Annotated in this window: 51 protein-coding genes (2 of these 51 running past the window's edge); 36 read left to right on the top strand and 15 right to left on the bottom strand. The window is 63.6% G+C overall.

Features of this window, described 5'->3' with window-relative positions; genetic code table 11:
- Positions 1-700, bottom strand: the 5' portion of a protein-coding gene (locus tag MY55_RS03510) for a hypothetical protein (RefSeq protein WP_157889256.1). 368 nt of this gene lie to the left of the window's left edge; only the first 700 of its 1,068 coding nucleotides appear in the window; its start codon is at positions 698-700; its stop codon lies off the left edge, out of view.
- 158 nt (positions 701-858) lie between these two features.
- Positions 859-1,023, bottom strand: coding sequence for a hypothetical protein (locus tag MY55_RS23265; protein WP_155294731.1), 165 nt, complete (start codon positions 1,021-1,023; stop codon positions 859-861).
- Between the two features lie 110 nt (positions 1,024-1,133).
- On the opposite strand from MY55_RS23265, the gene MY55_RS03505 reads away from it, so the two are divergent.
- Together MY55_RS03505 and MY55_RS03500 are read left to right on the top strand one after the other, a co-directional pair.
- Positions 1,134-2,426 carry an HlyD family secretion protein gene (locus MY55_RS03505; protein ID WP_230623330.1) on the top strand — a complete coding sequence of 431 codons (1,293 nt, stop codon included), beginning with the start codon at positions 1,134-1,136 and terminating at the stop codon, positions 2,424-2,426.
- A gap of 1 nt (position 2,427) precedes the next feature.
- Complete coding sequence (locus tag MY55_RS03500) at positions 2,428-4,581, top strand: peptidase domain-containing ABC transporter (RefSeq protein ID WP_043572691.1); 2,154 nt, start codon at positions 2,428-2,430, stop codon at positions 4,579-4,581.
- 15 nt (positions 4,582-4,596) lie between these two features.
- Here the strand turns inward: MY55_RS03500 and MY55_RS03495 are convergent, their stop codons facing one another.
- Positions 4,597-5,502, bottom strand: coding sequence for a LysR substrate-binding domain-containing protein (locus MY55_RS03495; RefSeq protein WP_043572689.1), 906 nt, complete (start codon positions 5,500-5,502; stop codon positions 4,597-4,599).
- A 350-nt stretch (positions 5,503-5,852) separates the two neighbouring features.
- Between MY55_RS03495 and MY55_RS03490 the strand changes: the two genes are divergently transcribed.
- The 17 genes from MY55_RS03490 to MY55_RS03410 all read left to right on the top strand — a co-directional run bounded on the left by MY55_RS03490 (position 5,853) and on the right by MY55_RS03410 (position 24,219).
- Positions 5,853-6,155 carry a putative quinol monooxygenase gene (locus MY55_RS03490; RefSeq protein ID WP_230623329.1) on the top strand — a complete coding sequence of 101 codons (303 nt, stop codon included), beginning with the start codon at positions 5,853-5,855 and terminating at the stop codon, positions 6,153-6,155.
- Between the two features lie 194 nt (positions 6,156-6,349).
- Positions 6,350-7,054, top strand: a complete 705-nt coding sequence (locus MY55_RS03485; RefSeq protein WP_043572686.1) for an SDR family oxidoreductase — start codon at positions 6,350-6,352, stop codon at positions 7,052-7,054.
- 47 nt (positions 7,055-7,101) lie between these two features.
- A complete protein-coding gene (locus tag MY55_RS03480; protein WP_043572684.1) occupies positions 7,102-8,025 on the top strand; it encodes an NAD-dependent epimerase/dehydratase family protein in 924 nt (307 codons plus the stop codon).
- Positions 8,026-8,758: 733 nt separating this feature from the next.
- Positions 8,759-8,986, top strand: a complete 228-nt coding sequence (locus tag MY55_RS03475) for an alpha-aminoadipate/glutamate carrier protein LysW (RefSeq protein ID WP_216595284.1) — start codon at positions 8,759-8,761, stop codon at positions 8,984-8,986.
- A gap of 2 nt (positions 8,987-8,988) precedes the next feature.
- A complete protein-coding gene (locus tag MY55_RS03470) occupies positions 8,989-9,909 on the top strand; it encodes a RimK family alpha-L-glutamate ligase (RefSeq protein ID WP_065201973.1) in 921 nt (306 codons plus the stop codon).
- Positions 9,906-10,514: a hypothetical protein gene (locus MY55_RS03465; protein ID WP_043572682.1), complete on the top strand. Its 609-nt coding sequence runs from the start codon at positions 9,906-9,908 to the stop codon at positions 10,512-10,514. Before MY55_RS03470 ends, MY55_RS03465 begins: the two co-directional genes overlap by 4 nt.
- Positions 10,515-10,516: 2 nt before the next feature.
- On the top strand, positions 10,517-11,836 hold the full coding sequence (locus tag MY55_RS03460) for a DegT/DnrJ/EryC1/StrS aminotransferase family protein (RefSeq protein ID WP_043572679.1): 1,320 nt from the start codon (positions 10,517-10,519) through the stop codon (positions 11,834-11,836).
- Positions 11,836-12,879, top strand: coding sequence for an N-acetyl-gamma-glutamyl-phosphate reductase (gene argC / locus MY55_RS03455; protein WP_043572677.1), 1,044 nt, complete (start codon positions 11,836-11,838; stop codon positions 12,877-12,879). Before MY55_RS03460 ends, argC begins: the two co-directional genes overlap by 1 nt.
- On the top strand, positions 12,876-14,804 hold the full coding sequence (locus tag MY55_RS03450; protein WP_201775330.1) for a M20/M25/M40 family metallo-hydrolase: 1,929 nt from the start codon (positions 12,876-12,878) through the stop codon (positions 14,802-14,804). Before argC ends, MY55_RS03450 begins: the two co-directional genes overlap by 4 nt.
- On the top strand, positions 14,801-15,622 hold the full coding sequence (locus tag MY55_RS03445) for a transketolase (protein ID WP_080509520.1): 822 nt from the start codon (positions 14,801-14,803) through the stop codon (positions 15,620-15,622). Before MY55_RS03450 ends, MY55_RS03445 begins: the two co-directional genes overlap by 4 nt.
- Complete coding sequence (locus MY55_RS03440; protein ID WP_065201972.1) at positions 15,619-16,563, top strand: transketolase family protein; 945 nt, start codon at positions 15,619-15,621, stop codon at positions 16,561-16,563. Before MY55_RS03445 ends, MY55_RS03440 begins: the two co-directional genes overlap by 4 nt.
- A gap of 15 nt (positions 16,564-16,578) precedes the next feature.
- The gene (locus tag MY55_RS03435) at positions 16,579-17,832 is read left to right on the top strand and encodes an ATP-grasp domain-containing protein (protein ID WP_065201971.1); all 1,254 of its coding nucleotides are present in this window, start codon (positions 16,579-16,581) and stop codon (positions 17,830-17,832) included.
- Positions 17,829-19,187 carry an amidohydrolase family protein gene (locus MY55_RS03430; RefSeq protein WP_047236429.1) on the top strand — a complete coding sequence of 453 codons (1,359 nt, stop codon included), beginning with the start codon at positions 17,829-17,831 and terminating at the stop codon, positions 19,185-19,187. The genes MY55_RS03435 and MY55_RS03430 overlap by 4 nt, the downstream gene beginning before the upstream one ends.
- Positions 19,184-20,377, top strand: a complete 1,194-nt coding sequence (locus MY55_RS03425) for an MFS transporter (RefSeq protein ID WP_047243057.1) — start codon at positions 19,184-19,186, stop codon at positions 20,375-20,377. The genes MY55_RS03430 and MY55_RS03425 overlap by 4 nt, the downstream gene beginning before the upstream one ends.
- 63 nt (positions 20,378-20,440) lie before the next feature.
- Entirely contained in the window at positions 20,441-21,715 is a 1,275-nt protein-coding gene (locus MY55_RS03420) for an ATP-grasp domain-containing protein (RefSeq protein WP_047236427.1), read from the top strand.
- Positions 21,716-21,781: 66 nt separating this feature from the next.
- The gene (locus tag MY55_RS03415; RefSeq protein ID WP_043572669.1) at positions 21,782-22,072 is read left to right on the top strand and encodes a hypothetical protein; all 291 of its coding nucleotides are present in this window, start codon (positions 21,782-21,784) and stop codon (positions 22,070-22,072) included.
- Between the two features lie 164 nt (positions 22,073-22,236).
- Entirely contained in the window at positions 22,237-24,219 is a 1,983-nt protein-coding gene (locus tag MY55_RS03410) for a methyl-accepting chemotaxis protein (RefSeq protein WP_047236426.1), read from the top strand.
- A gap of 86 nt (positions 24,220-24,305) precedes the next feature.
- Here the strand turns inward: MY55_RS03410 and MY55_RS03405 are convergent, their stop codons facing one another.
- Positions 24,306-25,211, bottom strand: a complete 906-nt coding sequence (locus MY55_RS03405) for a LysR family transcriptional regulator (RefSeq protein ID WP_065201970.1) — start codon at positions 25,209-25,211, stop codon at positions 24,306-24,308.
- A gap of 134 nt (positions 25,212-25,345) precedes the next feature.
- Here MY55_RS03405 and MY55_RS03400 point away from each other — a divergent pair, with 134 nt between their 5' ends.
- Positions 25,346-26,212, top strand: coding sequence for an MBL fold metallo-hydrolase (locus tag MY55_RS03400; protein WP_043573047.1), 867 nt, complete (start codon positions 25,346-25,348; stop codon positions 26,210-26,212).
- Between the two features lie 51 nt (positions 26,213-26,263).
- Here the strand turns inward: MY55_RS03400 and MY55_RS03395 are convergent, their stop codons facing one another.
- The gene (locus MY55_RS03395) at positions 26,264-26,851 is read right to left on the bottom strand and encodes a TetR/AcrR family transcriptional regulator (protein WP_197466045.1); all 588 of its coding nucleotides are present in this window, start codon (positions 26,849-26,851) and stop codon (positions 26,264-26,266) included.
- A 342-nt stretch (positions 26,852-27,193) separates the two neighbouring features.
- Here MY55_RS03395 and MY55_RS03390 point away from each other — a divergent pair, with 342 nt between their 5' ends.
- From MY55_RS03390 to MY55_RS03340, 11 genes are all read left to right on the top strand, one after another.
- Positions 27,194-28,348: a GNAT family N-acetyltransferase gene (locus MY55_RS03390; protein ID WP_052257925.1), complete on the top strand. Its 1,155-nt coding sequence runs from the start codon at positions 27,194-27,196 to the stop codon at positions 28,346-28,348.
- Between the two features lie 55 nt (positions 28,349-28,403).
- Positions 28,404-29,873, top strand: coding sequence for an FAD-binding oxidoreductase (locus tag MY55_RS03385; RefSeq protein ID WP_201775333.1), 1,470 nt, complete (start codon positions 28,404-28,406; stop codon positions 29,871-29,873).
- Positions 29,874-29,940: 67 nt separating this feature from the next.
- Positions 29,941-31,137 (top strand): acyl-CoA dehydrogenase family protein, encoded by a 1,197-nt coding sequence (locus MY55_RS03380; protein ID WP_197466047.1) that lies wholly within the window; start codon positions 29,941-29,943, stop codon positions 31,135-31,137.
- A gap of 63 nt (positions 31,138-31,200) precedes the next feature.
- A complete protein-coding gene (locus MY55_RS03375) occupies positions 31,201-31,719 on the top strand; it encodes a cupin domain-containing protein (RefSeq protein WP_052257924.1) in 519 nt (172 codons plus the stop codon).
- 30 nt (positions 31,720-31,749) lie between these two features.
- Positions 31,750-32,925, top strand: a complete 1,176-nt coding sequence (locus MY55_RS03370) for an MFS transporter (protein WP_043572661.1) — start codon at positions 31,750-31,752, stop codon at positions 32,923-32,925.
- Between the two features lie 67 nt (positions 32,926-32,992).
- Entirely contained in the window at positions 32,993-33,751 is a 759-nt protein-coding gene (locus tag MY55_RS03365) for an SDR family NAD(P)-dependent oxidoreductase (protein ID WP_065201968.1), read from the top strand.
- Positions 33,752-33,820: 69 nt separating this feature from the next.
- A complete protein-coding gene (locus MY55_RS03360; RefSeq protein WP_052257923.1) occupies positions 33,821-34,309 on the top strand; it encodes a flavin reductase family protein in 489 nt (162 codons plus the stop codon).
- Positions 34,306-35,451 (top strand): acyltransferase family protein, encoded by a 1,146-nt coding sequence (locus tag MY55_RS03355; protein WP_208856014.1) that lies wholly within the window; start codon positions 34,306-34,308, stop codon positions 35,449-35,451. Before MY55_RS03360 ends, MY55_RS03355 begins: the two co-directional genes overlap by 4 nt.
- Positions 35,452-35,521: 70 nt before the next feature.
- Complete coding sequence (locus tag MY55_RS03350; protein ID WP_052257922.1) at positions 35,522-36,703, top strand: efflux RND transporter periplasmic adaptor subunit; 1,182 nt, start codon at positions 35,522-35,524, stop codon at positions 36,701-36,703.
- 17 nt (positions 36,704-36,720) lie between these two features.
- Positions 36,721-39,864: an efflux RND transporter permease subunit gene (locus MY55_RS03345; RefSeq protein WP_043572656.1), complete on the top strand. Its 3,144-nt coding sequence runs from the start codon at positions 36,721-36,723 to the stop codon at positions 39,862-39,864.
- Entirely contained in the window at positions 39,857-41,245 is a 1,389-nt protein-coding gene (locus MY55_RS03340; protein WP_043572653.1) for an efflux transporter outer membrane subunit, read from the top strand. The genes MY55_RS03345 and MY55_RS03340 overlap by 8 nt, the downstream gene beginning before the upstream one ends.
- Here MY55_RS03340 and MY55_RS03335 read toward each other — a convergent pair.
- Positions 41,242-42,138 carry a LysR family transcriptional regulator gene (locus tag MY55_RS03335; RefSeq protein ID WP_043572650.1) on the bottom strand — a complete coding sequence of 299 codons (897 nt, stop codon included), beginning with the start codon at positions 42,136-42,138 and terminating at the stop codon, positions 41,242-41,244. The two genes, MY55_RS03340 and MY55_RS03335, sit on opposite strands and share 4 nt — an antisense overlap.
- A 132-nt stretch (positions 42,139-42,270) precedes the next feature.
- Between MY55_RS03335 and MY55_RS03330 the strand changes: the two genes are divergently transcribed.
- From MY55_RS03330 to MY55_RS23250, 5 genes are all read left to right on the top strand, one after another.
- Entirely contained in the window at positions 42,271-43,461 is a 1,191-nt protein-coding gene (locus MY55_RS03330) for a serine hydrolase domain-containing protein (protein ID WP_047236421.1), read from the top strand.
- 224 nt (positions 43,462-43,685) lie between these two features.
- Positions 43,686-46,448, top strand: a complete 2,763-nt coding sequence (locus MY55_RS03325; RefSeq protein WP_081284618.1) for a type VI secretion system Vgr family protein — start codon at positions 43,686-43,688, stop codon at positions 46,446-46,448.
- A gap of 125 nt (positions 46,449-46,573) precedes the next feature.
- On the top strand, positions 46,574-47,260 hold the full coding sequence (locus tag MY55_RS23260) for a hypothetical protein (RefSeq protein ID WP_157889254.1): 687 nt from the start codon (positions 46,574-46,576) through the stop codon (positions 47,258-47,260).
- Complete coding sequence (locus MY55_RS23255) at positions 47,261-47,728, top strand: hypothetical protein (protein WP_152680281.1); 468 nt, start codon at positions 47,261-47,263, stop codon at positions 47,726-47,728.
- A 474-nt stretch (positions 47,729-48,202) separates the two neighbouring features.
- Positions 48,203-48,712 (top strand): hypothetical protein, encoded by a 510-nt coding sequence (locus MY55_RS23250; RefSeq protein ID WP_157889253.1) that lies wholly within the window; start codon positions 48,203-48,205, stop codon positions 48,710-48,712.
- Between the two features lie 97 nt (positions 48,713-48,809).
- On the opposite strand, the gene MY55_RS24570 is transcribed toward MY55_RS23250, so the two are convergent.
- The 9 genes from MY55_RS24570 to MY55_RS03285 all read right to left on the bottom strand — a co-directional run.
- On the bottom strand, positions 48,810-49,040 hold the full coding sequence (locus MY55_RS24570) for an ArsR family transcriptional regulator (protein WP_081284617.1): 231 nt from the start codon (positions 49,038-49,040) through the stop codon (positions 48,810-48,812).
- A 176-nt stretch (positions 49,041-49,216) separates the two neighbouring features.
- Positions 49,217-49,582 (bottom strand): DUF1484 family protein, encoded by a 366-nt coding sequence (locus MY55_RS03320; RefSeq protein ID WP_065201967.1) that lies wholly within the window; start codon positions 49,580-49,582, stop codon positions 49,217-49,219.
- Positions 49,583-49,650: 68 nt separating this feature from the next.
- Complete coding sequence (locus MY55_RS03315) at positions 49,651-50,037, bottom strand: DUF1484 family protein (protein ID WP_043571644.1); 387 nt, start codon at positions 50,035-50,037, stop codon at positions 49,651-49,653.
- 273 nt (positions 50,038-50,310) lie between these two features.
- Positions 50,311-50,709 (bottom strand): DUF1484 family protein, encoded by a 399-nt coding sequence (locus MY55_RS03310; RefSeq protein WP_081284616.1) that lies wholly within the window; start codon positions 50,707-50,709, stop codon positions 50,311-50,313.
- A 280-nt stretch (positions 50,710-50,989) separates the two neighbouring features.
- Positions 50,990-51,916 (bottom strand): COG2958 family protein, encoded by a 927-nt coding sequence (locus MY55_RS03305; RefSeq protein WP_065201966.1) that lies wholly within the window; start codon positions 51,914-51,916, stop codon positions 50,990-50,992.
- Positions 51,917-52,098: 182 nt separating this feature from the next.
- The gene (locus MY55_RS03300; protein ID WP_046168512.1) at positions 52,099-53,718 is read right to left on the bottom strand and encodes a type I restriction-modification system subunit M; all 1,620 of its coding nucleotides are present in this window, start codon (positions 53,716-53,718) and stop codon (positions 52,099-52,101) included.
- A gap of 97 nt (positions 53,719-53,815) precedes the next feature.
- A complete protein-coding gene (locus tag MY55_RS03295; RefSeq protein ID WP_046168513.1) occupies positions 53,816-54,826 on the bottom strand; it encodes a virulence RhuM family protein in 1,011 nt (336 codons plus the stop codon).
- A complete protein-coding gene (locus tag MY55_RS03290; protein WP_046168514.1) occupies positions 54,823-56,010 on the bottom strand; it encodes an AAA family ATPase in 1,188 nt (395 codons plus the stop codon). The genes MY55_RS03295 and MY55_RS03290 overlap by 4 nt, the downstream gene beginning before the upstream one ends.
- On the bottom strand, positions 56,007-56,621 hold the end of the coding sequence (locus MY55_RS03285) for a restriction endonuclease subunit S (protein WP_052717668.1). 714 nt of this gene lie beyond the right edge of the window; only the last 615 of its 1,329 coding nucleotides appear in the window; its start codon lies off the right edge, out of view — the gene reads right to left on this strand; the stop codon is at positions 56,007-56,009. The genes MY55_RS03290 and MY55_RS03285 overlap by 4 nt, the downstream gene beginning before the upstream one ends.

The following is a 56,621-nucleotide window of genomic DNA, read 5'->3' as shown; positions in this document are numbered from 1 at the left end:
TCAGGTCCTGGTCTTGCGGAATGGCCGGGCCGCGGTACAGTTCGCCGGCGTCCAGCCGCTCGTCGCCCAGGTACAGCAGCGGCGGCGGCAGGCCGCGCGCCGCTTGCGGCTCGGCCCTCACCACCGCGCCGACATGGGCGTGATGGGCGAAGACACGCAGCGGGCGGGAGGCGTCGGCCGCGCACCGGCGCGCCAGCGCCAGGATCATGCCGGCGTTGCCTATGCCTATGGTCGGGGCGAGTCCCAGCCGCTCCAGGATCGGGTGGGTGGCGTCCGGGTAGGAACAGTTGACCACCGGGCAGGAGACGCCGCTGTCGCGCACGGCCTGCATCAGGTTGCGGATCACCGGCAGCTGGGCCGGCAGCTGCAGCGCGAAGCCGGCCTGGCGCAGCGCGACCGCTTGCGGGTCATCGCGCTGGAACAGCGCCCACGGCGACATCAGGCTGGCCGCCTGCACGATCAGGTCGGGACGTTCGCGCTCCAGCAGCGCGGCGAGGCTGTCGGCGTCCAGGCCGTCCAGCGGAATGAAGCGTTGCGGCGTCGCCGAGCAGGCGGAGGACAGGCGGGCGAAGGATTCGCCGCGGCCGCGGTCGCGGCTGGCGAGCAGCAGGGAGAGGTCGCGATTCAGCAAGGGCAGGGTCAGAGCCAATCGGCGTCCCAGATCGCCCAATCCCAGAATGAGTATCTTGTCTTGTTTCATTGGCAAGCCTGGTCATGGCCGCTTGTTCAGTCCGGGCCCGGGTGCTCGGGCGGATCGGACCGGCGGGCCGGTATTGCATGGCGCCTGGCCGGGCAGAACCGGAAAGCGAGCGGGGCTGCGCTTTCCGGTGGTTCAGGGGCGGTGAGGCCCGTGAATGCTTACTTGGTGCTTTCCGAAACCAGCTTCAGGTATTGAGCCTGGATTTCGCCGGATTTGGTGTTTTCCGCGCGCAGTTTCAGGTACTTGGCGGAGATTTCGCCGGCGCCGCCGCTGACTTCGCTGATTTCGGTGGCATCCAGTGTTTTCAGGTCTTGCTGGTTCATGGTAAGTCCTCCTTGAATGTCTTCCGGTATTGGAAGATCATAAGTTTTGCAATCGTCATGTTTGTTTGTCAACATATTGGACTATTCGCATAGAAAAATCTGCCAGCCACGTGCCAAATCCACCCACTCCTGAATCCGCGGCCAGCGGCAGCCGCTTGTTCCGCAAGGAAGCGCTGCGCCAGCTGGATACCCACCGCTATGGCAGCATCGTGCTGAAAAGGCCGATCAGCCTGGCTTGGCTGACCGGCTTGTTCAGCCTGATCGCGCTGGCCATCGTGCTGTTCTTCTGCCTGTTCAGCTATACCCGCAAGGCGCAGGTTGCCGGCGTGCTGCTGCCGACCCAGGGCTTGATCCGCCTGCTGCCGTCGCAGTCCGGCACGGTGGCGGAGGTGCGGGTCAAGGAGGGGCAGCGGGTGCAGGCCGGCGAGGTGCTGTTCGTGCTGGCCAACGCGCGCGCCAGCGCCACCAAGGGCGACGCCGAGGGCGCGATCACCCGGTTGCTGGAGTCGCGGCGCGACAGCCTGGCCGGAGATCAGGGCATGCTGCGGCTGCAGGCGCGGCAAAAGCAGGCGGCCTTGCAGCGCCGGGTGGAGGATCTGGACAAGGAAGTGCAGCGCATCGACGAGCAGATCGCGCTGCAGCGGCGGCGGGTGGCGTTGGCGGAGGAAACCGTGGCGCGCAACCGCAAGCTGCAGGAGGCCAATTTCATCTCCGCGGCGGGGCTGCAGGACAAGCAGGCCGAACTGATAGACCAGCAGGCCCGGCTGGCCGACCTGCAACGCTCGCGCGCGGCCACGCTGCGCGACCAGGACGGCAGCCGCGCCGACCTGCGCGACATCCAGACCCAGGCGCAGCGCGACGAGGCGGCGGCCCAGCGCAGCGTCGACAGCATCGAGCAGGACCTGACCGAGAACGAGGCGCGGCGCAAGCTGCTGGTGCGGGCGCCGCAGGCCGGCATGGTCAGCGGCCTGACCGCGCAGCCGGGCCAGACGGTGGCGGCCAACCAGCCGCTGGCCAATCTGTCGCCGGCGGGGTCGCCGCTGGAGGCCGAGCTGTACGCGCCGTCGCGCGCGGCGGGCTTCGTCAGGCCGGGCATGCCGGTGCTGATCCGCTATCAGGCCTATCCGTATCAGAAGTTCGGCCAGTTCAAGGGCACGGTGCGCGAGGTGTCGCGCAGCGCCTTGCGGCCGGAGGAGCTGTACTTCACCAGCCCGGGGGCCAGCCCGGACAGCGAGGCGCTGTATCGGGTGAAGGTGACGCTGGAGCGGCAAAGCGTCACCACTTACGGCCAGTCGCAGCCGTTGAAGGCGGGCATGGCGCTGGACGCCAGCGTGCTGCTGGAAAAGCGCAAATTGTACGAGTGGGTGCTGGAGCCGCTCTACAGCATCAGCGGGAAGGTGTGAGATGAGCCATCAGCAACCCGTGCTGCAATTCTGGGGCCGCAAGCGCCTGCCGCTGCTGCTGCAAACCGAAGCCGCCGAGTGCGGCCTGGCCAGCCTGGCGATGGTGGCCGGCTACTGGGGCCTGCGGATAGACCTGGCCAATATGCGGCGGCGTTTTTCGGTATCGCTGAAAGGCACCACGCTGAAAAGCCTGATCGCGATGGCGCAGGGCCTGGGCCTGCAGCCCCGGCCGCTGAAGCTGGACATGCAGCATCTGCCGCAGCTGCAGCTGCCTTGCGTGCTGCATTGGGACATGAACCACTTCGTGGTGCTGAAGGCGGTGGCCGGCAAGCACATCGTGATCCACGACCCGGCGGTGGGCGAGCGCAAGCTGCCGCTGGCCGAGGCGTCCAAGCATTTCACCGGTGTGGCGCTGGAGCTGACGCCGGGCAACACGTTCCGCAAGGCCGAGGCCAGGCAGCAGTTCAGCCTGCTGTCGCTGATGGGCCGGGTGGACGGCTTGGGGCGCGGCATCGGCCAGTTGCTGCTGCTGGGCATCGCCTTGCAGGTGTGCGCGCTGGCGGCGCCGTTCTATCTGCAGTGGGTGGTGGACGAGGCGCTGGTGGCGGCCGACCGCAATCTGGTGACGGTGCTGGGCATCGGCTTCCTGCTGTTGGTGCTGCTGCAGACCGCCATCGGCGCAGTGCGCTCGTGGGCCGCCACGGTGCTGGCCACCAGCCTCAATTTCCAGTGGCTGGGCCATGCCTTCGCCCATCTGCTGCGCCTGCCGCTGCCCTGGTTCGAAAAACGCCACCTGGGCGACATCGTCTCGCGCTTCGGCTCGATCCAAACCATCCAGCGCAGCCTGACCACCCAGTTCGTCGAAGGCGTGATAGACGGCCTGCTGGTGTTGGCCACCTTGGGCGTGATGCTGCTGTACAGCCCGTCGCTGGCGGCGGTGAGCCTGGTGGCGGTGGCGTTGTACGCCTTGCTGCGCTGGAGCATCTTCCGCGCGCTGCGCGAGGCCACCGCCGAACAGATCGTCCACGCCTCGCGGCAGAGCACGCATTTCATGGAGTCGGCGCGCGGGGTGCAGAGCGTGCGGCTGTTCGGCCGCCAGGAGGAGCGGCGCATCGGCTGGATGAACGCGCTGGCCGAGCAGTTCAACGCCGATCTGCGCATTTCCCGGCTATCCATCACCTTTCAAACCGCCAATACCTTGCTGTTCAGCGCCGAACGGGTGGTGGTGGTGTGGCTGGCGGCGCTGGCGGTGATGGACAACCGCTTTTCGGTCGGCATGCTGTTCGCCTTCCTCAGCTACAAGGACCAGTTCAGCCAGCGCATCGCCGCGCTGATCGACAAGCTGTTCGAATTGCGGATGCTGCGGCTGCACGGCGAGCGGGTGGCCGACATCGTGCTGACCGAGCCGGAGCCGGAGTTGAACGATGTGGAGCTGGACCCGGCCCATGTGCAGCCGACGCTGGAAGTGCGCAACGTCGCCTTCCGCTACGCCGACAGCGAGCCGTATGTATTGAAGGACCTGAACCTGACCGTGCCGGCTGGGCAGTGCCTGGCCATCACCGGCGCTTCCGGCTGCGGCAAGACCACGCTGCTGAAGCTGATGCTGGGCCTGATGGAGCCCACCGAGGGGGAAATCCTGGTGGGCGGCATCCAGTTGAAGCAGCTGGGCCTGTCCAATTACCGCAAGCTGCTCGGGACAGTGATGCAGGACGATCAGCTGTTCGCCGGCTCCATCGCCGACAATATCTGCTTTTTCGACCCGCAGCCCGACCAGGAGCGCATCCGCCATTGCGCCGGGCTGGCCGCCATCCACGACGAGATCATGGCGATGCCGATGACCTACAACACGCTGGTGGGCGACATCGGCTCCGGCCTGTCCGGCGGCCAGAAGCAGCGCATCCTGCTGGCGCGTTCGCTATACAAGCAGCCGCGCCTGCTGGTGCTGGACGAGGCCACCAGCCATCTGGACGTGTGGAACGAGAAACTGGTCAACGCCGCCATCCGCAATATATCCATGACGCGCCTGCTGGTGGCGCACCGGCCGGAAACCATCGCCATGGCCGAACGGGTGGTGGTGCTGGAGCAGGGGCGGATCGTGCAGGATACGACGGTGGCGGCCGCGCCGGCCTGCGCGTCGGCAGGCACTGCGATCTGAGCCGCGGCGCGGCCGTTACGGCTTCGCGGCCGGCGCGCGCGGCATCAGCCGCATCGCCGCCACTTCCTCCTGCAGCCATTCGACGAACTGCCGCATCTTGGGCTGGTCGTCGCGGCAGAACACGCTGTAGCCATAGCCGGACGGCAGGGCGATATGGGGCAGCATGATCAGCCGGCCTTCGACGATATCTTCGTAGGCGAGGCAGTAGGGCAGCAGGCCGACGCCCAGGCCCGCCACCGCCGACTGCACCAGCAGGCCTGAATGGCTGTACTGATGGGAAAGATCGTAGCGGTGCCGGTCTAGGCCATGGACATTCAGCAAGGTGTGCCAATGTTCGGGCGAATCTTCATACAGCAGCGGGTAGCGGAGTAGCTGCTGCAGGGTGACCGGCCCGGTTTCCGTTACCAGATTCGGGCTGTAGGCCACGATCAGGTCTTCGCTGACCAGCAGCGAGTTCATTGCGTCCCTTTGCAGCTTGTGATGACGGATGGCGATGTCGCACACGCCCTCTTGCAGCGTGCGCAGGGCATCGCTGGAGTCGATGCGCAGATCGAAGCCGGGAAAGCGTTCGGTATAGCGCTGCAGGCGCGGAATCAGCCATTTGATGGCGAACGAATGGGTAGCGGTGACATGCAGCGTCTGGGCGCCCTCGGGGACTCTCAGCATTGAGATTTTGGCGCGGAGGTCGTGCAGCATGCGCGTGATCAGCTGGGATAGCTCCTGCCCTTGCGGCGTCAGGCAAATGTGGCGGGGATGGCGCTCGAACAGCGAAATGCCCAGCGTCTGCTCCAGTTGCTTGACTTGTTGGCTGATGGCGGCGGGCGTCTTGTTCAGCTCGGCCGCGGCCAGCCGGAAGCTCCGGTGCCTGGCGGCGCACTCAAAATCTATGATGCCGGATAGCGTGCGAAGATGCGGATCCATGCTGACTGTCACCAATGAGGCTTATTTATTAAGGCTTGGCCGCAGTTCGACGGGCCGGCGCGCTGATTGCCGGGCGCCAGCGCGCCGCAGCAGTATCTCTGTCAGGACGCGAATGGTCACGCGACAGACCATTATATGACCATTGAGTGACGATGCATACGTTTGGCATACACTATTTTCTCGGCCGCCGCCTGGCACCGTGCATTAGCAAAACTCTCGCCATGGGCAAGAATTTATCGCGCGACAGCGCGGACGGGCCCTGCGTATATTGGGCCGGCCGTCACGCGGGGCGCGGATGGCTCGCGCGCGGGATGCGCCGATCTTTGCCATGTCAAGCCAGGAAGGTATGTATGCAAACTGCGGATGTGTTTCATCTGATCGTGGCCATTTCGGCCCGCACGCCGGCCGATATCGAGCCTATCGCCGATGCGCTGGCGCGCATGCGCCCCACATGTCTGGCGGAGCCCGGTTGCCTGGCGTGGGAGGCCTACCACTCCGCCGATGCCGCGGAGAAGTTCTATCTGGTGGAAACCTGGGCGTCGCGCGCCGCCTGGGAGGCGCATGGAGAACTTTCGGCGATCCAGGACATTTACGTGCCGGAGATCATGCCGCGGATCAACCGCGAAGTGCATCCCTGCTCCCGGATCGGTTGAAGCGTTCCGGCGCCCGCCATCTGGTTTGAGGAGGCGTCGCCCTTTTTCAGCATTAGAAAAACTTGTGCAATGCCGGGCAAATAGTCGTTCGACACGATGCGAGGCCCCGCCTACGCTTGGCGGATCGATGCCCGCGCCGATCGGCGCGCGGCGGATGGCTCGTTTTTCAATCATCCTGAAGGTGAGGCTTGGACATGTCTGCACAAAAGGTCGCCCTGATTACTGCCGCGGGGAAGGGGATCGGCGCCGCCATCGCGCGTGATCTGGCGTCGAATGGTTACCGGGTGGCGCTGATGTCGCGCTCGAACGCGGCCATTGAATTGGCGCGCGAACTCGGCGGCGTCGGCGTTTCGGGCTCGGTCACCGAGTTCGCCGATATGCAGCGGCTGGTTCAGGCCGCATTGGACGCTTATGGCCGCATCGACGCGGTGGTCAACAATACCGGCCATCCGCCCAAGGGCGACCTGCTGTCCATCCCGGATGAGGAATGGCATCGCGGCTTGGATCTGCTGCTGCTCAATGTGTCGAAACTGATGCGCCTGGTCACGCCGATCATGCGGGAACAGGGCGGCGGCGCGGTGGTGAACGTGTCGAGCTTCGCCGTCGAGGCGCCTGAGCTCGGCATGCCGGTGTCCGCGGTGATCCGGGCTGGGCTGAGCGTCTGGACCCGGCTGTACGCCGAGCGCCACGCGGCGGAGAACATTCGTATGAATACCGTCTTGTCCGGCTTTGTCGACAGCGCGCCTTTCGATGAAAAACGCGCCGCTTCCATCCCGATGGGCCGCTATGGCGATACCGCCGAATTGGCCGCCGCGGTGCGATTCCTGCTGTCGGCGGAATCTTCTTATATCACCGGCCAGAACATCCGCGTCGATGGCGGCTTGGTTCGGGCGGTTTAAGCCGCCGGCGGGCTGCGGCCAACGCCTCACTACATCGGGAGACATTCATGACGAAACAAGTTCTGGTGATCGGCGGAACCCGCTATTTCGGCAAGCGGCTGGTCGCGAAACTGCTGGCGGCCGGGCATCGGGTCACCATCGCCTCGCGCGGCAACGCCGCCGATGATTTCGGCGACCGGGTCGAGCGCATCCGGGTAAACCGTTCGGATCGGGCCGCCATGACGCAGGCGTTCGCCGATGCGCGCTACGACTTGGTCTACGACCAGGTTTGTTACAACCCGGTCGATGCCAAGCTGGCTTGCGATGTGTTTGCCGGCAAGGTGGGGCGCTATGTGATGGCCTCCACCATCGAGGTCTACTATCCGCTGCGGCGCGCCGTGCAGCGGCCGTTCCGCGAGCTCGATTTCGAGATGCGGGGCGAGCTGCTAGAGATGGGAACATCCTGGCACGAGATGGCGACGCCGGATCAAAACTATGTGGCCGGGAAAAGGCAGGCCGAGGCCTGCTTCCATCAGGACGGCCGCTTGCCGCTGGTGGCGGTGCGCATCGGGCATGTGCTGGCCGATGGCGAGGAGGAATTTCTGGGGCGTGTCGCCAGTTACGTCGAGCGCGCGCGCCGGGGCGAACGCCTGCGGTATGCGGTGGCGTCGGGGCGCAGCTCGTTCATCCACGCCGAAAGCATCGCGGATTTCCTGTTGTGGACAGGCGAGCAGGCATTCCTGGGGCCGATCAACGCGGCTGACGATGGCGGCCTGACGGCGCTGGAGATTCATCAACGCGCCGCCGCCGCCCTGGGCGTGCCGGCGCATGCCGAAGCCGACCTGGACGAGGAGGCTGCGACCAGGCTGAGCGTCTTCGACTTTCCTTTCGAGTATGAGATGGATACCGGCAGAGCGCGCGAGCTGGGCTACCGGTTTGCGGATGTGGAGCAATGGATCGGCGGCGTGTTCGCCGGGCATGCTCAAGCCTGATTAGCGGCGGTCGCACGCGGCGGCGCTTTCGCGCCGCCGTTTCTTTTTCTTCGTTTCCCTCGTGTTCTTTCCCGGCTTTCCTTCGGGCGGCTGGCTTCCGCGCGCCGCCGTCGCGTCCGCCATTTCGCGGCGAGGCGCCTGCAATCCCAAATGGGATTTATTTTGAAAAAATAAACATGACGTTAGTGTGGCCATTTTGATGGCAAGCTCGCTTGAAAATAAGACTAATAAAGACAATTCAATTCAGTATAGAATGAAGTTCTATTTCAATTCCCTGTTTTAGATGAGTTTTGTCGAGAGAAGATCGGGCAAGAATAACTTGAGCTTAGCCATTGGCATACCTTTTATTTTCCTAAATGAAAATGTATGGAGATGCAATTAATTATGACGTATGATTCTTTTTGAGATTTGCTGGATGAGTAGGAAATAAATTCTAATTTCATGAAACCATATGAAAATTTCTGGAATATAGATTTTTTTATCCAAGAATTTTCATAAATGCCTTTATTTTGGTTTTTTAAATTAGTTGATCCTAATTTATCTTCCATTGCCAGGGTTGGCATCGGGGCGAACTGGTTCGCATGGCGCTGATGCGGATTCGCATATTGGGCGCGCAGGCCGGACGGCAGATCTTGTTTCTCTATATTGGCTGGTTTTGGTCGGGGCCGTCAGGCATGCCTGAACAGCGTCCGAATCTTGGCGGACTGAGATCAAGGGCCGTTCGGGATTGGCGATGGCCGCGACCGATGTGAAGCCGTTTTTCAATATCTCGCATCGAATGGAAGATCAAATGAGTAATGAATGTCTGGTTTGCTCCGAAGCCGTCAACATCAGCGCGGATGTGCTGGTAGGCGAAATCATCGCATGCGGCGCATGCGGCCAAGAACACGAACTGCTGATGGTTGATGGCCAGCCCAAGCTGGCCCTGGCGCCGGAAGTGGAAGAGGACTGGGGCGAGTAAGCATGTCGCAAATAACGGTACTGCTGATTCTGACCAAGATGCGGCCGGAAGAGAAGGCGATCGTCGAGGCGCTGGAGCGCCGGGGCGTCAAGGTGATCGTCAGCGTGGACGGCAGGGATCTGGGCTGGCTGTTGCAGGGCGAGAGCGGAGTCGGGCATCCGCAGGTTGCGATGCTGCGTTGCTTGTCGCAATCGAGAAACGTCGAGTTGGCTCGGTTGCTGAGGGCTTGCGGCATTCCGACCATCAACTCGGTCGATGCGATCGACATTTGTTGCAGCAAAGTGGCGCAGGCGATGCTGTTCCGGCAGTACGACATTCCCGCACCGCAGTCCGTGATCGCCTTCCAAGCCGATGAAATCACGCGCTATGGACAGCGGCACGGCTTCCACTTCGTCCTCAAGCCGGCTTCTTCATCCTGGGGACGCGGCGTGACGCTGATCCGCGATGAAGAGGCGCTGGAGGCGTGGCGGTCGGCGTGGGAAACACATGATGCGCTCTACAAGCATTTCCCGGTGCTGATCCAGGCTTTTGTCGAGAAGCCTGGCTACGATCTGCGCGTGGTGATCGTGGGCGAGCGTCCCATCGTGGCGTTCCGCCGCGCTACCGATCACTGGAAAACCAACACGCACCTGGGCGCGCAAGTCGTGCCTTGCGAGGTGACCGACGCGATCCATGATCTGACGACCCAGGTGGTGGAGGCGATCGGCCCCGGCATCTACGGGCTCGATATCTTCGAGCAAGTGGGGTCGGACGAATTGCTGGTCTGCGAGATCAACCAGAATCCGGAATTCTGGCGTTCGTCGCAGATTCACCAGGTGGACGTCGCCGGCGCGATCGCCGACTGGGTCGCGGCCGACGCCGCCACCTACAACCTTTCTTTCCAAGTCAATTCCGCTACATCGCTTGCAATGGTGGCTTCATGAACAACTTCCAGCAATCGCTCATTCTCTCGCGCGTGATGACCAGCGGCGTGGTGATGAGCATCGAGAAAAACGACCGGCAATTGCCCGGCCTTGAAAGCCTGATTCGCAGCAGGACGGGCCTGCAGCATGTCGCGCTGTTCAACTCCATTACCGGCGCCATTCATGGCGCTCTGCATGGCCAAGGCATCGGCCATGGCGGCCGCGCGGTATTCCCCGGCATTTCGGAACGCGAGTACAAGTTTCTGACCTGGCTGGGGGTGACATTCGAAGAAACCCGCGCCGAACCGAGAACCTACGGCCTGGCGAGCGTGGCCTGGCGCGATGAGCAGACCGACTTCGCCGCCGCTGCGACCCGGCTGGCGGATGACAAGGTGCAGGTTTATGACTTCGCGGCGCTGGGTTTCGGGCCATGCGCCGCCATCGCCACCAACGATGAGCAGGTGTGGAAACGCGCCGAGCGGCTGAAGATCTTCGGCGCCTTCGACTTGCGGACCATGTGGTCCCAAGCCGAAAGCGAGCCGGATATCCAGCCGACCATCCAATTCAACTACCGACTGAGCCCGCTGGTTGCCGCGTGCGTTCGTCAGGCAATCCAAGGGGACTGATCATGCAAACCGATTTTCCGGCACTGCCGCTGCCGTGGCCGACAGATAGCGTCCTGCGCGACGAACTGGCGCATCTTGGCGGTCCGCCTGTCATTGGCCAAGGCTTCCGCCGCACCCTATTCCCGGTGATCACCAAGGAAGATGTGCTGCAGATGCAGATCAGCATCCTGCGCAATCATTCCACGTCGGTGGCGCAGTTCACCGAGGACTACCGCCAGTATGTCGGCGCGCCGTTCGCCATCGCGACCGCCAGCGGCACGTCTTCGCTGCACCTGGCGCTGATCGGTGCCGGCGTGGAGCCGGGCGACGAGGTGATCGTGCCTTGCTTCACCTTCATCGCGACCGCTCAGGCCATCGTGGCCGCCAAGGCGATTCCGGTGTTCGTGGACATCGACCCGCAGACCTACTGCGTCGACGTTGCCGCGGTGGAAGCCGCGATCACGCCGCGTACCCGCGTCGTGATGCCCGTGCATGTGCATGGCCTGCCGGCCAATATGGCGGCGTTGCGCGACCTCTGCGACCGCCACCAGCTGGCGCTGGTCGAAGATGCTTCCCACGCCCACTCCGCCTCCATCGACGGCAAGGTCTGCGGCTCGCTGGGCGATGCTGCCGGGCAGAGCTTGATGGCGGATAAAAACTTCCCGGTCGGCGGCGAGGGCGGCATCGCCTTCTTCTCCGACGAGGAGAAATACCAGCGCGCGCTCAAATTCCTGGAAACCTCGGGCATCGACTACGCGATGTCGGGCATCGTCGCCTCCTTCGGCATCAGCCAGCTCAAGCGGCTGGGCTACTATGACGCGATCCGCCAGCGCAACGCCGACTATCTGACCGCGCAACTGGCCACCACCGGCCTATTCAGCGGACCGACGGTGCCGGCCGGCTATGTCCATTCCTACAATATGTACCGGATCAAGCTGCATCCGGCCGCCGCCGGCCTGGACGATCTGCCCGTGCATGCGGTGAAGGCCGCGGTGCAGGAGCTGCTGCTGGCCGAAGGCGTGCCGGCGCGCGAATGGCAGAACCGGCCGATTCCGGGCCACCTGCCCTTCCAGAACCGCACCGGTTTCGGCAACGGCTATCCCTTCTCGCTCAGCGACCGCGACTTCAGCGAATACCAGATCGAGCGCTTCCCCAACACGCTGGACATGCTGGAATCGACCCTGACCCTGTGCCGCGAATTGCGTTCTCCGGTAGAGACCGAGCGCATCCAGTCGTACGCGCTGGCGTTCCGCAAGATCGCGGCGCGTCCTGACGTGATCCGCGAGCTGGCGACGAAGGGCGAGTTTCCGCTGCCATATCAACGCGATAGCCGCCTGGGGTAATGATGAAAACGGTAACGGTATCCGTTTTGGGGGCCGCGGGCTTCGTGGGGGGCGAGCTGATCCGCCTCCTGCAGGGCCATCGCCATGTCCAGCTGGTCGACGTGACGTCCCGCGCCCGCGCGGGCCAGCCGATCGGCCGGACCATCCCCTCGCTTCGCCACTTTCCCGAAACCGGGCGGAAGCGGTTCGTGGCGATGGAGTCGATGCAGCCTGTCGACATCGTGTTTTCCTGCCTGCCGGGCGGTGCGCTGCCCGGCATGCTCGAGCAGATTCGCGGCAAGGCGCGCCGGATCATCAATCTCGCCGGCGATTTCCGTCTGCGCGATCCGGAGCTGGTCGCCAAGCACTATCCGCAGACGGCCGCGCTGGGAATGCCGGCGGATGCGCGCTACCTGATTCCGGAGTTCTGGCAAGCCGAGTATGCCGATGCGCCGCTGCTTAATTTGCCAGGGTGCATGGCGATCGCGACCTTCTATTCGCTGTATCCGCTGGTGGCGCGGGGCCTGGTCGAGTCAGACATCGTCGCCGAGGCCAAGACCGGCTCGAGCGGCAGCGGCAAGGAGAGCGCGGAGCACCCGGCCGAGCGCGGCCATAACTACCGGCCGTACAAATTGTCCGGCCACCGGCACGAGCCCGAGATCGTCGAGGCCCTGGCCGAACACGCCGGACAGCGGGTCGACCTGCGTTTTTCCGCCGGCAGCCTGGATAGCCCACGCGGTATTTCGGTGTCGTCTTTCTTCACCTTGCGCGAAGGCGTGCAGGAGCTGGATGTGCGCAAGGCCTTCATGTCGGCCTACGGCAACACGCGCTTCATCCGTTACCTCGGCCCGGCCCAGGGACCGTGGAATATGCCGATGCTCAAAACGGTGGTCGGCTCGAACGCGGTGGAAATCGCCACCGACACGGTTGGCCGCCGCTGCACGGTGGTCAGCGCGCTGGACAACCTGATCAAGGGCGCCGCCGGCCAGGCGATTCAGGCGATGAATCTCGCCGAAGGCTTCGACGAGGCGGAAGGACTAGCCTATGGAGGAATGTGGCCATGACAGCGCTTTTCAATCCGGGATCCGTTCCCGCGCAGGCGCCGGCGCCGGGAGCGGCCATTCCCAAAAGCCGGATGCCGCTTTATGTCATCAAGGTGGGCAGCGCCACGCTGGATGCCGGCAGCGCGGTATTCGGCGAAATCGCGGCCTTGGCTGAAACCGGGTGCCGCGTGCTGGTGGTTGTCGGCGGCGGCAGCGCCATCGAGCGGCAATATGCCGCCGAAGGCCTGCCCTTGCGCTACCACACGCTGGCCAACGGCGACGCGGTACGCACCGCCAGCCGCGAAGATATCGACCTGTTGGTGCGGACCTACCGCGACCAGGTGATCCCGTCGGCGCTCAAGGGCTTCGCCGACGCGGGGCTGCGCGCCTTCGCGGCGCCCGGCCACCAGTTGAGCTTGGTCACCGCCCAGCGCAACCGTCCGATCAAAGTACAGGTGGACGGCAAGGCGTTGGTGGTGCGCGAACATCTGGTCGGCACGCCGGTCGATTGCCAGCGCGCGCTGCTGGGGCATCTGCTCGAGCAGTACGACGTGGTCTGCCTGACCGCGCCGGTGGCCGGCGCCGACGACGCCGCCGCGGTGCTGAATACCGACGCCGATATGCTGGCGGCCTTTCTCGCGACGGCGCTGCAGGCGGACCATATCCGCTTCGTCACGTCCACGCCGGGCATCCTGCGGGATATCGACGACCCCGAGTCGGTGGTCGCCGATATCTTCCCCGGCGTCGAACTGGACTTCGTCAAGGGACGGATGAAGCAGAAAATGCGCGCGGCGCGGCATGTGATCGAGAACGGGATCGCCGATGTGGCCATCGTCGGCCCGCACTCGTTCGCGCAGGCGGCCGGCGTGACCCGGGTATGGCCGCTCCCGCCGCCGCACCCAGCGCTGGCCAGCCTGACGAAGGCGGTTTCCATCAATTCGGTGTCGAGGGACGAGGCCGAGATCGCGAAATGGCTGGTGGCGTATTGCCGGCAGCAGGGCGTGGACGCCCATGTCGACGCGGCGGGCAATTTCGTCGCCAGCAAGGGGAATGGCCCGCAGCATCTGCTGTTGCTGGGGCATATCGACACCGTCCCCGGCCCGTGGCGGCCGATCCTCAACGCCGACGGCCATTTGAGCGCGCGCGGCGTGGTGGACGCCAAGGGATCGCTGGTCAACTTCGTTGAAACCTTGCTGGCGGCCAGCGTGCCGGAGCACGGCCGTCTGACGGTGGTGGGCGCGGTCGAGGAGGAAGTGTCCTCGTCCAAGGGGGCTTTCCATATTCGCGACAGCCTGATCGCCGACGCGGTGGTCATCGGCGAACCCAGCCGCGCCGATACGTTGACGCTGGGCTACTACGGCTTGCTCAAGATACGCATCATCGCCTCGGTCCGCCATGCGCACTCGGCCGGTAAAGGCGTGGTGTCGGCGCCGGACCTGATGGTGGAAACGGTGGCCACACTGCGGGACTGCGCGGCCCGTTTCGATCCGGAAGGCATCAGCGCGCTGATCTCGACCAAAAGCTGGAGCGACTCCAACCGGCAGCACGCCGAGGGGATACTCAATTTCCGCGTGTCGCCATCGGCGGATTTGCCGGCCCTGCTGGCGGCGGTCGAGACCTGCGCGAACGAAGAGGTGCGCTGCGATATCGAGCGGGCGACGCCGGGATACGGCACCACTCGGACCTGCGAGCTGGCGCGCTGCTTCGGCAGGGCTTTCGCCTCGCAGGGGATCGCGCCGCGCTACGTGGTGAAGAAGGGCACCAGCGACATGAACACGCTGGCGACGCGCTGGACTGGCGTGGACATGGTGGCGTACGGCCCGGGCGATTCCGCGCTGGACCATACCGACCACGAGTTCGTGACCGCCGAGGAGTTCGGCCGGGCGCGCGAGGTGCTGGATGCGGCGGTGGCGCAGTGGTTCGCGGTGCGGGGAGGGCGGCAATGAGCGAGATCATCGAAACCGGCGCCCAGTCCGCCGCATGGGACAAGGTCGGGCTGGACGAATTGCAGCGCCGCGTGCGGCGCACCATCGTCGACCTGGCGGCGACGCCGACCGGCTGCCATATCGGCGGCAGCCTGTCTGTGGCCGACATCCTGATCGCCGCCTTTGCCAGCGTAGACCGCGCGGCGGGTGACGAGGTGATCCTCAGCAAGGGGCACGCCGCTGCCGGCCTGTACGCGGTGATGCACCACCTGGGCATCATGCCGGAGGACCCGGTCGCCAGCTATGGCGCGGCCGGTTCCATCCTGACCGGCCATCCCAACCACAAGATACCCGGCGTGCGCTTCGCCACCGGCAGCCTGGGCCACGGAGTGGCTTACGGCGTCGGCTGGGCGCTAGCACGCCGGATCAAGGGCGACCGGCGCCGGGCGATCGCGGTGGCCGGCGACGGCGAATTGCAGGAGGGCCTTTGCTGGGAGGCGTTCCAGCTGGCCAGCGGCAAAGGGCTGGGTAACTTCATCGTGATCGTCGATCGAAACGGCGGGCAGAACGACGGCGCGGTCGACGAGATTTCGCCGATGCCGGATCTGCTCAGGCGTTTCGAGGCCTTCGGCTTCGATTGCGCGCAGGCCGACGGCCATGATCCGGCGGCGCTGGGCGCGATCATCGATGCGCATGACGCCAGGGGCGACCGGCCGCTGGCCATCGTCGCCGATACCGTCAAGGGCAAGGGCGTCGGCGCGATCGAGAACAATCCCGCCTGCCACTATGCGGTGCTGAAGCCGGCAGTCGCCAAAAAATGGAAGGAGACCATCGCATGAGTCTGGCTGGTCGAATTGCTTATCGGGAAGAACTGACGCGGCTGGCGGTGGATGACGCCGCCATCGTCTGCCTGGAGGGGGATCTGGGTGGCGCCAAGCATCCGTTCCAGAGCGCCCATCCTGACCGTTTCTTCAATCTCGGCATCGCCGAAGCGGCCGCCATCGATTGCGCCACCGCGCTGGCCTTCAACGGCTTGACGCCGTTCTTCAGTACTTTCGCGCCGTTCGCGGTGCTGCGCGCGGCGGAAAGCATGAAGCTGTCGATGGGTTATATGGCGGCCAACATCAAGGTGGTTGCGCCTTACGCCGGCGTGGCCGGCGGCTGGTTCGGCACCACGCACCACTGCCTGGAGGATCTGGCCATCGTCCAGTCTTTCCCTGGCATCCGCATCCTGGCGCCTTACGGCGAGGAGGAGACGCGTCAAGCGGTGCGCTTGATGGCCGAAACCCCGGGCCCGTTCTACATGCGGCTGGGCAGAAACGGCGCCTATGCCAGCCTGGACGGAGAACGAGACCGGCACGGCATCGTCTGGCAGGCGGCCTCCGGTTCGGCCGCGCCGACGCTGGCGGTGGTCTCCGCCGGGGAAATGGCCACGGCGGCGGTGTTGGCGGCGCGGGAGCAGGGCGCCGAATTCGCGCACGCGCATTTGTGGCGGCTGGATAGCGAGGCGCTGGCCCAGGCCGCGGCGGGCTTGGCCGGCTTCGATGCCGTGCTGGTGGCGGAGGAGCATCGCGCGCAAGGCGGCATCGGCTCGGCCCTGGCGCTGCTGTTGCCGGAAGTCCGCGTGCACTCCTTCAATTGCGGCGAGGGCTGGCCCGGCGTCGGCGGCTCGCACGAGGAAGTGCTGGCCTCGCTGGGCTTTACCAGCGAGTCGCTGCGCCAGCGCATAGAACAATTGCTCCCGGCCGCTGCTCGGCGCGCCGGCGACCTATCTCATTGAACAAGGAATCAAAAAATGCATATCTTGATGATCGAATGCAATCCCAATGGCATCGCCGGCATCGCAAACGCGCTGGAACTGGGCCATGACGTCACGCTGGTCTCGGCGGACCCGGATTTCTACCTGAACGTATCGCCGCTGGCCAAGGCCGCTTTCGAGCATCCTCGCTGCCGCGTGATCAAGTCCGACGACGCTTTCGTCATCGATGCGCTGCTGGCGTTGGCCAAGCGCCTGCATGCCGAGAAGCCGGTGCACGGCGTGGCCACCTATAGCGAGTACCACACTGTCCACACCGCCACCGTGGCGCAGGCGCTGGGCCTGCCGGGCATGAGCGTGGAAGGCGCGCTGAATGCCCGCCACAAGCACCGCACCCGCACCAAGCTGGCCGGCTCCGGCGTTCGGCAGCCACGCTTCGCGCATGTCAGCGACCCGCAGCAGGTGGAGGCGGCAGTGCGCGAAATCGGTTTCCCCTGCGTGGTCAAGCCGTCGGATGGCACGGCCAGCCTGCATGTGCTGCATCTGACCAATGAAAAAGACCTGGAGCAATACCTGGCCGAGCTGGCCAAGATCACCGATTACGGCCGCGGCGTGGTGCGCATTCCTGACATCCTGGTCGAGGAATTCGTCGAGGGCGAGCTGGTGTCGGTGGAAGCCTGCGTGCAGCAGGGCGGCAAGGTGGTCAACCTGGGCATCACCGACCGCGCGCTGAGCGGTTTCCCCTACTTCATTGAAATGGGCGCCACCTATTTCAAGGGCCATCCGCTGCAGGACGAGCTGTTTGCGATGAACGAGAAGGTGCTGACGCATTTGGGCGTGGACTTCGGCTTCATCCACACCGAATACCTGCTGAGCCAGGATGGCCCGGTACTGTGCGAGGTCAACGGCCGTCTGATCGGTGGCGTTGTGCCCAGCCTGATGCAACTGTCCAGCGGCGTGGATCCGTACCTGGAAGTGATCCGCCAGGCGCTGGGCGAGACGCCCGAGCATCCGGTGCCCGGCGATGTCGTCGCCAGCGTCCGGTGGTTTGGCTCGCCGGTGGACGGCACGCTGTCCAAGATCGACTTCTCCCAACTGAAGACCTTGCCCGGCTATCACGATGCGCTGAGCTACCGGGCGCCGGGCCGTCCCGTTTCCCGTCTGTCGAAGAGCAATTTCGATTGGCTCGGCCACATGGTCTTCACCGGCGATAGCCGCGAGCAGGTCAATCAGCGCTGCGAGGCCGCGCTGGACAGCATTCATCTGGAACTGGCGGTAGGGGTGGCGAAGTGAGCGCAGCCGTTGCCGAAAGCAGGCCGGCGACGGCTGCGGGCGACGGCGCCCGCCGCGCGCTGCGCCGGGTGGCGATTCCGGTGCTTGACTCGTCGCAGCTGTTCGATGTGGAGGTGGAGGATGGGCATTTTGCCTCCATCCGGGCGGTCGGCGAAACGGCGGCCGGCGCCAAGCCGGCGGCCAGTCTGTGGCCGGGGTATACCGAGTGCCATGCGCATATCGCGCTGCCCGCCAATTTCGACGACAGCATAGACGAGCCTGAACTGGTGGCGCTGCAATACCTCTACCACGGGGTGACGCAGGTGGTGGACATGTTTGGGTTTCCGTTGGTCCGGCAGCGCTGGCAGGACGCGGCGGCGGCGTCCTGGCTGCCCTATCCGGAGGTGGCGCACTGCGGCTACGCGATTACCGCGATGTGCGGCTATGACGGCAAGGGCGCGCACGGCACCGAGTTTCCGTCGCCGGTGTTCATGCTGGGCTGCGAGAGCGACCTGGATACGATTCTGGAGGCCAACGCCAAGCTGGGCGCGAGCTTCCTGAAAGTGATGTTCACCGATGGCGTCGAGCAGCCTGGCTCGCCGGTCAAGTTCAACCGGCTGTCGGCGCCGCTGCTGGAGGCGCTGGCCAAGGCGGTGGCGGCGCGCGGCATCCCTTGCGTGCTGGACTGCAATACGCGCGAGGAGGTGCTGCTGGCCTATCGCTTCGGTTTCCGCTATTTCGCCCACGCCGTGCGCGATGTCGAACTGAGCGATGCCGACTGGGCGAACCTGCCGGGGGCATCCTTCGTCTCGACGCTGTCGGGCTTGCGGCCGATGGTGATGAGCCGCGAGGAGTTTCTGGACGAATATGGCCATGCCGGCTTCGTGCAGACGCAGGATGCGGCGAACCTCGATTTCGTGGCGGGCATCGAGCAGCCGTTCGGCGTCGCCCGCAACTGTTTCGAAACCCGGACCGGCGCGCTGCGCGCCATGCGGCAGAACAGCCGCGCCGCGCTGGCCCGCGGCGCCCTGCGAGTGGGAACCGACGCCGGCAACGCCGGCGGCTTCCATGGCTACAGCCTGCTGGCCGAATTGAGGCTGCTGGCGGAGCGGCGGGGCCGGGCCGACGTCGCGCTGCAGACCAACGCCTGTCTCGACGGCCGCCGCTTTTTCGAGCTGCTGGCTGGGCGCGCCGCCACTGAGCCGTTCGCAGTCGGGGCCGCCGCGACGTTCAACCTGTTTCGCGACGCCGATGCGGCGACCGGCGCCTTGCCGGATGAGACCGTGGTCCGCGGCATCGCGGTGGACCGCGCGCGCATCGCGCAATTCATTCACTCCAGACGCGCTTCCGCGACCAAAGGGAAAGTCTCGCTATGACACCGCAACATAGACGCACCATGTATGGCATCAATATCGGCATCGCGTTGGCGGGTATTGGGAATTTCATCTATTTTCCGCACCTCGTCGCCACCTTGGGATCAAGCTACAGCGGGTTCTGGGCCGGCTTCGTCATGTTCATGACCTATGTCGGCCGTTTGAGCGCCACCTTCAGCTATGAGGGATTTTCGGCGCGGGTCGGCAAGCGCCACGGCATCGTCATCGGCATCCTGGTGGAGGCGGTGGCCCTGGGCCTGATGGCTTTCGCGCATGACGTCGTCGCCTATAGCGCGCTGGCCTTCTTCGTGGGCTTCGGCTCGGGCACCTCCTTCCCCGGGCTGAAGAACGTGCTGGGCGAATTTCCGGAAGCGGCTCGGGCCAAGGCGTTTTCCAGCTTCCAGCTGGCATCCCAGTCCGGCATCATCCTCGGCGCCCTGGCTGGCGGCCTGTTCAGCAATGCCCAGATGCCGCTGGTGTTCCTGGTGGTGTTCCTGCTGTTCATCGGCTACTGCATCGCCGCGTACTTCGTGATTCCGGGCGAGACCCATCCGCCCAAGCGCGACGTGCCGCTGTTCAACGCCGGCATCTTGAAAGGGCTGGAGTTGGGAGAGGGGACCTTCTACTTCCTGTTGTCCAGCTTGTTCTGGCTGCTGTCTCTCAACTTCGTCGTCTCCATGCCCTTGCATATGCAGGCTTATGTCAAGGAGCTGCCGCTGACGGTTCCGTTCTGGATCACCGGCGTGGCGATGCTGTTGCTGCAGATGCCGATCTTCCGTTTCTTCAACGGCCGTTTCCCGCCTGGCTACGTGATGGCGATTGCCTTCATCGGCATGAGCGCCGCCTATCTGATGTTCGGGATGGGCGTCTCCGCCTATTGGGTGGTGGCGGGCTGCCTGATCGTGATCCTGGGCGACATCCTGTTCACGCCTTCGTTTGATATGTGGGTTTCGGCCAAGATCCCGGCCGATCGGCTATCCCGCGCGATGGGCGCGATGCACTTCTTCCGCAGCCTAGGCAACATGCTGGGTTCGTTCCTGGCCGGCTTGCTGTTCGACCTGTCGCGCCATATGGGACGCCCGGGCCTGAACTGGCTGATTGTCGCCGGCCTGGCCTTGTTGTGCGCGGTGGTGAGCTTCGCCAGCGTCAAGAAGCGCGTGCCGCTGGCCGAGCAGTTGTCCGGCGCCAAATAGGCAAGAGCGGGCTCGCGGCGCGCGGGCCTGCGTAACCGTTACGGCAAGGAAAGAGACATAGAAATGACGGAATTGAAATCCATCAATCAGCAACGTCCGACCGTCCTGGTGATTTCCACTGGCTTTCACCTCTATCGCGAATACCTGCTGCGGCAAATCGTAGAGGAGGCGAATGTCTGGCTGTTCACCGATGCTGCGCCGACCTGGCAGATCCCCTATCTGAACGGATACACGCTGGTGAACACGCTGGACGCCGAGGCGATGGCGCGGGAGGCGTTGGCGCTGGCGGCCACGCGGAAGATCGATGGCCTGATCTGCTGGGACGAGATCCGGATGGTGCCGACATCGCGGGTCGCCGCGGCGCTGGGTCTGCCTGGCGGCGAAACGGACGCCTACGCGCGCTGCCGCGACAAGCATGAAACCCGCCAGGCGTTGGCCGCCGCCGCGGTGCCGCAGCCGGAGTCGGTGCTGGTGGCCGACATCGGGCAGGCGGTCGCCACCGCCGCCCGCATCGGCTATCCGGTCATCGTGAAGCCGCGTGGCCTGGGGGGCAGCTACGGCGTCACGCTGGTGAACGACGAGGCGGAATTGACCGCCGCCATGCAGCATGTCGACCAGCATTGCGAACTGCTGGCCGGCAGCGGCTATACCCGCTATGAAAGCAGCGTGCTGATCGAGGAGTACATGACTGGCGAGGAGGTCAGCGTGGACGTAGCCTGGGTGGACGGCCGGATGCATCCTCTGTTCGTCGCGCGCAAGGAAACTGGCTTTTTCCCCCATTTCGAAGAGATCGGCCACGTGATTCACGGCCACGATCCCCTGCTGGAGGATGCCGAATTCCTGGCCGTGCTGGGAGGCGCGCACCGCGCGGTGGGTTTCCGCAACGGCATTACGCACACCGAGCTGATGCTGACCGCGAAAGGGCCGAAGATCATCGAAATCAATTCGCGTCTGGGCGGCGACATGATTCCGTATATTGGTGGCATTTCCAGCGGCATCCGCGCCGGCGCGGTGGCTGTGGCGGTGGCTTGCGGGCGCGCACCGGATGTGGCTCGGACCCGTCAACGCACGGCCGCCGTCCGTTTCTTGTATCCGGACGGCGACTGCGTGGTCCAGGCGCTGGCGGTGGATCGCGACGCGTTGCCGGAGAATGTCGACGACGTGTGCCTGCTGGTGGAGCCGGGACATACCCTGTATTTCCCGCGCGTCTCCGGTCGTTACGCTTTCCTGACCGCCTATGGCGATAGCGAGGCGGCGTGCAAGGCGGCGCTGGATCAGGCCGCCGCCGCGGTGCGCTTCGAAGCCGAGCCGTTGGCCGAGGCGGCGGAAGCGGTGTAAGCCAGGCGCCGGTTCCCGCCAGACGTCCGGCGGGGCCGGCTCAGCGCCAGTCTGCGGCGCCTGGCGGTGGAGAGCGCCACGCAGCCTGCAGCCGCCGGCCGCCTGTTCCGGCATTTGTTGCTGGCTCAGCACGAAGCGGCTATCTGCTTCTTTCACCCGCGCCAAGCCCTTGGCGGATTTCTGGATGTCGTCATCGATGGCGGGGTCCTTGTCGAAGTTCACCGTCTCGCCGTCCACGCCGGAGTGGAAAGTCTTCCGCTCGCGGCTGGCCACCGACCCGTTCCAGGGGGCAGCCAGCGCCCGGCGCGGCTGTTCCGCGTCAACCAGCTCAGCCTGTTCAAACGCGCGCGCTGGTAGCCGGCGGTAATCCTTCCTTTGTGCCGCGTCGCCGGCTGCGTTACCTTCGAAGGTCGGGGCGCGCCGTGCGGCGGCCTCGCCATGAAGACACATGCGAATGCTATAACGGCGGAACCGGCATCCGCCCGCCGCGGGGGCGGCGTTGGCAAGGCAAGGGGAGACGAATGATTACCACCATAAAAGGCAAGATACTGGCCGGTTCCGGCCTGCTGATCCTGATCGGTTTTATCGTGCTGGCAGGCGCCAACATCTACAACAGCTACCGCAACGCCGAAAACGCGGTGCTGGACCACGCCCGGCTGCTGGCCGACAGCGAGGCCGGCCGCGTGCAGCGGATGCTGGGCAAGACTTACGATTCGGCGCAGGCGATGGCCGAGGCGGCGACCGGCGTGCGCGCCGCGCTGCCGGCCAACGGCCGCTCGCTGCTGTCGGAAGTGGTGAAGCGGCAGCTGCCCAACAACCCGGACGCCGTCGGCTACTGGGTGGACTGGGAGCCGAACGCCTTCGACGGCCGCGACGCCGAGCTGGCCGGCAAGCCGGAAAACGACCATACCGGCCGCTACGGCGTGTACTGGTTCCGCAAGGCCGGCAAGGTGGACGTGGTGTGGGGCAGCGACGGCGTCGACGAAAGCGCTTATTACACCGAGCCGCGCAAGACCGGCAAGCCGATGCTGACCGAGCCCTATGTCGACCCGGATGTGAAAATCCTGATGGGCACGCTGTCCTTCCCGCTGATCCTGAACGGCAAGGTGCTGGGGGTGGCCGGCTGCGACATCGCGCTGGGCCATCTGCAGGAAATGGCGGCCAAGGTCAAACCGTACCAAAACGGCTTCATGAGCCTGTATTCCAACGGCGGCGTGCAGTTGGCGGGCCGCGAGCCGGCGCTCAACGGCAAGGCCGCGCCCGACCTGCCGGCCGAAGCCAAGGCGGCGATCAAGGAAGGCCGGCCGGCCGAATACGAAAGCGCCGACGGCTATCGCCACTTCATCATGCCGATCACGGTGGGCGACGCCGGCGCGCCGTGGGCGGTGCGCATCTCCATCCCGCTGGACGAAGCCTTCGCCCCGGTGCGGGCCGCCAGCTGGCAGTCGGCCTTCATCAGCCTGGGCATCCTGGCGCTGATCCTGCTGCTGCTGGGCGCCACGCTCAGCCAGCTGCTGCGCCCGCTGGGCCGGCTGCAGGGCGCGATGACCGAGCTGGCCTCCGGCAGCGGCGACCTCACCCGCGAACTGGCCATCGCCAGCCGCGACGAAATCGGCCAGGCCGCCGGCGCCTTCAACACCTTCACCGGCTCTTTGCGCCACATGATGCTGGACGTGCGCCGCCACGCCGGCGACGTGCTCGGCTCGGTGCGCCAGCTGTCCGGCGAAGTGGACCAGATCCGCGGCAGCTCCGCCCGCCAGGCGGAAGCCGCCAACGCCACCGCCGCCAGCGTCGAGCAGCTGTCGGTCAGCGTCAGCCACATCGCCGAATCGGCGCGGGTGGCAGAGCTGCGCGCGCGCGAAGCCGACGCCCTGTCCGGCCAGGCGGCGGCCAATGTCGACGCCACCGCGGCGGAAATCGGCCGCATCGCCAGCACCGTGCGTCAGCTGGCCGATGTGTTGGGCGGCATGCAGCAGCGCTCCGACCAGATTTCCGGCATCGTGTCGGTGATCCGCGACATCGCCGACCAGACCAATCTGCTGGCCTTGAACGCGGCGATCGAGGCGGCGCGCGCCGGCGAGCAGGGCCGCGGCTTCGCGGTGGTGGCGGACGAAGTGCGCAAGCTGGCCGAGCGCACCGCCCAGGCCACGCTGGAAATCTCCGGCGTGATCCAGACCATGCAGCGCGACACCGCGCAGGCGTCCGACAGCATGGGCGGCGCGCTGCAACAGGTGGACCAGGGCGTGAGGCTGGCCGGCGAATCGTCGCAGTCCATCCAGCAGATCAGCGGCCACGCGCTGCAGGTGGTGCAGTCGGTGGGCGACATCGCCGCCTCCACCGCCGAGCAGTCCAGCGCCAGCCAGGAAATCGCCCGCCACATCGAAAACATCCACACCATGCTGCTGCAGACCGACGGCTCCATCGAGCAGGCGCAACAGGCCACGGTGGCGCTGGCGCGGCTGGGCGAGGAGCTGGAGTCGCTGATCGGGCGCTTCAAGCTGTAAGCCGGCAGGCGGCGGACCGGCAAGAGCGAGGCGATAGACCGCCTCGCTTTTTTATCGCCGCCGCGCGGGGTTCAGGCGCGTTGCGGCTATGGCCGCGCGCTGTCGATGGTTTGCCGCAAGCTGTCGACGAAGCGCGCCAGCGCCGGATTGCCGGCCTCGCGCCGCCAGACGAAACACAGCGGCAGCGGCACCGACAGGTTTCGCAGCCGGTAAAACCGCGCCTGCGCCGGCGGCCGCGCCAGGTTGGCGGCGTTGACGATGGCGGCGCCGACCCCGGCGCAAACCAGCGCCAGAATCGCCGCCTCGGTCGGCTGCTCCTGCACCACGTTCAGCCGGACGCCGGCTTGCAGGCAGGCGCTGAACAGGCGGTCGTGGTATTCGGGGTAGACGGCGCGGGGAAAGGCGATGAAAGGCCGCCCGGCCAGCGCGCGCAGGTCGAACGGCTGCGTCTCGTCATGTTCTATCCGCCAGGCGCGCGGCAGCGCCAGCACCACGTCCTGCTGCCGCAGCGGCAGGGAGGCGAAACCGTCCGGCAGCGGCTCCAGCTGGTAGATGAAGCCGCCGTCCAGCGCATGGCGGGCGATGGCGGCCAGCTGTTCCGGGCTGTTCAGCGCCGACAGTTCGACGGCGACTTCCGGCGCTTCCGCCTGGAAACGCTGCAGCGCCTGCGGCACCGGGCCATCCCAGCCGGTGTTTTCCACATAGCCCAGCCGCAGCTGTCCGGCCGCGCCGCCGGCGACGCGGCGGGCGCGCTGGCCGGCGGCGTCTAGCGTCGTCAGGATAGCGTGGACATCGCGCAGATAGCTGTCGCCGGCCGGCGTCAGCCGCAGCCCGCGCGGCGAGCGCGCGAACAGCGCGAAACCCAGCTCGCCCTCCAGATCCTGGATCTGGCGCGTGATGGCGGGCTGGCTGATGTGCAGTGTCTCCGATGCGGCGCGGATGCTGGCGTGTTCGGCCACCGCCGCGAAATAGCGCAGATGCCGCAGCTCCATGCTGGTGTTCTCGGTTTTATGATGTTTTTAAGTTATCACAAAATCATAATACGGTATTGGAATGCATTGGTAGTTTCCGGGATAGTAGGGACATGCCTAGCGCGGACATGCCGCCAACCGACCAGAGAAACCAGATGAACGCCCACACTTACACCATCGGCAATGCCCGCGTGACCCGCGTGACCGACACCCTGCTCACCGGCATCACCCCGGCCTATCTGTACGCCGACTGGCGCGACGCCGCGCTGGATGAGCAGCCGCAGCTGCGCGAGCTGTTCGATGCCAGCGGCGAGCACATCATTCTCAGCGTGCATACCTGGGTGGTGGAACTGGGCGGCAAGGTGTATTTGATCGACACCGGCCTGGGCAATGACAAGGAGCGGCCGTTCAACGCGCTGTTCCACCGGCTGCGCACGCCGTTTCTGCAGCGGCTGGCCGCGCTGGGCATCCAGCCGGAGGATGTCGACCATGTGTTGCTGACCCATCTGCACGCCGACCACGTGGGCTGGAATACCCGGCTGGCGGAGGGCCGCTGGGTGCCGACTTTTCCGAATGCCCGCTACGCGATGCCGCAGGGCGAGCTGGATTTCTTCGCCACGCCGGAGGCCGACAAGCGCCGCGTGGTGTTTGACGACAGCGTGGCGCCGGTGCTAGCCAGCGGCCAGGCCGTCGGCATCGCCGCGGCCGGCGCCGATTACGCAGACGCCTTCCATTTTCACCCGACGCCCGGCCACTGCGCCGGCCATATGTCGATCACGCTGCATTCGGCCGGCGCAACCGCCATCTTCAGCGGCGACGCCATGCACTCGCCGGCGCAGGTCTACCACCCGGAATGGAACTCGGCCTTCTGCCGGGAGCAGGACGGCGCGCGCACCTCGCGCCGCTGGCTGCTGGACTATGCCTGCGAACATCAGGCCACCGTGTTCACCGCCCACTTCGGCGCGTCGTCGGCCGGGCGGGTCGGCCGCTCGGCAAACGGGTATGGCTGGCAGTTCCTGTGAGGCTGGCCGCTTCGCCAGCGGATTCCCGGCCGGCGTCCGCCGGCGGCGGGCTTAGTTGCACTTCATCGCCAGCTTGACGGTGTCTATCAGGCTGGCGCGGTCGGCGCCATCGCGCGCCTGCAGCGATATGCCCTGTATCACGGTGAAATAGAAGTTTGCCAATTGCTTGCAGTCCGCGTCCGCGGGCAGCTCTCCCTTGCCTACCCCGTCTTCCAGCCGGCTTTGTATCAGCTGGATGGTGTGTTGGCGGATTTGCCGCAAATAGTCCTGCAGCGCGACGTTGTCCGGTTCGCAATTGACCAGGCCCAGGATCAGCAGGCAGCCGTTGGCCCCCGGGGAGGCCAGCACCGTATCCACGCTGGCCAGCAGCATGCCATGTATCGCTTCGGCCGTTGTCGCCGCGCTCGCCAGCGCGCGCATGCTGGCGGAGCCTTCCGAGTGCAGATACAGCTCCACCGCTTCGCGGAAGATGGCTTCTTTGGAGCGGAAAGCCGCGTAGAAGCTGGGCGGCTTGATGTTCATCACCTTGGTCAGCTCCGCCAGCTGGGTGGCGTCATAGCCCTTGGCCCAAAAGACGCGCATGGCCGAACGCAGCGCCTGCTCGCGGTCGAAGCTGCGCGGTCGTCCTCTGACGCTCATATATTTTTCCTTTCTTTACTTTCCACTACATAAATAGTTGACATTTAGATATTTGGGCGGCATATTTCGATTTATGTATCAGCTGCTACAAAAATTACCAGCTAGCGCCATGCTTGTCTAGCAAAGGCCGGATTTCGTCCGCATGCCGCGATGTTTTTGTCGCGCATCTGGCGAGCAGGGCGCTGCGCGGAGGTGGGAGACGGGAGAGGGCGCACAGCCATCTTCCGGCGAGATCGGTTCGTTTTCACTTGAATGGGGTGGCATGAATGAAGTGGATTTCACAAGCGCTGGCTAGACGCGGGCAGGGGCAATCGACTGGATGGTGGGTGGGGTACTGACACGATGGCTCAGCTAGCTGAACTGCATATCGAGTCCGTGCTGATCAATACGGACAATCTGGCCTTGCGTCCCTGGCGTGTCAAAGAGGTGCATGAATTATACGCGGCGATACAAGACAGCCGCTTTCAGCAGTCGATGCTCCAGGCAGACCCTTTCCATCAGGCCAATGCCGCGATGGCCGCCCTGAAAAGCGCGATTGCCCACCCGCGGGCGTTGCCGGTGGCGGAGTTCGCCATCACCCGGGTGCGCGACAACACGATAGCGGGTTCCGCGCTGGTCAAGCTGACCGATGCCCGCACCGCGGCGGTGGAGATCGATTACGCCCTGTATCCCGCTTTTGCCGGCCAGGGCTATGAGGCCGAAGTGCTGGGCGCGTTGGCCGGCTGGATTCTGGAGTGCGGGGCCGCGCGGGTGGAGCTGGTGTGCGGACTGGGCGACATCCATCGCGCCAAGACCGCGCTGGCTTGCGGCTTCCGCTATGAGGGCGTGCAGCGTTGCGCCATCGCCACGCTGCACGGGCTGGAGAGCGGCGGCATGTTCGCCAGGCTGCCCGAAGATGCCGGCACGCCATTGCGGCAGGTTTTTCCCGATTTGCCTCCCGAGGGGCTGAGCGACGGCGTCGTCACCTTGCGGGTCGCGGCGGTGGCCGACGTGGAGGCCTTGCTGGCCGAACAGACCAATGTCGAGGCCAGGCGCTGGTCGCTGATCGAACCGCTGTCGCGCTGCGATATCGCCAGCCGGGTCGAGAAGGCCGCGCTGGAATGGCTGGTCGGGCCGAATGCGTTTTTCAGCATTGTCGATTGCGAAAGCGGAGAGGTGGCCGGGCGCATCGTCCTGCGCGCGGTGGTGCCGCCGCAGGTGGCGGATGTCGGCTACGGGGTGTTGCCGTCGTTCCGCGGCCGCCGTTTTGCCTCGCGGGCGCTGCAGCTGCTGTCGCAATGGGCGTTCGAACAAGCGGGCTACGTGCGGCTGGAGCTCGGCGTCAAACCGGGCAACGTGGCGTCGCGGGCGGTGGCGGAAGCCGGCGGATTCCGCTTCGACGGCATGCGCAAATCCCGGCTGCGCAATAGCGACGGCAGCTTCAGCGACGAATTGCATTTCGTTCGCGTCAATCCCGCCTATCTGGAACCGGACGTGCCGCTGGTCATCGCCAGCTGAGCCGCGGGCGGCATCGCCTAGTTTGCTTACCTTAGATCAAGAAAGATGGAATGTGATGACACAAGATCAACTTCAAGACGCATCGCTGAGTGAAATGCTGACGGCAGGCGGACAACCGTTCAAAACCTGGCTGGCAGGCCTGGTGGCGCAGGTCGCCGGCGACGACAACGTCGGCATGTACCGGCCGCGCTCGCGGAAGGGCGTGATCCGCCCGAATAGCGTGGAGCAGGTGCGCGACGTGCTGCGCCTGGCCTCGCAGAGCGAGGAATCCGTGGCCCTGCATGCGCTCAGCACCGGCCGGAACTGGGGGCTGGGCTCGCGGGAGGCGGCGCAGGACGCCTCGCTCGCGCTGGACTTGTCCGGCCTGAAGCAGGTGCGGGCGCTGGATCTGGATGCCGGCTGGGCGGTGGTGGAGCCCGGCGTCACCCAGGGCCAGCTGGCGGCATTGCTGGCGGGAAGCCCGCGCATGATCAATGTCACCGCCTCCTCCGCCCACAGCAGCGTATTGGGCAACGGCGTGGACAGGGGAGTGGGCTTGCGCCGCCAGCGGGTGGAAGACCTGGTGGGTCTGGAAGTAGTGCTGCCCGATGGCGAGGTGATGAGGGTGGGTTGGTGGCCCGACGCCGAGCGCCCCTCCCCGGTGTATCCGTACGGGCTTGGGCCGTCGCCGCTGCAGCTGTTCTTTCAATCCAATCTGGGCGTCGTGACGGCGGCGGTGGTGAGGCTGATGCCGCGCCCCGAGGCGCTGCGCGTGGTGCGCCTGAGCTTCGCCCGCGAACGGCTGGCCGAGGCGATCGATGTGCTGCAGCGCTGGAGCGCCCAGGGAATGGTGCGCGGCGTGCTCAAGGTCTACGACGCGACCGCCGGCGCGCTGTATGGCGGCGGCATCGGCGAATACCTGACCCATGTCTGCGTGGACGGCACCGCTGCCGTGGTGGAGGCGATGACCACGGTGATCCTCGACGAGGCAAACCGTTCCGGCCTGTTCCTGCACGTATCGCATTCGGATCAGCGCGATCCGCGGCTGAGCGGCAACGTGGTGGCCGAGATGGTCGCCAGCGCCTACGCCGGCGATCCCAGCCGCAACGACACGCTGCTGCAGGCCACGCTGGGGCAGGATGCGGAAAATATCGACGCCGCGGGCCGCGGCTGGCTGTTCTTCCTGCCGCTGATCCCCTTCCACGGCGAAGCCATCGACCGGGCCCAGCGGCTGCTGGCCCAGGTATACGACGAGACCGGCGTGCATTGCGGCGCCACCATCAACGCGTTGAACTCCGACGTCATCGACTACGTGGTCGCCATCAAGTTCGAGCGCAACGCCGACGAGGCGCGCCGCGCCCACCAGGCGCTGGACCGCCTGTACCAGCTGTTCTCCGCCGCCGGCTTCATCCCGTATCGGCTGGATGTGGATCACCAGGACTGGATAGACGGCCTGAGCCCCGATCAGGCGGCGCGCGACTTCGTGCGCGGCATCAAGGGGATGCTGGACCCGCGCGCGGTGATCGCGCCGGGCCGCTACGCGTGAACTCCGCCGGCCAGCGCCGGCCATCGAAAACGCATTATCGAATTTCATTTCGCAGGGAGTGACTGGAATGGCTTATCTGGAAAAAGAAAACATGGGTCAGGCGGCCGCCGACGAATGGACGGCGGAGCGGATTCTGTCCCGCGCCCGCGAACTGGCGCCGGTGCTGCGCCAGCGCGCGGCGGAAATCGAGCAGAACCGCCACTTGCCGGCGGACGTGGTGGAGCTGCTGCGCGGCACCGGCGTGTTCCGCATGGCGATGCCCAAGTCCTGGGGCGGGCCCGAGCTGGATTCGATGCAGCAGACCGAGGTGATCGAGGCGCTGGCCATCGGCGACGCCTCCGCCGGCTGGTGCGGCATGATCGGCGCCGACTCCGGCATCTACTCCGGCTATCTGCGCGAGGAAACCGCGCGGGAGATGTTTCCGCGGCTGGACATGATCACCGCCGGCTGGATTCACCCGGAAGGCCGCGCCGAGCGCGTGGCCGGCGGTTACCGGGTGACCGGCAACTGGCGCTTCGGCAGCGGCAGCACCCACTGCGACTGGCTGGCGGCCGGCTGCGCCGTTTATCAGGACGGCGAACCCGTGCTGGCCGAGAACGGCAAGCCCGAGTGGCGGATCATGTACGCCCGTCCCGATGAATACCAGATCCGCGATACCTGGCATACCACCGGCCTGGCTGGCAGCGGCAGCCGCGACTACGCCGCCGTCGATCTGTTCGTGCCGGAAGAGCGTTCCTTCTCCTTCCGCGAACCGCGCCGCGAGGGTCCGCTGCATATCGCGCCGGACGCCATCCTGCGCAAGATGTCCGGCGTGCCGCTGGGCGTGGCGCGCGCGGCGATAGACCACGTGCGCGAGCTGGCGGCAAGCCGTTTCGACCGGGTGACGCAGCTGCCGTGGCCGCAGAGCTACCGCATCCAGACTGCGCTGGCCCAGTCCGAGATGGAGCTGCACGCGGCCCGCAGCGGGGTGTTCGCCAGCCTGGAGCGGCAGTGGGAAAAGCTGTCGGCCGGACAGCCGCTGAGCACCGGGGAGCGGGTTTCGGCCGCGCTGGCGCGCCACCACGCCTTCGGCACCGCGCGCGCCATCGTCGCCAGGTTGTTCGACACCGTGGGCGGCGCCGCCATATACCGCGCCAGCTCGCCGCTGGATCGCTGGCTGCGCGACACCAACACCATGTGCCAGCACGCGGTGGCGCAGGACATGATTTTGCAGACATGCGGCGAATTGATGCTGGGCGGCCAGCCGGACAATCCGTTCCTGTAAGCGAGCCGGCGCGGGCGGCGCTGTTCCGCCCGCTCTCCCATTTTCTTGTTTGGAGCAGACCTGATGCAAGACAACACCGACAACGATCTGTCGGCGCGACGCGCCGACGGCCCCGGCCACGCCTACCTGCCTGCCGGCAGCGGCCAGCGCGTGTGGATGAGCGGGGACGAGTACCGGATTTTGCTGGATGCCGCCCACAGCGCCGGAACCATGACCTTGCTGGACGCGCTGGTGCCGCCGGCGGGCGGGCCGCCGGAGCACGCCCACGCCGATGTCGACGAGCTGTTCGTCGTGCTGGACGGCGAGCTGGAGATCATGGCCGACGGCGCGAAGTACCAGGTGGGGCCGGGGGGGCGCGTGTTCGTCCGGCGCGGCACGCCGCATGCCTTCCACAACCGCAGCGCAGACCCGGTGCGGATGCTGATTTTCTATACCCCGGCGGGCGTGGAGGAGTTCTTCCTGGCGGCCGGGGTGCCGGCCCAGGACGGCTTGCCGCCGCCGCCGGCGGATGAGGAAAGCACCGCGCGGGCGATCGAGGCGGGATTGCGTTTCCAGGTGTCGCAAGCGGCGCAGCCCGCCTGAGCATTGACTTGAATAAAGAAAGGTAAAGCCATGCCATTGGCAATCTATGTGTTGGGTTTGAGCATTTTCGCCATGACCACGTCGGAGTTCATGGTAGCCGGGATGATGCCGTCGCTGGCGGCGCAGTTCGGCGTTTCCCTGACGGCCATCGGGTACCTGGTGTCGGCTTTCGCCGCCAGCATCGTGGTGGGGGGGCCCATCCTGACGGTGATGCTGCTCAAGGCGTCCAAGAAGAACACCCTGCTGACGCTGGTGGCGCTGTTCTTCGTCAGCCAGCTGATCGGCGCCACCGCCCACAGCTATGAAGTGATGCTGGCGTCGCGGGTGTTGTCCGGCGTAGCCGAGTCGGCGTTCTTCGGCGTCTCGCTGGCGGTGTGCGTCGACATCGTCGGCCCGCAGCGGATCGGCCGCGCCTCCTCCATCGTGCTGGGCGGGCTGATGGTGGCGTCGGTGGTCGGCCTGCCTGCGGCCACGCTGATCGACCAGCATCTGGGCTGGCGCGCCAGCTTCTGGATCGTGGCCGGGATGATGCTGTTCTGCGGGCTGGTGATCGCGGTGCAGGTGCCCAAATCGCCGAAGGCCGCCGAGATCAGCCTGAAGCAGGAGTTCGCCGCCTTCCGCAATGCCGATCTGTGGGCCGCCTACGGCACCAGCGGCCTGATCATCGGCGCCACTTTCGCCGCCTTCACCTACTTTGCGCCGATTTTCACCGAGGTGAGCGGCTTCTCCACCGCTACCGTGCCGGCGCTGTTCGCCTGCTACGGCCTGGCCACCATCGTCGGCACCATGATCACCGGCCGCCTGGCCGACAAGCACACCATGGGCGTGCTGGCCGTCGGGCTGGTGATCCTGATCTCGCTGCTGGCGCTGTTCGCGCTCAAGGCCGAATCGCAGGCGGTGACCATCGTCGCGGTGGCGCTGCTGGGCTTGGTCGGCCTGCCGATGAATCCGGCGATGGCGATCCGCGTGATGCGCGTCGCCAACAACGGCCCGCTGGTGAACACCGTGCATACCGCCGTCATCAATGTCGGCATCGTGGTGGGCTCCTGGGCCGGCGGCTCGGTGATGAGCGCCGGACACGGTCTGCGCGCGCCGCTGTGGGTGGGGGTGGCGCTGGCCATCGCCGGTCTGGTCAGCGTGCTGCCTTTCCTGCGCCGTCACAGCGCGGAAGGCGTGCGCGCAAGGTTGGCGGGCGCGACCCGCTGAATCGCGGCATGCGCCGGGCCGGGATGCTCCCGGCGCCGGGCGCCGCATCTGAATGGAAATGAAAGCAATGGATACGAAATTCGCAGGGAAGGTGGCGCTGGTGACGGGAGCTGGCAGCGGCCTGGGGCGAGAGCTGGCGCTGGAACTGGCGCGACAAGGCGCGGCGGTGGTGCTGGCCGGCCGCAACGAGGACAAGCTGAAGGCGGTGCAGAACGAAATCGAGGCGGCCGGCGCGCAGGCGCTGTCGCACTCGACCGATATTTCGCTGCCGCATGAGGTGGACGGGTTGTTCGAGGCGATACGGCGCCGCTATGGCCGGCTCGACATCGCGGTCAACAATGCGGCGATCTGGGAAACCGGCCTGGTGGCCGAACAGGACGAGGCCGCCTGGCGCCGCATCATCGACACCAATCTGAACGGCACCTGGCGCTGCATGCGGGCGGAGATCGGCTTGATGCAGGAACGGGGCGAAGGGGTGATCGTCAATTTGTCGTCCATCGTCGGCGGCCATTTTGCGATGCCCGGCACCGCGGCTTACGGCGCCAGCAAGGCCGGTATCGAGGCGTTGACGCGCACGGCGGCCAAGGAGTGCATCCAGCAGGGCATCCGCATCAACACCGTCAGCCCGGCGGCGCTGGACACCCCGATGTCGCTGCTGGAGGGCGAAACCGAGGAGGAGCGCGGCAAGCGGCTGGGCGGCATCATCCCCATCGGCCGGGTGGGACGCTTGTCAGAGGTGGTGCAGACCATTTTGTGGATCTGCTCCGGCGATGCCTCGTTCTTCGTCGGGCATGACTTTGTCGTCGATGGCGGCGTGACCGCCTGACCGGATGCCGCCGGAACAGGCCGGCGGCGAGTCCGGCGCGGCGTCGGCAGCATAGGCAGGGAGAAAGCTATGGAAGTCTTGAAAAAGCATCACATCGAATGTGACGGCCAACATTGGCAACAAGAGTACAAGAGCACGCTGGGGCGCTTCCCGACCGGCGTTTGCCTGGCGGTGCTGGAAGAGGGCGACGACAAGATCGCCATCACCATCAATTCGTTCAGTTCGGTTTCGCTGGTGCCGCCCATCATCCAGTTTTCGCTGAAGAACCATTCCCGCTTCCTGGGCAAGGTGCGCGACGCCAGGCAATTCAGCGTGTATTTCCTGGCCCGGCCCCAGGCCGAGGAGGCGCTGATGTTCGCCAAGCAGCCGGCCAGCCCGGTGTCGCCGCAAGTGCTGGGGGATTCCGCGGCCGCCATTCACTGCCGGCTGGAGGACACGTATCAGAAAGGCGACCACACCATGGTATTCGGCGAGGTGAAGGCGGTCGAGCATGGACGCGGCGACGCGCTTGCCTACTACCGGTCTCATTTCACATCGGTAGAGGGCTACGCATCGTGACGTACTTGCAATCGCCGAACGGCCCGGCGCCGCGCCTGCCCTCGTTGACCGGCATGCGATTCGTCGCGGCGGCGCTGGTGTTTCTGTTTCACGCCTCGTTGCTGGCAGCCGTCAAATTCAACCCTTATCAGGACAGCGGCGCGGCGCAGCTGTTTCAGTCCATCTTCAGCAAGGCCGGCTGGCTGGGTGTGTCGTTCTTCTTCGTGCTCAGCGGATTCGTGATGACCTGGTCGGCGCGGGCGGACGACTCCGCCGGCGGCTTCATCCGGCGCCGCCTGCTGAAGATCTACCCCAACCATTTCTTCACCTGGCTGCTGATGATGGTGTGCATGGGGAATGTGTTCGTCGACCCCAGGGTCTGGCTCAGCAATCTGCTGCTGCTGCAGTCGTGGGTGCCGCGCCCGGAGGTGTTCATGGGCGTCAACAGCCCGTCCTGGTCGCTGTGCTGCGAGCTGCTGTTCTACCTGGCCTTCCCGTGGCTGAACCAGCGCATCGCGCGCATTCCGGCCGGACGGCTGTGGCCGTGCGCGGCGGCGGCGGTGCTGGCGCTGTTCGCGGTGCAGCTGGCGGTGGACAGCTGGGTGCCGGCCACGCCCAAGGGGCCGGGCCTGCCGATTTCGCTGCAGCAGTGGTGGCTATCGTATTTTTTCCCGCCGTTGCGGATGTTCGAGTTTGTGCTGGGCATGCTGATGGCGCGCATCCTGCGGGCCGGCAAATGGCCGGATCTGGGCCTGCTGCCCGCGGCGGGCTTGTTGCTGGGCGGTTATCTGCTGGCGCGGGAAGTGCCGTTTTTGTACGGACTGAGCACGGCCACGGTGATTCCGGTGGCCTTGCTGATCACCGCGGCGGCGGCGGCCGACGCGCAGCGGCGCCCCACCGGCTTCAACGGCCGGCGCATGGTGTGGCTGGGTGAAGTGTCGTTTGCCTTTTACATGGTGCATATGCTGGTGCTGGATCTGGCTAGCGCCTGGCTGGATGGCCGCCGTTTCGAGCCCGCCGCGGCGACCCTGGTGGTGCTGGCGGCCTTCCTGGCCAGCCTGTTGGCCGGCTGGTTGCTGTACGCGCTGGTGGAGCGGCCGGTGATGCGGTACTGGAGCCGCCCGCGCGCCGCCGCGGTCAGGCTGCAATCGGCCGACGCCTGAGCGGGCGACGCCGCAGAGGCGGCCCGCGCCAAATCAATGCTAATGAAAATTATTTAGTTCCGGGGTGCATATGGATAAGTTTTTGAAGGGACGTGTCGCGGCGTCGTTGCTGCCGCTGGCCGCCGCGCTGGCATTGGCCGGCTGCGGCAAGGATCTGGGCGCGGCGCAAGCGGCGGCGCAGGCGCCGGCGCCTGCGGTGCCGGTTTCGGTGCAGCAGGTGGCGCCGGGCAATGTCGATGTCGCGTACGAGTATGTCGGCCAGTCGGCCGGATCGCGCGAAGTGGAGGTGCGGGCCCGGGTGGGCGGCATCTTGCAGAAGCGGATGTTCACCGAGGGGCAGCCGGTGCGGCAGGGCGATCCGCTGTTCCAGATCGACCCGGCGCCTTTCCAGATCGCGCTGGAGCAGGCTGTCGCCGCGCTGCGCGACCGGCAGGCCGAGCTGACCCGCGCGCAGCAGAATTACGACCGCGTGCAGCCGCTGTTCCGCGAGAACGCGCTCAGCCGCAAGGATTTCGACGAGGCGGCCGCCAATCGGGAAGCCGCCCGCGCCCAGGTGATGGCGGCGCAAGCCAAGGTGAAGGAGGCGCAGATCAACCTGGGCTATACCCGGGTGTCGGCGCCGATTTCCGGCCTGACCAGCCGCGAGGTCCGCTCCGAGGGCAGCCTGGTGGGCGGCAGCGCCGACGCCAGCATGCTGACCAAGATCAGCCAGAACGATCCGATCTATGTCAATTTCAACGTGCCGGAGGCGGATCTGGACGCGCTGCGCGGCCAGCAGTCGTCCGGCGCGCTGAAATTCCACGGCGGCGGCTTCAAGGTGTCGCTGCGGCTGTCCGATGGCAGCCGTTTCGAACGCAGCGGCTCGCTCAACTTCACCGACCACCTGGTGGACGCCTCCACCGGCACCGTGCGCCTGCGCGCCAGCCTGGCCAATCCGGACGGACGGATTCTGCCGGGGCAGTTCGTGACGGTGCTGCTGCAAGGCGCTTACCGCGCCCAGGCCATCGCCATTCCGCAACGGGCGGTGCTGACCAGCCAGCAAGGCAAGGCGGTCTGGGTGGTGGGCGCGGACAACCGGGTGCAGCTCCGCCCGGTGGAGGCCGGACAGGAACAGGGCCTCAATGTGCTGATCAACAAGGGGCTGAAGGCCGGCGACCGGGTGGCGCTGGACAATCTGGTGAAGCTCAGGCCCGGCGCGCTGGTGCAGATCAGCCCTGAGCCGGCCGCAACCGGCGCGTCTTCCCGCAGCTAATACTGGAGCCTCGCAATATGTTTTCCTCCTTTTTGATCCGCCGACCGATCTTCGCCTGCGTGCTCTCGCTGATCATCATGCTGGCGGGGGTGGCGGCGATGGGCGTGCTGCCGGTCGAGCAGTACCCGCAGATCGTGCCGCCGCAAGTACAGGTGGTGGCAAGCTATCCCGGTGCCTCGGCCGAGGTGATCGCCAATACCGTGGCCGCGCCGCTTGAGCAGGCGATCAACGGCGTCGACGACATGCTGTACGTGCAGTCCATCAGCGCCAGCAACGGCCAGTTGACGCTGAACGCCACGTTCAAGATCGGCACCAGTCCGGACCAGGCCACCATCAACGTCAACAACCGCGTGCAGTCGGCGCTGGCGCAGCTGCCGGAAGAGGTACGGCGCCAGGGCGTATCGGTGCGCAAGCAGTCTGCGGCGTTCCTGCAGGTGATCGCGCTGTACGCGGAGAAGGGGCGCTACGACACCCTGTACATGAGCAACTACGCGCTGCTCAACGTGGTGGACGAACTCAAGCGCATTCCCGGCGTAGGCGACGTGATCAACTTCGCCGGCCGCGACTATTCGATGCGGATCTGGCTCAAGCCCGATCGTCTGGCGCAGTTGAAGCTGACGCCCAGCGACGTGGTCGCCGCCATCCGCGAGCAGAACGCGCAGTTCGCCGCCGGCAAGCTGGGCGCCGAGCCCAGCAACCAGGCGCTGGACTTTACCTACACCGTCACCACCCGCGGGCGGATGAGCACGCCGGAGGAGTTTTCCAACATCATCGTGCGCGCCAATCCGGACGGCTCGGCGGTATTGCTCAAGGAGGTGGCCAAGGTGGAGCTGGGCGCGTTGAACTATGACTTCAACGGCAAGATCAACGGCGATCCGATGGCGCCGATCGGGATTTTCCTGGCGCCGGGCGCCAATCAGCTGGAAACGGCCAAAGCGGTCAAGGACACGATGGCCAGGTTGTCCGGCCGCTTCCCCGACGGTCTGAAATACCGCATCCCGTTCGATTCCACCAAGTTTGTCGAGGTGTCGATCGAGGAAGTGTACAAAACGCTGGCCGAAGCGATGGCGCTGGTATTTCTGGTGGTGTTCCTGTTCCTGCAGAACTGGCGCGCCACGCTGATCCCGTGCCTGGCGGTGCCGGTGTCCATCGTCGGCACTTTCGCCGGCATGTACGCCTTCGGCTTCTCCATCAACCTGTTGACGCTGTTCGGCATGGTGCTGGCCATCGGCATCGTGGTGGACGACGCCATCGTGGTGCTGGAAAACGTCGAGCGCATCATGAGCGAGGCGAAGGTTTCCGCCACCGAGGCCACCCTCCAGGCGATGAAAGAAGTGTCCGGGCCGGTGGTGGCCATCGTGCTGGTGTTGTGCTCGGTATTCGTGCCGGTGGCTTTCCTCGGCGGCATCGCCGGCCAGATGTACAAGCAGTTCGCCATCACCATCGCCATTTCGGTCAGCATTTCCGGCCTGGTGGCGCTGACGCTGACCCCGGCGCTGTGCGCGCTGATCCTGCGGCCGGGGCACCAGAGCCGCAATCGTTTCTTCGACTGGTTCAACCGCAACTTCGACGCCGTGGGCGGCCGCTACGTGCGCGGCGTGGCGTTCCTGTCGAGGCGCAGCGCGCTGGGCCTGGCGCTGTTCGGCCTGCTGTTGCTGGTGTCGGCATGGCTGTTCCGCGCCATCCCCACCAGCCTGGCGCCGGATGAGGATCAGGGTTATGTGATCGCGGCGGCTTTCTTGCCCGACGGCGCGTCCTTGCAGCGCACCGCCAAGGTGATGGACAAGCTGGACCATCTGGTTTCGCGCAATCCCGCGGTGAAGGACATGCTGTCGATGTCCGGCTTCGACATCGTCACCGGCGGCAAGAAGACCAATGCCGGCGTCTCCTTCATCCAGCTGCAGCCCTGGGAGGAAAGGCGCGGCGCGGCGCAGTCGGCGCAGGCGGTGGTCGGCGACATCTTCGCCAAGACCGGCGCCGGCATCCGCGACGGCTTCATTTTCGCGGTCAATCCGCCGCCGATCTCCGGCATGTCCAATACCGGCGGTTTTGAAGGCTATCTGCAGAACCGCAACGGCGCGTCGCCGGCCGAGCTGGAAGGCGTGTCGCGGCAATTCCTCGCCGCCGCGGCCAAGCGGCCGGAGCTGGCCGGCGTGCAGACCACCTATTCGGCGTCGGTGCCGCAGGTGTACATCGAGCTGAATCGGGCCAAGGCCAAGGCGCTCGGCGTGCCGATCAACACCGTGTTCGATACCCTGCAAAGCACGCTGGGCGAGCTGTACGTCAACGACTTCAACAAGTTCGGCCGGACTTTCCGCGTGCAGCTGCAGTCGGAAGCCTCCTACCGCAGCCACAGCGACAACCTGGCCAAGGTCTTCGTGCGCTCCACCTCTGGCGCCATGGTGCCGGTGACGGCGCTGCTGGACATCCAGCGCAGCACCGGTCCGGAAGTGCTGGAGCGCTACAACCTGTATCCGTCGGCCAAGCTGATCGGCGGCCCGGCGCCGGGCTACAGCTCGGGCGAGGCGCTGGCGGCGATGGAGCAGGTGGCCAAGGAAACGCTGCCCGACGGCTACGCGCTGGCCTGGACCGGCAGCGCGCTGCAGGAGAAGGCGGCCGGCGGCTCCTCCGCCAAGGTGTTCCTGTTCGGCATCGTCGTGGTGTTCTTGATCCTGGCGGCGCAGTACGAACGCTGGACCCTGCCGCTGGCGGTGTTGCTGGCCGTGCCGTTCGCGGTGTTCGGCGCGCTGGTGGCCAACTGGACGCGCGGCCTCGCCAACGACATCTACTTCCAGGTGGCGCTGGTGACGTTGATCGGCTTATCGGCCAAGAACGCCATCCTGATCGTGGAATTCGCGATGCTCAAGCTGGACGAGGGCATGGAGTTGGTGCAGGCGACCATGCAGGCGGCGCGCATGCGCTTCCGCCCCATCGTGATGACGTCGCTGGCCTTTGTGCTGGGTTGCGTGCCGCTGGCCGTTTCCAGCGGCGCCGGCTCCGCCAGCCGCCACTCGATCGGCACCGGCGTGATCGGCGGCATGCTGGCCGCCACTTTCATCGCCACCTTCTTCATTCCCTTGTTCTTCATTCTGATCATGAAGGCATTCCATAAAAAAGCCCCGGCGGCTGCGGCGGCCGAGGAGGAGGTGCTCAATGTTTAAACCGCTATTTCTCGCCGCCGCGTTGAGCGCCGCCCTGGCGGCTTGCGCGGCGGGCCCCGACTACCAGCGCCCTCAGCTGGCGTTGCCCGACGGCCAGGCGCAGGCGGCGGCCGACGTGGCCGGCTGGTGGCGGCAATTCCAGGAGCCGGAGCTGGACCGGCTGATTGCCGTCGCGCTGGCGCGCAACCAGGATCTGAGCGAAGCGGACGCCCGTCTGGCGCAGGCCGAGGCGCTGGCCGGCATCGCCCGCAGCCAGCTGCTGCCCAGGCTGGACGCCGCCGCCGACAGCCAGCGCCAGCGCGTCAGCGCGACGCTGCCCGCCACGGCGCCGGGCGGCCTTTACGACAGCCGCGATTTCAATCTGCGGGCATCGTGGGAGCTGGACCTGTGGGGCCGCCTGCGGCGCGAGCGCGAGGCGGCGGTTTCCCTCGCCGCCGCCAGCCAGGCCAGCCGCGACGGCCTGAGGCTGGCGGTGGCGGCGCAGGTGGCGCAAACCTATTTCCAGCTGCGCGCCTACGATGCGCAACTGGAAGTCTCCCGGCGCACGCTGGCCAACCGCCGGGCCGCCGCGACGCTGAACGAGAAGCGCTTCCGCCAGGGCGACGCGTCGGAACTGGACTGGCGCCAGGCCGAAGCGGAGGTGGCGGTGGCCGAGGCCAGCGCCGCGCAGTTCGAGCGCAGCGTGGCGCAGACCGAAACCGCGCTGGGAGTGTTGCTGGGACGCGAGCCCAGACAGTTGCTGGGCGAGGGAATCGCGCGCGGCCAGGCGCTGGATGCGCTGAGCCTGCCGCCGGCCTTGCCTTCCGGCTTGCCGTCCGACCTGCTGGCGCGCCGGCCCGACATCGCCGCCAGCGAGGCTGGCCTGGTGGCGGCCAATGCCCGCATCGGCGTGGCCAAGGCGGCCTATTTTCCCAGCATCAGCCTGACTGGCGCGCTGGGCAGCGCCAGCCCGGATTTGCGCCAGTTGTTCAGCGGGCCGGCCTATGTCTGGAGTTTTGCCGGCAACCTGGCGGCGCCGGTATTCAACTTTGGGCAGACGGCGGGAGCGGTGGACGTGGCCAGCGCCGGCCAGCAGCAGGCGTTGGCGCAGTACCGCAAGGCGGTGCAGCTGGCGTTCAAGGATGCGGCGGACGCCTTGAGCGCCATGGCGGCGGCACGGCGCGTCAACGATGCGGAAACCGCGCGCGTCAAGGCATTGCAGCGGGCGGTGCGGCTGGCCACTTTGCGCTATGACAGCGGGCACTCCGCTTACCTGGAGGTGCTGGATGCCGAACGCGGCGCGTTCCAGTCCGAATTGAGCGCGGTGGATGCCCGGCTGGATCTGTTCAACAGCGCGGTGGCGCTCTACAAGGCGCTGGGCGGAGGCTGGCGCGCGAGCTAGGAAGCCTGGCCGTCCGGCAGCGCCCGCTCGGCGAGAAAGTCGATCAGCGCGCGCAGCCGGGACGGCATCTGGCGGCTGGAGCTCCAGACGATGCGGATAGTGCCGCTTGACTCCATGAAGTCGTCCAGCACCAGCTCCAGCGTGCCGTCCGCCAGCGCGTCGCGCACCGAGAAATCCGGCACGCAGGCGATGCCTTTGTCACGCTGGGCCAGGTAGATCAGCGCTTCGCTATTGGTGCAGATCACGGTGCTGGGCAGCAGCGGGGCCGGTTCGCCGGGGAGAGGGCGCAGCGGCCAGCGCGCCAGTTTGCCGCTGTTGGGAAACTTGTATTGCAGGCAGGCATGGCGTTGCAGATCGGCCGGCCGTTGCGGCCGGCCGCGCTCGCTCAGGTAGCCCGGCGCGGCGACCAGCACCAGGCGGAACGAGCCCAGTCGGCGCGCCAGCAGGCGGGAGTCCAGTTGCTCGCCGGAGCGGATCGCGGCGTCGAAGCCTTCTTCAATCAGGTCCACCAGCCGGTCGCTGTAGTCGAGATCCAGCTCGACCTCCGGATAGAGGCTCATGAATTCGGCCAGCGCGGGGTTGAACAGATTGCCGTCCGGCAGGCTGACGCGCAACCGGCCGCGCGGTCGGTCGGCGCTTTGCGCCAGCTCGCTTTCCGCGGCATCCAGCTCGGCGAAGATGCGCTGGCAGCGGCGCAGAAACAGCTCGCCTTCGGCGGTCAGCGCCATGTGCCGGGTGCTGCGCTGCAGAAGCCGTATGCCCAGCCTTTCCTCCAGCCTGGCGATGCTTTTGCCGACTGCCGAGGCGGAGATGCCCAATTGGCGTCCGGCGGCGACGAAGCTGGAGGTTTCCGCCACTTGTACGAATACGTGTATCCCGTTGAGTTTTTCCATGGTGGCGTTCGAATTGCGGACAAATTTATCCGCATAAAATGGAAATCTAACATGTTTTTATGCTTTTGGTCTTGCCTTATGCTGGTGTGACTGGCAAAGGCCATCCATGACATCGCTAAGAAAGGAAGAGTTATGCTGACTGCGGAATTGTCCAACCCGGTAGTGCAGCCGGGAGTGCATCAATACGGTATCGCCGAGCGGATCGACGACGCCATCCATCGCGCGCTGGCCGAGCAGAGGCTGGTCGGCGCGGTGGTGCTGGTAAGCGTCGACGGCAAGCTGATCTACCAAGGCGCCAAGGGTTGGGCCGACCGCGAGGCGGAACGGCCGATGACGGCGGACGCCCTGTTCCGTTTGTCTTCTTTGAGCAAGGTCTACGTGTCCACCGCGGCGCTGGCGATGGTCGAGGCGGGCATCATCGGCCTGGACGACGCTGTCACCCGTTGGCTGCCCCATTTTGCGCCGGCCTTGCCGGATGGCCGCATTCCGGAAATTACCGTCCGGCATCTGCTGACGCACACCGCCGGTCTCGGCTACGGTTTCCTGGAGGGCGAGCAAGGCGGTCCTTACAAGCAGATGGGCATTTCCGACGGCATGGACCATTCGGTGCTGTCGCTGCGGGAAAATATCGAACGGCTGGGCCAAGCGCCTTTGCTGGCCGAGCCGGGCAGCGCCTGGATCTATTCGCTGGCGACCGACGTGCTTGGCGAAGTGCTGGAGCGCGCGACGGGCAGCCATCTGCATGAAGTGGTGCGCAAATGGGTTACCGAGCCGCTGGGCCTGCAGGACACCCGCTTCGCCGCCAGCGATTACCGCCGTCTGACCACGGTGTACGTCAACGAGCAGCCGGCGCCGCGGCGGATGCGCGACCTGGAGCTGGTGCCGATTCTGGAAGGCTTCCGCGGCGTCAGCCTGGCCCCGGGCCGCGCGCTGGATCACAACGCCTTCCCCTCCGGCGGCGCCGGCATGGTGGGAACCGCGGGTGATTTCATGACCTTGCTGGAATCGCTGCGCAGCGGCGGCGGACCTTTATTGTCGGCCGCCATGGCCGCGGAAATGGGTCGCAACCAGACTGGAGACTTGCCGCTGGCCCCCTGGCCGGGCCGGGGATATGGCCTGGGTTTCACCGTGTTGACCGATCCGCAGGCGGCCAATACGCCGGAGTCGCCGGGCAGCTGGCGGTTGGCGGGGGTGTTCGGCCATTCGTGGTTTGTCGATCCGGCCAAGCGCATCAGTGTGGTGGCGCTGACCAATACCTTGCTGGAAGGCATGCTGGGGCAGTTTACCGTCGATATCTGCAACGCGGTTTACGGCCAGGTTTGAGAGGCGGGGGTTTGTCTGCCAAAACGGCCCGGCGGCGATGCCGGGCCGATTTCGTATGGCCAGCGCGCAGGGCCGTGCCGACCGCGTCTGGCTTTTAAGTCGCATGGCTGGACAAATTAAGATGGCAGAATTGTTAACGCGTATTGCTGAGACATATAATGCTTTTTTAATTCACTTAATTGGAATTTTGTCGCTGTGAAAACAAAATTCCGGCCCGCATCGTCATGGACCTCACCAACCTGCTGTCCTCCTTCGCCTCCGCCTTCACCCAGGACCGCCGCCAGCTCACCCTGCAACTGGGCGACGGCCATGTCGCGGCCGAGCAGCTGCTGCCGCAAAGCCTGGACGGCGAGGAAGGCGTGTCCCGGCCCTATCGCTTCACCCTGACCTGCCTGTCGCCCGACGGCGCCATCGCACTCAAGACCCTGCTCGGTCAATCCGCCCGCCTCGGCATCGCCGACGCCCAGGGCCAGGAGACGATACGCTGCGGCGTGGTGTCCCAGGCCCGGCAGCTGGGCGCCGACGGCGGCTTCGCCCGCTACGAACTGACCATCGAGCCGCCGTTCGCGTTGCTGCGCCACCGCCGCACCTCGCGGGTGTTCCAGGACCTGACGGTGCCCGACATCGTCCAGCAGATCCTGCAAGAGCACCAGGCCGCCAACCCGGCCTTCGCCCGCGGCCAGGCCATCGAAATCCAGGTCGGCCCGGCGCAGCCGCGCAGCTACTGCCTGCAATACCGCGAAAGCGACTATGACTTCATCGTCCGCCTGCTGCACGAGGAAGGCTACGCCTGGCGCTTCGAGCATGTCGACGGCGACACGCCCCAGGTCAAGCTGGTGGTGTTCGACGACGCCTACAGTCTGCCGCCGGCCGAGGTGGAACGCGTGCGCTTCCACCGCAGCGACGCCACCGAAGACGAGGATGGCCTCACCGCCTGGCACGCCAGCCGCCAGATCGTCCCCGGCAACGTCGCGCTGGCCAGCTTCGACTACCAGCCGGTGTCCACCCAGCACAGCGGCGACAGCAGCCAGATCGACCAGGGCCAGGGCGGCCAGGCGCTGCAATCCAGCCTGCAGGACTACGACCCGCAGGGCCTGTACTACGCCGGCGACGCCGACCAACTGAGCCACTACGCCCGGCTGCGCCAGCAGGCGCACGACCTGCAGGCCAAACAATTCGAAGGCGGCGGCGCCGTCCGCGGCCTCACCGCCGGCCAATGGTTCCGCCTGGACGACCACCCGGCGCACGAAGCCGACAGCCACGAACAGCGCGAATTCGTCGTCACCGGCCAGACGCTGCAAGCGCGCAACAACCTGCCCAGCGAGCTGACCCAGCAACTGCGCGCCCTCGCCCCCAGCCTGCTGGCCGACAGCGACAGCCAGGCCGCCCCCTTCGCCAGCCAGATCCAGGCGCAGCGCCGCGGCATCCCGCTGACGCCGGCCTACGCCGGCACCGAATCGGCCAAGCCCACCAGCCTCGGCGTGCAGACCGCCACCGTGGTCGGCCCCGCCGGCGAAGAAGTCCACACCGACGCCCAGGGCCGCATCAAGGTGCAATTCCACTGGCAGCGGCCGGACGAACACCCGACCATCGGCGCCGGAATGGACGACACATCCTCCTGCTGGCTGCGCGTCGCCATGCCCTCGGCCGGCGCCGGCTGGGGCCACCAGTTCATCCCGCGCATCGGCCAGGAAGTGCTGGTCGACTTCATCGAAGGCGACATCGACCGCCCCGTCATCACCGGCGTGCTGTACAACGGCAGCCACCCCACGCCCGACTTCAGCGGCGCCGGCAGCCTGCCCGCCAACAAGACCCTGTCCGGCATCAAATCCAAGGAACACCAGGGCGGCGGCTACAACGAACTGCTGTTCGACGACACCCCCGGCGAAGTGCGCGCCAAGCTATCCAGCGAAGCGGGCAAGACCCAGCTCAACCAGGGCTACCTCGCCCACCCAAGAAGCAACGGCAAAGCCCAGCCGCGCGGTGACGGCTTCGAACTCAGAACCGACCAGCACGGCGCCATCCGCGCCGCCCACGGCCTGCTGCTGTCCACCGAGGCGCAAAGCGGCGCATCCGGCAAACAACTGGCGCGCGAGCACGCCCAAAGCCAGCTCGACGCCGCCCTCAGCCTCTCCCAAGCGCTGGCCGAAACCGCCACCGGCCAACTGGCCGACAGCATGGAAACCGGGCCCGACGAAATCAGCCCGGACAACGCCAAAGCCGGCAAAAAAAACCAAGGCCACCTGCAACACCACGCCGAGGCGCTGAAGGCCTGGGAAGCCGGCAGCAACACCGACAAAGACGGCAAAACCGCCCAGGACCAAGCCGGCCAGCAAGCGCTGCTGGTGCTGTCCGGCCCCGCCGGCATCGCCTCCTTGACCGAGCAAAGCCAAACCGTCTCCGCCGGGCAAAACCTGAACCTCATCGCCCAACGCGACGCCAACCACACCACCGGCCGGCGTTGGATCCACAACGTCGGCCAGCACCTCAGCCTGTTCGTGGCGGGGGTGAAGGACAAGGTGGCGCTGAAGCTGATCGCGGCGAAGGGGAAGGTGCAAGTGCAGGCGCAGAGCGACGCGATGGAGCTGACGGCGGATCAAGACCTCTCCATCACCTCGGTGAAACAGAAAATCCACCTCAACGGCAAACAGGAAATCCTGCTGACCAGCGGCGGCGCTTACGTGCGGATCAAGGACGGCAAGATCGAGCTGCATGCGCCGGGCACCGTCAGCTTCAAGGGTGGTAGCCATGATTGGAGTGGGGGGACGAGTCTTGGCCAGACCTATAACGCCATGCCGCAAGCCAAGTTTGATGATCGTTTCCAGCTAGTAGATCAGCATACGGGCCAGCCTCTGGTTAATCATAAGTATGAGATACATCGTGAATTTGGGGGAGTAGAGCGAGGATATACTGATAGTGAAGGATTTACCCACATGATAAAAAATCCTGATGCAGCAGAGAGTATTGAAATTAAAATATTTAAGTAATGTTGGAAGGGTAAATGTATGGCTAATCAAGTGTTGCAATCGCATTCAGCAGTACTGTCACCAGAGGCAAACAAGAGCAATAAGAAAATTTTCATATGCAAGCCGCCTAAGATAGTTATTTTTTTGTGGGCGGAGCCGGGGATAAAAGGCAATTTTTAGGTAGCGGTCCAAATCATAATATAGTTGATGTTCAGAAGTACTTTGAAAGTAATTTCAAGAAAGAAATTTCTGAAGTTCTGATAAGTTCCGTCTATGTTGGGTACTATGAGCTTCATGATGAAGATAATTTAAAAAGTATTGCTAACCAATTTATTTTAGACAAAAAGGCCAAGGTTTATATTGTCGGGCACAGTTTGGGGGGGTGGAATGGCGCACACTTTTCAGAAAAATTATCTAAGCTTAGTTATGATGTTGAAATGCTGATTACTCTTGACCCAGTTGGTGAGGATTTTTCATTGAAAATGTTTGCGGATATATATGCATCTGTTCCTGAGCCAAAAGCATATATCTGGATTAATTTACGCTATGACCAAAGCTATTTTTCAATCGTAAAGAAGTACCTGCCAAGAAAAAAATATGATGATATGAAAGTGGATTTATCTGCAAATTTTGTCGCTGACCTAGGTCGGCAATGGTGGATTGGGCCTCGTTTTGATGGAGTTAAAATTCCTGATCGCAGGCCAGATTTAAATAAGTTTATAGACGTAAATCATGTTGAAACGTTGCCTGCCATGCTATATCCTTTGGATAATAATATAACTGCCTGGAGTATCTTGAAAGGCAGTGTTGAAACAAATTTGAAAGGCGAGTAAATGAGGCTGGTGAGAGTAATAATGGTATGTACTGTGCTTGCAGTGCTGCTGGCATGGGTATCAAGTTCTCCTCCGATAGTTAAGTATGATCACCTAGCATTAGGGGAGGGAGGGTTGGTTGAAATTTACTTTTCAAGTGATAAAAATGACTTTGGTGGGGCCTACAATATAGCGTGTGCGTTATCTGAAAAAACTAAATATCCAAATGTTTTTCCAGATGATGGTGTTGCAATTTACGGTAAAGTCATTAACAAAATTGGGGGCGGAAAGTTTAAGGCTATGGTTTTTATGGATGGCTTCAGCCGCAGTGGTCAATACGCGGTAGGGAAGTTTGATATTGATAGAGAGTTAAACGGGGAGAAATATATTCCTTGCGTCATTTATCGAAAAGGTTTCTTTTCTTTTGGAGAAACTACCAAGCCTATTGAAGTTCCTGTTAAGGATTTATATTCGGTATTGAGTTGGTGATGCGTCTATGAAAAATAATCCAGATGGCTGATGTGCTGAGCTGGGTTTCTATTTGGGTTAAGGTGGGGAGTGGAGGTTTTGATTATGATGGTGTTGCTGGCGAGTATAAACATAAGGCAAATTAGGTTGAGTACAGTTGCAGGCATGAATCAATAGAAGACGTGTCATCCGATGAAGTCAAAGCCGCTTTTCAACGAGTAAATATTTGGATTGTAGAGTGGTTGTAAGAAATTATGTGGCAGGGCCAGCACTATCTGATTCAATCAAAATATCTGTAAAATACTTTCTCAATCCATATTCTTGGTGATGGGTGATTATATGTGTAAAATTCTCCTGAAATAGTTTGGATAGTGTTGAAATAGATAGAGGATTTTTCAACTATTTATTTTCATGCCAAGTGATTGTGGTGAAATTTTTCCGTGATATTGAGTTAAGCTGGCGGATTTTATGTTTTTAAATTTGTAATCTGCGGCAGTGTCCCTGCGCGAAAGATTAATTGAAAGCTTGGGCCTTATTTATATGCCGCTTCTTATATTTTTCCATGTAATGGCCTTGGTAATCAGCTGGGCAAGTGCTATTGGTTCAATTCAATATGTTGCTGCTGAGAAAGCTACGGCGGAGGTGGTGTTCAAATTTTCCAGCGAAGAATCTGCGTTAGCTGGGAAGTTAAACCGGCTAAATTGTCGGGTAGGTAGTCAACCTGTTGGCAGCTTTATTAATCTGGATGATGGGCTGTTTTGGAGTGGGAGTGTCGAGGAAGTTGGCCATGAAGGACGAGTGTTTATTTACAAGGCAGATGCTTTAGAAAATTATGTAGAAGAAGGGCGGTGGTTGCTACCTTCCAGTCATAACATTATTCAGAAATTGACAGGAGAGGAAGCTGTGCAATGCCGTGTAGTACAAGGTAGCTATCTTCACAGGCCAACCGCTTCGCCAGCGATGATAGTGCCGATCAAAGCAATTTCGGCAATATATCGTGATTGAGCTATCCGTGATTGGAATGGATTTCGGAATGCCATTTCAATTGAGAAAAATCTCGTAATGGTGTTGATTTTTTGTGTGGTTTTCCGATTTTTTCTATTCAAAATTTAGGAAAATGCAGAGCAAAATGTAATTGTGGTAGGGCGCCCTCACGTGATACCTGTAGTTTACTAATCAACCCATCGAGGGCGCTGCCCATGCGGACTACCCTGGCGCCGGCCTCTTGCAGGCGGCGCGACAAGGTGGGCTGGCTAAGGCCAAGCTGGGCGCAGAGTTCCGTCGCGGTTTTGGGGTCGCTTCGCAGGCTGGTGAGGATAGCTTCAACAGACATGGGCTGGGATTTGAATAGATATTGAATAGATACTAATAGATAGAATCCATAAAATACAATAACTTGCTTGTATTCGTGCAGTAAGTTTGAATAGATTCCTGACGGCGCACAGCTAGCCTAGTGTCTGCGCGCCAGCTTAAAGCCCACCCCGCCATCCGGCCGGGTGGGCTTTTTTGCTACACCCTGCCCTCCAACTGGTAACGGGCCTGCAGCAACTGGCGGTGCAGCGGGGAGATCAGGCTGAACAGCTGGCGCGAGGGCAACGGGGTGGCGTCGGCCAGCAGCAGCAGGTTCAACAGCGACTGCATGCCTTCGCTGACGCGGGCCAGCGTGTGGCTGCTGGCGCTGAGGGCTTGTTCGATGTCGCGGTCCAGCTGGGCCAGCCGCTCCATCGACAAGCGCAGCGTGGTGGGGCAGGTAGGGTCATGCGGGCTTTGCAGCTTGGCGATGACTTGGCGCAGCTCCACCAGCGCCGCCGCGGTGGCGGGGAGCGGGGCGGGCCTGGGAGCGGCGGGCGGGACAAATGGCGAGACATTGGACATGGCGCATCCTTCACGGAACGGAATGATGAAAACAGCCGGGCCAGCGCGCCGGCCCGGCTGAGGCGCGCTTAGCGCACCTGGGCAAGCAGCGTCAGCGCCTTGTCCATGCGCGCATCCAGCGGCAGCAGCAATTCCCGCAGCCGGCTGGAAGGCAGGCGCAGGTCGTCGCCCAGGCAAGTCAGCAGGTCCCGCACCGCGTGCTGGCTCTGCTGGCCGTCGGCCAGGTGGCAGATGGCTGCCACCACCGCGCCTTCAATGTCGCCGCATAGTTCGTTTAGCCGCGCCAGCGGTTGGTTCAGGCTGGCCAGGTCCGGGTCGGCCAGCATGGCTTGCAGCTGGGCCAGGGCTTGCTTCAGCCCTGCCAGCGCGGCGGTGGGTTTGGCCGGCTGCGGCCGGCGGTTTGCCGCGCGGGCTTGGGCGGAAGTATGGGGCGCCAGTTCGGTGTGATGGGTCATCAGTGTTCTCCAGGGAGAAAGCCCGCCCACCCGCGCGCGCGCCAGCGCCTGTCCGGCCAGCGGCCGGGGAAAGGCCAACGTGCGCGGGCGAGCGGTAAGTCAGTGCGTCCCGTGTGGGGGCGGAGAAAGCGGCGAGGGCGGAAGGTGCCTGATGCGCAGGCGGCGTGGGGCGCGATGGGTGAGTGCGCCCCCAAGGTGCCGCCACGCCGCTGCCCACCCCAACACGGGGTTCTCAGCGGCCGCCGTGCCCGGATGGGCCGCGGCGGCAGCGGCTTACAGCACGCCGGTCAGCCGGCTAAGCGACGCCTCCACCCGCTTGTCCAGCGGCTGCAATAATTGCAGCAGGCGGCTGGAAGGCAGGCGCACATCGTCGCCCAGGCAGGCAAGCAGGTCCAACAGCGCCTGCAGGCCCAGCTGGCTATGGGCCAGGTGGCAGATGGTTTCTACCACCGCGTCCTCAATGTCGCGGCACAGATGCGCCAACTGCGCCGCCGGCACGCGGGCGCAGGCCTGCGGCTTGCGGGCTAGCTGGTCCTGCAAGGCGGCAAAGGCATCATGCAGCCTATGCATGGCCAGCAGGCTGGGCTGAGACAAAGAGGCAGACGCCCCGGAACGGAGCAAAGGGCTGGAGGATACGGCAAGGTGAGACGCACTGCGGGAAATGCTAGTCATAGCAAGATCCTCACGGAGATGAGTGCTCAATCCTGCTTTCCCGACGCCAATCGGGGGTGGCAGGCGCATGGCGGGATTGGCGTTACCGGCATCTCCTCCGGCGTGTCTCGCGACACTCCCACCACGGCCCGCCATAAATTGCGCGTAGCAATGATGATCGAACTGGCGCGGCGAACGCGGCAGTTCGATGGAAGATGTAACAGGACGCCAATCCCGGTGCCGCTATTGAACGGCACGGGGTCAATTATCCGGTGGGGGGATCAGGCTGGCAAGGCTGGGATTAACACTTATTCCAGTCTTGTGGCCGCAGGCGGCCGGTTTGGTAGTAAGTGGAAACCAGTTCTACAAATTCGCGCATGTCTTCGTTTTCTTCCACCAGCCGGTGGACCGATTGCCAGTCCACATCCTGACGGGCTCGGGCGGGGACGACGATCTCGCTCTCGCTGGGGTTGCTGCTGTCCAGTACGATCACGCCTATACCGTGCAGGGCGGACAGCATGCGCAATTCGTCTTCCGTGTCTTTGCCGACGATGCCGGTGCAAACCAAGTAGCCTTCGTTAGCCCAGCTGGAATTACTGACGGCCTGGAAGAAGGACTTGCGCACATTACCCCGGGTTAGTTCTTTCTTTACTTCAAAAGCCCACAGCCGCACGCTCTGGCCACCGCCATGCAGTACGCAGCTGCGTACCAGCTCGTGCCAGTCTTTTGCCACTGGTTGCATGGCTACCAGGTCTGGGTGCAGCCAATGGTTGCCGCCGCTGCCGCGCTGGTTACGTGAGCGTTTTTCGTCGACACGCAGGCCATACAAAGACAGTTCGGTTTGCAGATACTGCATCAGCAAGGGGTACAGTTGGTACTCGCTTAGATCGGCCTGCTCGGCTGCCGGGCTGTCATCTTCGTCTTCTTCAATTACCGTTTCCACCACCGCATCCGTGGTTTCATACCAGTACACCCGTGGCCGAGGTTTGTCTTGCCAGCGTATCCGGCTATCTGCGCCGATGATGGCATCTTTCTGCGCGCCAATCTCCGCTACCACTTGGGAGAGAAATGCCTTGTCGTTGGCAAAACGCGGGTTGCTGCGCTTGTCTGCATAGTCTTCTGGGTATTGATGCACGATGGTGCTGGCAATCTGGCGGGCGGTGAAACGTTGACCAGGGTGGCTGCGCAGCAGTTGCGCCACTTTTTGGGATTGGGACAGGCGGCTCATGTCAATGATCTAAACATGCGAAAGCGTAATGATACAGGATGCAATGCAGCTTATGCATGATTGCCATGCCATTCAGGTTGCTTGTTCTGCAACTGTGGTCGGAAAAAAGCCAAGCTACGATAGCTTGGCTTTTTCGTTTTTGGTTCATGTCTGGTTGCAGCTACATTCTACTACGCAAACCATTAAGGCAATAATGGCAGCCCCAATTCTTTGAGGAAGGTATTGTGTTTGGCCTTGGCCTTAGCAATCTCTTGCTCGATATCGCCCAGTGTCTGATTCAACTCATCTAATTTGATTTCTTCTTCAGCCACTGCCGTGCTGATGTAGCGGGAGATATTCAGGTTGAAGTCATTCTTCTCAATCTCCGCCATCTCAACCCTGCGGGCGTAGCGCTCGATAGGCTTTTCTGGCCGTTGCTGATAGGTGTCGATAATTTTTGCGATGTGCTCATCGCTCAGCTGGTTCTGGCGCTTGCCTTTCACAAAGTGCTCGGCGGCGTTGATGAACAACACGTCGTCCGGCTTCTTGCACTTTTTCAGCACCAGGATGCAGACCGGAATGCCGGTGGAGTAGAACAGATTGGCAGGCAGGCCGATGATGGTGTCGATGTGGCCGTCCTTGAGCAGCTTGGTGCGGATGCGTTCTTCCGCGCCGCCGCGGAACAGCACGCCGTGCGGCAGAATGATGGCCATCACGCCTTCGTCTTTGAGGTAGTGGAAGCCATGCAGCAGGAAGGCGAAGTCGGCCGCGGACTTGGGCGCTAGGCCATGGCTCTTGAACCTCACATCGTCGGCCAGCGCGTCGGTCGGTTCCCAGCGGTAGCTGAAGGGTGGATTGGCGACGATGGCGTCAAAGCTAGGCCTCTTGGCCGGGTTCTGCTCGCGCATCATGTCCCACTCGTTGAGCAGGGTGTCACCGTGGAAGATCTCGAACTCCGTGTCCTTCACCCCGTGCAACAGCATGTTCATGCGTGCCAGGTTGTAGGTGGTGATGTTTTTTTCCTGGCCGAAGATCTTGCCGATGGTGCCGCCCGCCTTGGCTACCTTCTTGCGCACGTTGAGCAACAGTGAGCCGGAGCCGCAGGCAAAGTCCATCACGCTTTCTAGCCGCTTCTTGGTGCCGGTTTTCGGCTCCTGGCTGTCCAGTGTGACGATGGCGGAGAGGATGTCGGAAATCTGCTGCGGGGTGTAGAACTCGCCCGCTTTCTTGCCCGACCCGGCGGCAAATTGGCCGATCAGGTATTCATAGGCATCGCCTAATGCGTCAATGTCGGTTGAGAATTCCGCCAACCCTTCGGCAATCTTCTGGATGATGGTGCAAAGCTTGGCGTTGCGATCTTCGTAAGTTTTGCCGAGCTTGGGAGAGGAGAGGTCAATCTCTGAGAACAAGCCCTGGAAAGTGCTCTCAAACGATTCTGTCTCGATATATTTAAAACCATCCTGCAACCTGCTCAACAAATACTTGCTCTGCGTGCGTGCCAGATTGGCAATACTATTCCATAGGTGTTCAGGCCGGATGACGTAGTGCACCTTGCGGCGCATCTGCTTTTCAAACGCAGGAATATCACTCTCATTGGCGTCGTACCAGCGCGCCAGCGGCACCTGACACCCATATTCGTCATCTTTCGGATAGTCCCGCCCTAACTCTTTCTTCGCCGCCGTCTCGTAGTTGTCGGAGAGATAGCGCAGGAAGAGGAAGGACAGCATGTAGTCGCGGAAGTCGTCCGCATCCATCGCCCCGCGTAGTTGGTCGGCGATGCTCCAAAGGGTGTTGCCCAATTGTTTTTGGTTTTGTTCGGTCATGGTGTGTTTTCGTCGTGTTCGTTGGATGGGCGCGGTGGATGGCTGCGTGCCGGTTCCTGGATAGCCTTGATGTCTATGTGGAAGCGGACCTGTTCGCTCATGGCTTTGCCCGCCTTTTCAAGGTGTTCTCCAGTGCCTTTAGATCGATCTCGTCCTGCTGGTCGGCAGCAATCGCTTCCTGCCGTTTGCGGTTCTGGTCAAACTGGAGATATAGCTCACCTGTGCGTGCTTCCATCTGCTCATGGCTGATGGTGCCGGCGTGGGTGAGCAGCGGGAATCCGTTGAAGGTGATGATCTGATCCACGTTCTGTTTCCAGAAGGCCATGCGCGTTTCTTGCTTGCTCTTGGCCCGCAGCTCGGCGGTTTCCAGGAAGATGACCACCAGCCGGTTCAGGGTGTCGATCTCGTCCTCGGTCAGGTAGTTCTTGGCCACCACAATGTCTGCCTTGCGTACCTTGTTACCCTTCCAGGCGAGTAGGCCGAAATTCGGATCAGCCACATTGGCGCGGGCGGTAATGAGTTCAGCGGCGGTCTTCTGCGTCACGGCATAGATCAATAGGTTCTGCACAGTGGCAAAGAAAACCTGCGTGGCCTTGTCCGTTTTGTCGTAGTCGCTGGAGAGCGCAAACAGATCGCGTACCTTCTGGTAAAAGCGCTTCTCGGAGGCCCGGATATCCCGAATGCGCGCCAGCATCTCGTCGAAATAATCCGGGCGGCCATCCGGATTCTTCAACCGCTCATCGTCCATCACAAAGCCCTTGGTCAGGTACTCTTTCAGGACGGTGGAAGCCCAGCGGCGGAACTGCACCCCGCGCGGTGAGCGCACGCGATAGCCGACGGCGAGAATGGCATCGAGGTTGTAGAGCGTGACGGGGCGCTGTACCTTGCGGCTGCCCTCGATTTGAACTGTCAAGGATTCCTTGACAGTTGCCGCTGCGTCCAACTCCCTGTCTTCGAAGATGTTTTTTAAGTGCAGGGAGATGTTCTGCTTGCTGGCGTCAAACAGCTCCGCCATCTCCAGCTGTGTCAGCCAGACGGTTTGCTCCTGCGCTCGCAGCTTGATCTGGCTGCGGCCGTCTTCGGTGGTGTAGAGAATGAGATCGGTCATGGTGCAGGCTCGGGTACAGGTGCAGCCACAGCGGGCGTTGTCGCCAAAATCTCTGGCAGGTCAAACTGGAACTGAGTAGTGAAATCTCTAAAAATACGCCGGAAGAGGTCTTTGTTGTCCTCGCCCATTTCGGTCGGTTCGTGGATGGCGTATTTGCCGTGACTGAGCAGGTTCAGGGCGCGGTTGTAGAGTGCCACATCTTCGGTGTTCAGCGCCTTGAGGCAGAAGGAAATATCCGCATGGCCAAAGAAGGACGCGGTTTTTTCCATGATGCTGCGCAGGGCGTTGAAATGGAAAGTATAGAGCTTGCCGGTGCCAGGGGCCGCGGCCAGCTGAAGCTCGGCGAGTGATGCAACGTGATGAAAGAACGGCGTGTCCTCTGTGGCTCGCAAGGTATATTTCCCATCGCCATTCGGGCGATGCAGGAAATAACGCCTGTGGCTGACTTTCGTCTCCCCTTCTTTCGTCCTGCCAAGCTCGTTGCACATTACGTTGAAGAACAGCGCGTGATGGGACGAGAACACCACTTTGATGGGCGCGAGCGCGCCGCTCTCGTCTTTTCGGCTCGCGGCTCGGCGCAGGAGCTTGGCGAGGTCACAGGCCACGGCGATGGCGTTGTTGTCGTCCAGCGAGGAGATGGGGTCGTCGATATAGAGGTATTTGTTCGACTGATAGGAGACGTGTCCGTCGAGCATCCGCTCGCAAATGGCCATGAATAGGCACCAGATGAAGATGTTCTGCTCGCCACGGGAGATCTTAATATTTTCGTCCTCCCCTTTGCGAAAAGAGACCTTCCATGTCTCGTAGTCAATGTCGAAATCGAAGTCTGCGTAGCGGTCAAGGTAGCCTGCAATCGTTGCGTCCAGCGCCAGGTCTTTCAGGCCATTGAAAAAAGTGGAGTTGGCATTGAGCTGGAGCTGTCGGACCTTATCACCGTCGAGGTCGTTGTCCCAGGTGAACAAGTCTTCGGTATAGGCATTGAAATAAAGCGTGTCGGCGATTCCGTCCGGATTCTTTTTCGTCTTACGCTTACCGTCATCCTTGAATTCCATCGATAGCCGCGTCTTGCCGGTACGGTTGTAGGCATAGAGCAGGATGAGATCAATCCCGGTGAGGTCAGACCGCAGCTTTTTCGCGAGCGTCTGCAGATTGGCATAGCTGTTGATCGTAGGTTTGCCGCTCATGCCTCGACCTCCTCCGAGGATGGAAATAGCTGCTGCATCAGGCCCTTTTTGTGGGTCTTGAGGGCCTCGAGCTTTTGGGTTTCGGCGGCGATCAGAGCATCGAGGCTGCTGAAACTAGTGGCTATTTTTCGCTGCTCTTCAAGTTGCGGGAGATAAACCTCTAGTGTTTCTAATGCACCGGCATTGACGTTCTTTTGTGCCCCTCCCGCTTCTGCTCCTAACATAAATTTTTTCCCAATGGGGGAATTTATATATAGACATAGATAATTTGAATCTAAAATATCAGCTTTTGGACGAGTTATTAGGGATGTAAAGCACTGCGCATTTTCAAAGGGTTTGGTAACTACCGCAGACAAACCCGGGTAGCCAGTTCTTACGGTGATGACATCGCCCGCTCTCAATCGTTTGTTCTTGTGAGTCGCTTCGTAAGTGGGGTCGATATATAGAAGGCTGGAGTCATCAATTCCACTCTCCTTAATATTTAGATTCCTCAACATAGGCACGCCTGTTTCACGATATGCATGAGTAGCCGCACTTGCAATTCCTACCATAATCTTGTCTGTCAAAACTGCAAGTGGCAAAACTTTCCAATTCCCTTCCTTTTGAAACTC

The organism is Chromobacterium subtsugae (assembly GCF_001676875.1).
GTDB lineage: Bacteria > Pseudomonadota > Gammaproteobacteria > Burkholderiales > Chromobacteriaceae > Chromobacterium > Chromobacterium subtsugae.
The sequence above is the reverse complement of the archived record's forward strand: the minus strand, read 5'-3'. Positions and strand labels throughout refer to the sequence as shown.

What these genes read in the sequence shown, in the direction of transcription:
- MY55_RS03310 (WP_081284616.1), bottom strand. Translation starts at nt 50,709, where the DNA reads ATGACTAGCATTTCCCGCAGTGCGTCTCACCTTGCCGTATCCTCCAGC.
- MY55_RS03485 (WP_043572686.1), top strand. Translation starts at nt 6,350, where the DNA reads ATGTCTGCACAAAAGGTCGCCCTGATTACTGCCGCGGGGAAGGGGATC.
- MY55_RS03420 (WP_047236427.1), top strand. Translation starts at nt 20,441, where the DNA reads ATGACGGAATTGAAATCCATCAATCAGCAACGTCCGACCGTCCTGGTG.
- MY55_RS03380 (WP_197466047.1), top strand. Translation starts at nt 29,941, where the DNA reads ATGGCTTATCTGGAAAAAGAAAACATGGGTCAGGCGGCCGCCGACGAA.
- MY55_RS03395 (WP_197466045.1), bottom strand. Translation starts at nt 26,851, where the DNA reads ATGAGCGTCAGAGGACGACCGCGCAGCTTCGACCGCGAGCAGGCGCTG.
- MY55_RS23255 (WP_152680281.1), top strand. Translation starts at nt 47,261, where the DNA reads ATGAGGCTGGTGAGAGTAATAATGGTATGTACTGTGCTTGCAGTGCTG.
- MY55_RS03385 (WP_201775333.1), top strand. Translation starts at nt 28,404, where the DNA reads ATGACACAAGATCAACTTCAAGACGCATCGCTGAGTGAAATGCTGACG.
- MY55_RS03330 (WP_047236421.1), top strand. Translation starts at nt 42,271, where the DNA reads ATGCTGACTGCGGAATTGTCCAACCCGGTAGTGCAGCCGGGAGTGCAT.
- MY55_RS03365 (WP_065201968.1), top strand. Translation starts at nt 32,993, where the DNA reads ATGGATACGAAATTCGCAGGGAAGGTGGCGCTGGTGACGGGAGCTGGC.
- MY55_RS03435 (WP_065201971.1), top strand. Translation starts at nt 16,579, where the DNA reads ATGCATATCTTGATGATCGAATGCAATCCCAATGGCATCGCCGGCATC.
- MY55_RS03495 (WP_043572689.1), bottom strand. Translation starts at nt 5,502, where the DNA reads ATGGATCCGCATCTTCGCACGCTATCCGGCATCATAGATTTTGAGTGC.
- MY55_RS03325 (WP_081284618.1), top strand. Translation starts at nt 43,686, where the DNA reads ATGGACCTCACCAACCTGCTGTCCTCCTTCGCCTCCGCCTTCACCCAG.
- MY55_RS03345 (WP_043572656.1), top strand. Translation starts at nt 36,721, where the DNA reads ATGTTTTCCTCCTTTTTGATCCGCCGACCGATCTTCGCCTGCGTGCTC.
- MY55_RS03390 (WP_052257925.1), top strand. Translation starts at nt 27,194, where the DNA reads ATGGCTCAGCTAGCTGAACTGCATATCGAGTCCGTGCTGATCAATACG.
- MY55_RS03480 (WP_043572684.1), top strand. Translation starts at nt 7,102, where the DNA reads ATGACGAAACAAGTTCTGGTGATCGGCGGAACCCGCTATTTCGGCAAG.
- MY55_RS03425 (WP_047243057.1), top strand. Translation starts at nt 19,184, where the DNA reads ATGACACCGCAACATAGACGCACCATGTATGGCATCAATATCGGCATC.
- MY55_RS03375 (WP_052257924.1), top strand. Translation starts at nt 31,201, where the DNA reads ATGCAAGACAACACCGACAACGATCTGTCGGCGCGACGCGCCGACGGC.
- MY55_RS03440 (WP_065201972.1), top strand. Translation starts at nt 15,619, where the DNA reads ATGAGTCTGGCTGGTCGAATTGCTTATCGGGAAGAACTGACGCGGCTG.
- MY55_RS03340 (WP_043572653.1), top strand. Translation starts at nt 39,857, where the DNA reads ATGTTTAAACCGCTATTTCTCGCCGCCGCGTTGAGCGCCGCCCTGGCG.
- MY55_RS03320 (WP_065201967.1), bottom strand. Translation starts at nt 49,582, where the DNA reads ATGTCCAATGTCTCGCCATTTGTCCCGCCCGCCGCTCCCAGGCCCGCC.
- MY55_RS03290 (WP_046168514.1), bottom strand. Translation starts at nt 56,010, where the DNA reads ATGAGCGGCAAACCTACGATCAACAGCTATGCCAATCTGCAGACGCTC.
- MY55_RS03350 (WP_052257922.1), top strand. Translation starts at nt 35,522, where the DNA reads ATGGATAAGTTTTTGAAGGGACGTGTCGCGGCGTCGTTGCTGCCGCTG.
- MY55_RS03475 (WP_216595284.1), top strand. Translation starts at nt 8,759, where the DNA reads ATGGCCGCGACCGATGTGAAGCCGTTTTTCAATATCTCGCATCGAATG.
- MY55_RS23265 (WP_155294731.1), bottom strand. Translation starts at nt 1,023, where the DNA reads ATGAACCAGCAAGACCTGAAAACACTGGATGCCACCGAAATCAGCGAA.
- MY55_RS03410 (WP_047236426.1), top strand. Translation starts at nt 22,237, where the DNA reads ATGATTACCACCATAAAAGGCAAGATACTGGCCGGTTCCGGCCTGCTG.
- MY55_RS03315 (WP_043571644.1), bottom strand. Translation starts at nt 50,037, where the DNA reads ATGACCCATCACACCGAACTGGCGCCCCATACTTCCGCCCAAGCCCGC.
- MY55_RS03445 (WP_080509520.1), top strand. Translation starts at nt 14,801, where the DNA reads ATGAGCGAGATCATCGAAACCGGCGCCCAGTCCGCCGCATGGGACAAG.
- MY55_RS03405 (WP_065201970.1), bottom strand. Translation starts at nt 25,211, where the DNA reads ATGGAGCTGCGGCATCTGCGCTATTTCGCGGCGGTGGCCGAACACGCC.
- MY55_RS03360 (WP_052257923.1), top strand. Translation starts at nt 33,821, where the DNA reads ATGGAAGTCTTGAAAAAGCATCACATCGAATGTGACGGCCAACATTGG.
- MY55_RS03370 (WP_043572661.1), top strand. Translation starts at nt 31,750, where the DNA reads ATGCCATTGGCAATCTATGTGTTGGGTTTGAGCATTTTCGCCATGACC.
- MY55_RS03470 (WP_065201973.1), top strand. Translation starts at nt 8,989, where the DNA reads ATGTCGCAAATAACGGTACTGCTGATTCTGACCAAGATGCGGCCGGAA.
- MY55_RS03460 (WP_043572679.1), top strand. Translation starts at nt 10,517, where the DNA reads ATGCAAACCGATTTTCCGGCACTGCCGCTGCCGTGGCCGACAGATAGC.
- MY55_RS03465 (WP_043572682.1), top strand. Translation starts at nt 9,906, where the DNA reads ATGAACAACTTCCAGCAATCGCTCATTCTCTCGCGCGTGATGACCAGC.
- MY55_RS03305 (WP_065201966.1), bottom strand. Translation starts at nt 51,916, where the DNA reads ATGAGCCGCCTGTCCCAATCCCAAAAAGTGGCGCAACTGCTGCGCAGC.
- MY55_RS03450 (WP_201775330.1), top strand. Translation starts at nt 12,876, where the DNA reads ATGACAGCGCTTTTCAATCCGGGATCCGTTCCCGCGCAGGCGCCGGCG.
- MY55_RS03295 (WP_046168513.1), bottom strand. Translation starts at nt 54,826, where the DNA reads ATGACCGATCTCATTCTCTACACCACCGAAGACGGCCGCAGCCAGATC.
- MY55_RS24570 (WP_081284617.1), bottom strand. Translation starts at nt 49,040, where the DNA reads ATGTCTGTTGAAGCTATCCTCACCAGCCTGCGAAGCGACCCCAAAACC.
- MY55_RS03300 (WP_046168512.1), bottom strand. Translation starts at nt 53,718, where the DNA reads ATGACCGAACAAAACCAAAAACAATTGGGCAACACCCTTTGGAGCATC.
- MY55_RS03335 (WP_043572650.1), bottom strand. Translation starts at nt 42,138, where the DNA reads ATGGAAAAACTCAACGGGATACACGTATTCGTACAAGTGGCGGAAACC.
- MY55_RS03500 (WP_043572691.1), top strand. Translation starts at nt 2,428, where the DNA reads ATGAGCCATCAGCAACCCGTGCTGCAATTCTGGGGCCGCAAGCGCCTG.
- MY55_RS03400 (WP_043573047.1), top strand. Translation starts at nt 25,346, where the DNA reads ATGAACGCCCACACTTACACCATCGGCAATGCCCGCGTGACCCGCGTG.
- argC (WP_043572677.1), top strand. Translation starts at nt 11,836, where the DNA reads ATGATGAAAACGGTAACGGTATCCGTTTTGGGGGCCGCGGGCTTCGTG.
- MY55_RS03490 (WP_230623329.1), top strand. Translation starts at nt 5,853, where the DNA reads ATGCAAACTGCGGATGTGTTTCATCTGATCGTGGCCATTTCGGCCCGC.